Source organism: Desulfuromonas soudanensis (assembly GCF_001278055.1).
In the GTDB taxonomy this organism is placed as follows: Bacteria; Desulfobacterota; Desulfuromonadia; order Desulfuromonadales; family WTL; genus Deferrimonas; species Deferrimonas soudanensis.
The window spans coordinates 1-57,671 of record NZ_CP010802.1 but is presented as its reverse complement, the minus strand read 5'-3'; the positions used below and the strand labels follow the sequence as shown (position 1 = coordinate 57,671).

General features: G+C 58.5%; 43 protein-coding genes and 1 tRNA gene. 16 read left to right on the top strand and 28 right to left on the bottom strand.

The features are described from left to right. The first annotated feature begins 262 nt into the window (after nt 1-262). The 4 genes from DSOUD_RS00225 (at nt 263) to DSOUD_RS00210 (ending at nt 8,085) form a co-directional block, all read left to right on the top strand. On the top strand, nt 263-2,632 hold the full coding sequence (locus DSOUD_RS00225) for a type VI secretion system Vgr family protein (RefSeq protein WP_053549106.1): 2,370 nt from the start codon (nt 263-265) through the stop codon (nt 2,630-2,632). Beyond that, entirely contained in the window at nt 2,629-5,385 is a 2,757-nt protein-coding gene (locus DSOUD_RS00220; protein ID WP_053549105.1) for a metallophosphoesterase, read from the top strand. Before DSOUD_RS00225 ends, DSOUD_RS00220 begins: the two co-directional genes overlap by 4 nt. 2 nt (nt 5,386-5,387) lie before the next feature. Further along, nucleotides 5,388-6,533, top strand: a complete 1,146-nt coding sequence (locus DSOUD_RS00215; RefSeq protein WP_053549104.1) for a pentapeptide repeat-containing protein — start codon at nt 5,388-5,390, stop codon at nt 6,531-6,533. 115 nt (nt 6,534-6,648) lie between these two features. Then, nucleotides 6,649-8,085: a DUF4139 domain-containing protein gene (locus tag DSOUD_RS00210; protein WP_053549103.1), complete on the top strand. Its 1,437-nt coding sequence runs from the start codon at nt 6,649-6,651 to the stop codon at nt 8,083-8,085. A 195-nt stretch (nt 8,086-8,280) separates the two neighbouring features. On the opposite strand, the gene DSOUD_RS00205 is transcribed toward DSOUD_RS00210, so the two are convergent. Further along, a complete protein-coding gene (locus tag DSOUD_RS00205) occupies nt 8,281-10,086 on the bottom strand; it encodes a M3 family oligoendopeptidase (protein WP_053549102.1) in 1,806 nt (601 codons plus the stop codon). A 158-nt stretch (nt 10,087-10,244) separates the two neighbouring features. Here DSOUD_RS00205 and DSOUD_RS00200 point away from each other — a divergent pair, with 158 nt between their 5' ends. The 6 genes from DSOUD_RS00200 (at nt 10,245) to DSOUD_RS00175 (ending at nt 17,405) form a co-directional block, all read left to right on the top strand. Then, entirely contained in the window at nt 10,245-11,225 is a 981-nt protein-coding gene (locus DSOUD_RS00200; RefSeq protein ID WP_053549101.1) for a 4Fe-4S binding protein, read from the top strand. Nucleotides 11,226-11,304: 79 nt separating this feature from the next. Next, entirely contained in the window at nt 11,305-11,817 is a 513-nt protein-coding gene (locus tag DSOUD_RS00195; protein WP_157671682.1) for a GAF domain-containing protein, read from the top strand. A gap of 101 nt (nt 11,818-11,918) precedes the next feature. Then, a complete protein-coding gene (gene lexA / locus DSOUD_RS00190; protein WP_053549099.1) occupies nt 11,919-12,521 on the top strand; it encodes a transcriptional repressor LexA in 603 nt (200 codons plus the stop codon). Between the two features lie 7 nt (nt 12,522-12,528). Then, entirely contained in the window at nt 12,529-13,707 is a 1,179-nt protein-coding gene (locus DSOUD_RS00185) for a DNA polymerase Y family protein (protein ID WP_053549098.1), read from the top strand. 5 nt (nt 13,708-13,712) lie between these two features. Next, nucleotides 13,713-16,721 (top strand): DNA polymerase III subunit alpha, encoded by a 3,009-nt coding sequence (locus tag DSOUD_RS00180; protein WP_053549097.1) that lies wholly within the window; start codon nt 13,713-13,715, stop codon nt 16,719-16,721. 396 nt (nt 16,722-17,117) lie between these two features. Further along, a complete protein-coding gene (locus DSOUD_RS00175) occupies nt 17,118-17,405 on the top strand; it encodes a hypothetical protein (RefSeq protein ID WP_053549096.1) in 288 nt (95 codons plus the stop codon). A 109-nt stretch (nt 17,406-17,514) separates the two neighbouring features. On the opposite strand, the gene DSOUD_RS00170 is transcribed toward DSOUD_RS00175, so the two are convergent. From DSOUD_RS00170 to DSOUD_RS00120, 12 genes are all read right to left on the bottom strand, one after another. Further along, nucleotides 17,515-18,927 (bottom strand): hypothetical protein, encoded by a 1,413-nt coding sequence (locus DSOUD_RS00170; protein WP_053549095.1) that lies wholly within the window; start codon nt 18,925-18,927, stop codon nt 17,515-17,517. A 154-nt stretch (nt 18,928-19,081) separates the two neighbouring features. After that, nucleotides 19,082-20,485 carry a hypothetical protein gene (locus DSOUD_RS00165; RefSeq protein ID WP_053549094.1) on the bottom strand — a complete coding sequence of 468 codons (1,404 nt, stop codon included), beginning with the start codon at nt 20,483-20,485 and terminating at the stop codon, nt 19,082-19,084. A 265-nt stretch (nt 20,486-20,750) separates the two neighbouring features. Next, the gene (locus DSOUD_RS00160) at nt 20,751-21,845 is read right to left on the bottom strand and encodes a rhodanese-like domain-containing protein (protein WP_157671681.1); all 1,095 of its coding nucleotides are present in this window, start codon (nt 21,843-21,845) and stop codon (nt 20,751-20,753) included. A gap of 122 nt (nt 21,846-21,967) precedes the next feature. Beyond that, the gene (locus DSOUD_RS00155; RefSeq protein WP_053549092.1) at nt 21,968-23,686 is read right to left on the bottom strand and encodes an FG-GAP repeat domain-containing protein; all 1,719 of its coding nucleotides are present in this window, start codon (nt 23,684-23,686) and stop codon (nt 21,968-21,970) included. Nucleotides 23,687-23,810: 124 nt separating this feature from the next. After that, nucleotides 23,811-25,175, bottom strand: coding sequence for an alginate export family protein (locus DSOUD_RS00150; RefSeq protein ID WP_053549091.1), 1,365 nt, complete (start codon nt 25,173-25,175; stop codon nt 23,811-23,813). Between the two features lie 95 nt (nt 25,176-25,270). Beyond that, nucleotides 25,271-25,420 (bottom strand): hypothetical protein, encoded by a 150-nt coding sequence (locus tag DSOUD_RS18220; protein WP_157671680.1) that lies wholly within the window; start codon nt 25,418-25,420, stop codon nt 25,271-25,273. Nucleotides 25,421-25,757: 337 nt separating this feature from the next. Then, on the bottom strand, nt 25,758-26,249 hold the full coding sequence (locus tag DSOUD_RS00145; protein WP_053549090.1) for a TlpA family protein disulfide reductase: 492 nt from the start codon (nt 26,247-26,249) through the stop codon (nt 25,758-25,760). 239 nt (nt 26,250-26,488) lie between these two features. Next, a complete protein-coding gene (gene mce, locus DSOUD_RS00140; protein ID WP_053549089.1) occupies nt 26,489-26,896 on the bottom strand; it encodes a methylmalonyl-CoA epimerase in 408 nt (135 codons plus the stop codon). 182 nt (nt 26,897-27,078) lie between these two features. Continuing rightward, nucleotides 27,079-27,447 (bottom strand): four helix bundle protein, encoded by a 369-nt coding sequence (locus DSOUD_RS00135; RefSeq protein ID WP_053552232.1) that lies wholly within the window; start codon nt 27,445-27,447, stop codon nt 27,079-27,081. Between the two features lie 76 nt (nt 27,448-27,523). Next, on the bottom strand, nt 27,524-28,498 hold the full coding sequence (gene meaB, locus DSOUD_RS00130; protein ID WP_053552231.1) for a methylmalonyl Co-A mutase-associated GTPase MeaB: 975 nt from the start codon (nt 28,496-28,498) through the stop codon (nt 27,524-27,526). A 167-nt stretch (nt 28,499-28,665) separates the two neighbouring features. Beyond that, complete coding sequence (gene scpA, locus DSOUD_RS00125) at nt 28,666-30,810, bottom strand: methylmalonyl-CoA mutase (protein WP_053549088.1); 2,145 nt, start codon at nt 30,808-30,810, stop codon at nt 28,666-28,668. A gap of 204 nt (nt 30,811-31,014) precedes the next feature. Continuing rightward, a complete protein-coding gene (locus DSOUD_RS00120; protein WP_053549087.1) occupies nt 31,015-31,575 on the bottom strand; it encodes a helix-turn-helix domain-containing protein in 561 nt (186 codons plus the stop codon). Between the two features lie 322 nt (nt 31,576-31,897). Here DSOUD_RS00120 and DSOUD_RS00115 point away from each other — a divergent pair, with 322 nt between their 5' ends. The 4 genes from DSOUD_RS00115 to DSOUD_RS00100 all read left to right on the top strand — a co-directional run bounded on the left by DSOUD_RS00115 (nt 31,898) and on the right by DSOUD_RS00100 (nt 35,411). Continuing rightward, nucleotides 31,898-32,980 carry a hypothetical protein gene (locus DSOUD_RS00115; RefSeq protein WP_053549086.1) on the top strand — a complete coding sequence of 361 codons (1,083 nt, stop codon included), beginning with the start codon at nt 31,898-31,900 and terminating at the stop codon, nt 32,978-32,980. 61 nt (nt 32,981-33,041) lie between these two features. Further along, a complete protein-coding gene (mqnB, locus tag DSOUD_RS00110) occupies nt 33,042-33,788 on the top strand; it encodes a futalosine hydrolase (protein ID WP_053549085.1) in 747 nt (248 codons plus the stop codon). Further along, on the top strand, nt 33,785-34,615 hold the full coding sequence (locus tag DSOUD_RS00105; RefSeq protein WP_053549084.1) for a menaquinone biosynthesis family protein: 831 nt from the start codon (nt 33,785-33,787) through the stop codon (nt 34,613-34,615). Before mqnB ends, DSOUD_RS00105 begins: the two co-directional genes overlap by 4 nt. A gap of 580 nt (nt 34,616-35,195) precedes the next feature. Continuing rightward, nucleotides 35,196-35,411 (top strand): hypothetical protein, encoded by a 216-nt coding sequence (locus tag DSOUD_RS00100; RefSeq protein ID WP_053549083.1) that lies wholly within the window; start codon nt 35,196-35,198, stop codon nt 35,409-35,411. Nucleotides 35,412-35,539: 128 nt separating this feature from the next. On the opposite strand, the gene DSOUD_RS00095 is transcribed toward DSOUD_RS00100, so the two are convergent. From DSOUD_RS00095 to aroF, 5 genes are all read right to left on the bottom strand, one after another. Continuing rightward, entirely contained in the window at nt 35,540-38,440 is a 2,901-nt protein-coding gene (locus DSOUD_RS00095; RefSeq protein WP_053549082.1) for an ATP-binding protein, read from the bottom strand. Nucleotides 38,441-38,497: 57 nt separating this feature from the next. Next, nucleotides 38,498-40,222, bottom strand: coding sequence for an acyl-CoA carboxylase subunit beta (locus DSOUD_RS00090; RefSeq protein ID WP_053549081.1), 1,725 nt, complete (start codon nt 40,220-40,222; stop codon nt 38,498-38,500). 614 nt (nt 40,223-40,836) lie between these two features. Continuing rightward, nucleotides 40,837-42,426: a phosphoglycerate dehydrogenase gene (serA, locus tag DSOUD_RS00080; protein WP_053549079.1), complete on the bottom strand. Its 1,590-nt coding sequence runs from the start codon at nt 42,424-42,426 to the stop codon at nt 40,837-40,839. Between the two features lie 137 nt (nt 42,427-42,563). Beyond that, nucleotides 42,564-42,812 (bottom strand): hypothetical protein, encoded by a 249-nt coding sequence (locus DSOUD_RS00075; protein WP_053549078.1) that lies wholly within the window; start codon nt 42,810-42,812, stop codon nt 42,564-42,566. A 64-nt stretch (nt 42,813-42,876) separates the two neighbouring features. Continuing rightward, a complete protein-coding gene (gene aroF / locus DSOUD_RS00070) occupies nt 42,877-43,896 on the bottom strand; it encodes a 3-deoxy-7-phosphoheptulonate synthase (protein WP_053549077.1) in 1,020 nt (339 codons plus the stop codon). A gap of 445 nt (nt 43,897-44,341) precedes the next feature. Between aroF and DSOUD_RS00065 the strand changes: the two genes are divergently transcribed. Then, nucleotides 44,342-44,417 (top strand) — tRNA-Phe (locus tag DSOUD_RS00065). A gap of 122 nt (nt 44,418-44,539) precedes the next feature. Then, the gene (locus tag DSOUD_RS00060; protein ID WP_053549076.1) at nt 44,540-44,746 is read left to right on the top strand and encodes a GSU3473 family protein; all 207 of its coding nucleotides are present in this window, start codon (nt 44,540-44,542) and stop codon (nt 44,744-44,746) included. Between the two features lie 14 nt (nt 44,747-44,760). Here the strand turns inward: DSOUD_RS00060 and nth are convergent, their stop codons facing one another. The 10 genes from nth to dnaA form a co-directional block, all read right to left on the bottom strand. Then, on the bottom strand, nt 44,761-45,450 hold the full coding sequence (nth, locus tag DSOUD_RS00055; protein WP_053549075.1) for an endonuclease III: 690 nt from the start codon (nt 45,448-45,450) through the stop codon (nt 44,761-44,763). 33 nt (nt 45,451-45,483) lie between these two features. Then, on the bottom strand, nt 45,484-46,212 hold the full coding sequence (locus DSOUD_RS00050; RefSeq protein WP_157671679.1) for an endonuclease/exonuclease/phosphatase family protein: 729 nt from the start codon (nt 46,210-46,212) through the stop codon (nt 45,484-45,486). 41 nt (nt 46,213-46,253) lie between these two features. Beyond that, on the bottom strand, nt 46,254-46,826 hold the full coding sequence (locus tag DSOUD_RS00045) for a peptidylprolyl isomerase (RefSeq protein WP_053549073.1): 573 nt from the start codon (nt 46,824-46,826) through the stop codon (nt 46,254-46,256). 21 nt (nt 46,827-46,847) lie between these two features. Beyond that, entirely contained in the window at nt 46,848-47,849 is a 1,002-nt protein-coding gene (locus tag DSOUD_RS00040) for an NAD(P)H-dependent glycerol-3-phosphate dehydrogenase (protein WP_053549072.1), read from the bottom strand. A gap of 68 nt (nt 47,850-47,917) precedes the next feature. After that, nucleotides 47,918-48,802 (bottom strand): tetratricopeptide repeat protein, encoded by an 885-nt coding sequence (locus DSOUD_RS00035; RefSeq protein WP_198300339.1) that lies wholly within the window; start codon nt 48,800-48,802, stop codon nt 47,918-47,920. Next, nucleotides 48,738-51,236 (bottom strand): DNA gyrase subunit A, encoded by a 2,499-nt coding sequence (gene gyrA, locus DSOUD_RS00030; protein ID WP_053549070.1) that lies wholly within the window; start codon nt 51,234-51,236, stop codon nt 48,738-48,740. Before gyrA ends, DSOUD_RS00035 begins: the two co-directional genes overlap by 65 nt. Before the next feature lie 91 nt (nt 51,237-51,327). Further along, nucleotides 51,328-53,715, bottom strand: coding sequence for a DNA topoisomerase (ATP-hydrolyzing) subunit B (gene gyrB / locus DSOUD_RS00025; RefSeq protein WP_053549069.1), 2,388 nt, complete (start codon nt 53,713-53,715; stop codon nt 51,328-51,330). 13 nt (nt 53,716-53,728) lie between these two features. Further along, nucleotides 53,729-54,820 (bottom strand): DNA replication/repair protein RecF, encoded by a 1,092-nt coding sequence (gene recF / locus DSOUD_RS17640; RefSeq protein WP_082350973.1) that lies wholly within the window; start codon nt 54,818-54,820, stop codon nt 53,729-53,731. 30 nt (nt 54,821-54,850) lie between these two features. Further along, entirely contained in the window at nt 54,851-55,969 is a 1,119-nt protein-coding gene (gene dnaN / locus DSOUD_RS00010) for a DNA polymerase III subunit beta (RefSeq protein WP_053549066.1), read from the bottom strand. A gap of 235 nt (nt 55,970-56,204) precedes the next feature. Next, nucleotides 56,205-57,563 carry a chromosomal replication initiator protein DnaA gene (gene dnaA / locus DSOUD_RS00005; protein WP_053549065.1) on the bottom strand — a complete coding sequence of 453 codons (1,359 nt, stop codon included), beginning with the start codon at nt 57,561-57,563 and terminating at the stop codon, nt 56,205-56,207. Between the last annotated feature and the right edge of the window lie 108 nt (nt 57,564-57,671).

Below are 57,671 nucleotides of genomic sequence, written 5' to 3'. Positions count from 1 at the left end.
CCGGTTTCCCCTTTTCTTCCAATCCGCACCGCAACGACGGACCAGAGCCTTCGGCTCCGGGTAACAAGCCTGTCGTGAAAAAGCCCGCAACCTGCGGGCTTTTGTCTTTTTGCTCCGGGGTGAGGGGGATGGCCACCCTCTCCATTTTTCGGACCCACTCCGGTCGTTTCTGCCAATAGCCTCTTGACATCCGGCAAAAATTCAGCGATAAACAAAAAATTTTAATGGAAAACTTCTATCTTTTTCGTGGAGGAATTCTGTTTTGCTGACCTCTTTGCAACGGGTGCGTTCCACCATATCCTTTGGCTCCTTTACCGGAACGGTCCTTTCACTCTCCGGGGAAGAGGCCCTTTCCGCCCCCTTCCGCTTCCGCCTCGAAACCCTCGTCGCCGGGGAATTCGATCTCGGGGAACAACTCTCCAGTCGCGCCGTCCTGACCCTGACCGGACCCGACGGCTCAAGTCGCATCCTGGGGGGAATCCTGACCGCCCTTGCCGAAGTCGCCTCCCTGGACAACGGACGACGAAGGGTCGAGCTGGTTTTCGAATCGGGGATGGCCCTGCTGCGCCATCAGTGCGACAGCCGGGTAATCCTCGGCGAGAGCGTCGAAACGATTGCCCGCGCCCTCCTTTCCCGCCACGGATTCGGCGCCTCCCGGGTGCGCTTTCTTCTCAGTCGCTCCTTGAGCCCGCGCCCCCAAACGGCGCAGATCGGGGAGAGCGATTACGATTTTCTTCTGCGACTGCTGTCCCGGGAGGGGATCTTTTTCTGGTCGGGATTTGAAAACGGGGAGGAGATCCTCTTCTTCGCCGACCACAACGGCGCCTGTCCGCACCTTGCGCGACCCACGCTGACCCACCTTCCCCGCGCCGGGATGGTCGGATCTCCCGACGGATCCCCCCGCGGAGTCGATTCTCTGACCGTGCGAGAGCGCCTGATCCCCGGGGAAATCCGGGTGCAGGGCCTCTGCCAGGAGACCCCCTCCCTGACACTTCTTGCCGCTGCCCCGACCGGCCGCCACCCCGGTGCCGGCGACCTCCCCGTCGGCCAGACCCATTTCGCCACCGGCGCCGCAAGCCTCACCGAAGCCCAGACCGAGGCGAGATTCCGCGCCGAACGCTGGACGATTGCGGCCTGGAGCCTGGAGGCCGCCGGGGAAATGGTCGACCTCCTGCCGGGGTCCATGCTGACCCTGGAGGCCTCCCGCTTCGCCGTCGCCGTCGGCGGTGACTATCTGATCACCGCCGTCAGCCACGCCTCCTCCGATAAAACAACCTACCGCTGCCAGGCCCGGTTGACCCGCCGCGAAACGCCCTATCGCCCGGCCATCCCCGCCCACCCCGAACTCCCCGTGACCTTTACGGCCAGAATCGAGAGCGACGGCGATACTCCCCGTCTCGACGAACAGGGGCGCTATCGGCTGCGCCCCCTCTTTGACCGCGATCCCAAACCCCACAGCGAAGCGAGTCTCCCCCTGCGCCGCCTCGCCCCCTCTGGCGGTCCGGCCGGCGATCTGGCCTGCGGCTGGCACACCCCCTTAGGGGACGGCGCCGAGGTCCTGCTCTCCTGCCTCAACGGCAATCCCGACACACCGATGATCGTCGGCTTTCTCCCCGAATCGAACCACCGCAGCCCGGTGACCAGCGCCCATCCCGGGCAAAATCTCCTGCGGAGCGCCGCCGGCAGCGAACTTCTCATGGATGATTTCCGGGACAGGGCGTCGGTCTCGCTGCGGACGGTGGGAGGAGACAACATCCTTTACCTCAACGCCGCCGCCCAGGCGCATCAGATCCGCCTCGCTTCTCAAAAGGGGAGTTTGCTGCTGCAGGCCACAAAGACCTTCAAGGTGCATAGCGGCGAAACTCTAAGCGAACGCAGCGGCGCCGACCGGCAGGTGACCGTCGAAAACCGCTCGCAAACGATCACCAATCAGGGCGAAATACACCACCAGGCCAAGACGGATTACACCTTGAGCGCCGCAAAAAAAGTTCAATCTTCCGCCGGTAAAAACCTGGAACTGACCTCGGGGAAAAATCTTCGGATCGACGCCACCTCCGGAGCGACGGTCACCGTGCGCAACGGCGACGCCGCCTTCGCCGTGCGAAACGGTGAGCTGCACCTTCAGGGAGCCGGGGACCTGCGCATCGAAGGGAAGGGGGGAGGGGACATCACACTCGGCCAGGGGGGCGGCGGGATCACGGTCCAGGCGAACGGGACGGTGCAGCTTTTCGGCCACAGAATAACCCTCAAGGGAGGATCGGGGGTCACCTTCAACGGCCAGGTGCATTACGACATCGGCCGCGGGGCGGCGATGCCGGAGGTGCAGGCAAAGGCGCCCCTGAGCACCCTGGGCATCGCTCTGTTGCAGGCGGAAAACAATCAATTGCAAACAGACGAAGAACCTGCAGAAATCGAAATCCACCTTCAGGACCTCTTCGGCAACCGGTACGATTCCCACTTCGCTTTCCTCAAGGGACTCCCCTGGCAGATTGTCAGCGACAGCGGCGAGGAAATCACCGGGACGATCAGCAAAGAGATCATCTCGGTGCCGCAATTGCTCCTGCGCAAGGAGTTGACCTTAAGGATCCAGGGGCTCGAAGTGGTCATGGAGAAGGAGAGAGGACGCGCTTGAGGAAAAACATCGACACCCACACACCCCCCAAAGAGACCCGGACCCTCTCCATTGCGCTGCACGCCGCGCCGGAGAGTACGGCGAGCAAAAAGATTTTCAAAGTCCGCCAGCCCTCCTATGAGGCGGTGATCCTCCACCCGTCCCTCGGCTCTCCTCTCCTGGTCGACGACCCGGCCTGTTTCAGCCTCTTTCTGGCCGCCAACGGGAATTTTTCCGCCACCTTCGCCAATGGCAGCGACCGGGGAAACAAAAGGGGAGCCGTCGGTGGCGACAACATCAAGCTGGTCATCGCCCAGAGCCTCGCGGTCATCCCCTGGGATGACTCCACCGGGGCGATGAAGGATCCGGGGAAGGCGGAAACCCTCCTCTATCCGTCCCCGGAGAAGGCCTTTGCCGGCATCGACTGTACCTGTCTCGGTGAGCTCGGGCCGGAGTTGCAGGATAAAAACGGCAGGCATTTTGCCAACACCCACCCCGCCATCCGGAAACAACTCGCCGAGGCCGGGCTCACCTCCCTCTATCAGGTCGATCTGAAAAACCTCAAAGACATCCATCCCGGCCAGATGTATGACTCCTTCTGGAGCGGACGCAACGACCGGCCTGCAGCCGCCGATCTCAGCCGGGACGTCCTCGACACCCAGGATCGCCTGACGCGAAATTACGTTTTTACGTCCTTTTACAAATACAAAAACAAAGGGAACGGCGCCCCTTCCGACGCACCCCGGTATGCCTTCAAGGTCGGTGTCGAGGGGATCGTCTTCGAGGAGGACAGCGCCATCCCCCTGATCAACCGCCACCCGATCTACGTGCCGCCGGCGGGGAAAAAGGTTCTCAACCTCGGCCATCTCTCCGACATCCATGTCTCGTCAAAACAGCACGCCTACAAGGGATGCAAAGCGACGGTCATCCCCGATGTCGAGGATGCGATCTCGCCCCCCCTTGGCGAGCAGGTGAATAACAACTGCGACAACTTTCACAATCTGCTGGGCCAGTTCGGAAAGGACAAGGATGTCGACCTGCTGGTAATGACCGGCGACCTCTACGACCACACCCACAACTTCGATCCGCGAAGCCGCAAGATCGAGACGACCGGCAACCTCTGGGAAGCGATGTATCTCGACGGCAAAAAAGCGGTCCATGACCGTGCCGCCGAGTATCCCTACGGCATCGACGGCCTCATCGTCTATTCGCTGCTGATCCATTTCTACAACGCCTTCCACAAGCCGGTCTTCATCGTCTCGGGAAATCATGAGGCCTATGAATACCCGTACGGGATTTCACCTCGGATTCTGGGAAAAAGAGCCAATGACGGGATCCCCCTCGATCACAACCTGACCTTTTACGAGGCGATTCTGCTCTACGGGCCGGGCTACGACAAGGTGCTCAAAATTCATAATTTTGCCAAAGAAAATTTCGACTGGTTCGCGACCGTTTTTTCACCGTTTTCCGATTATGCGGTGACCTATGGTGAACAGAAACTGATCGGGCTTGCCTGGGGAGACGGCGAACATTTTTTGGACAACTGGTCCCTGGCCACGTTCTCCAAAGGCGGCACCTTGCCGCGGGCAACAGAATGTCCCGGCAATGCCCAGATTACCTTGAAGGAGAACCATGTCCCCCGTGAATCAATCAAGAAGAACCCCGATGCGATGCGCATTCTCTTTAGTCATTTCACCCAGATCAACTATGCCCTGGACAAGCCGTTAACCGAAAAGGGTGAGATCAACTGCAACGATTTTCTCGAAAAATACAGCAACTACGACCACGGCTCGGTCAAGGCAGGGCGTCCCGAACTTTACGGCGAATGGCTTGCCCAAAACCACTTTGCCTACACCCTCAGCGGCCACTCCCATCGCGCCGGCCTTTACCGCTGCCTGAACTATGACGACAACCTGCTCGGCCGTAAAAACATGACCACCCTCGGCCATTATCCCGAGAGCGAAAACCTTCAACAGGCGCACTGGCGTGGACGGACCAAGGCCCTCGTTTCCGCCAGCGCCGGACCCATTCCCAAGCAGAACCATGAAGGAGAAATGAGCGGACAGGGGATGGAGTACCCCTCGGGAAGCAAAATTATCCTCAACGGGGAACAAAAGATCACCCTCGTCAAAAGCGGCTGTCCCACGGCCAAGCCCCGCTTCGCCGTGGCCTGCGATTATATCGATATTATGAATGGGGGGTTTTGGGAGTACTTCAGAGCGGTAGGCGACAACGGTGAGTTCGAATTGAAAATCTGTTGGGATAAGATCCACCCGAGGTTTCCCGAGGGGAAAAAATCGGATTTTATCGAGAGTTTGACGTTATGGCTCGTGGGAACTGAAAGGACAAAGAAGCTAGGAACAAGCTTAAAACTATCTCGTGATCATTTTCAGGTGGTATTTCCGTCCACTTTTTCTGACCATTTAAAAAAAGATTTTACACAGGACTGTTTCTTTTTGTCCATCAAGTTCAATTGTTCAACTTTACGGCACCTTCAAGGCTTCAATAATTATAATTATGAATCACTTTGGAATATTCAAATAGGTATTTACGATTTTTTCGGAAGGGGTTTTAAAAACCATGAAAATTTTCAATCAACTGTAAATAGCTATTTGGGATATCACCTCAACGAAAACAAGCATCTCCAGGATAAATACAGGGTGACATGGCAAATCATGAGACATAAGGAATATGGCGAAGTTCCTGATCACAAGTGGCGTTCAAAAACCTGGCCAAAATACTACGGCTATCAACTGGAAACAAAGAAAATTTAACCATGAGTCTTCTAATAAAAATATCCATTATTTTTGTTGTGCTGTCTTCTTTTTTAATGGGGGTAACTTACGCGATGAATATATCCGAAAGTGAAATTCAAAATAAATGGGAGGAACTTTTTGCCGATATCCAAAAGTTAAATTTTTTTACATCTACGAAGATGATTCGACTAAAAAATGTCGAGGTGGCTGATTTGGACCTTGAAGGTGCAATTTTTAATGGAGCAGAATTTGAAAACATACAATGGAAAAACGTTACTGCAGAACATTCAAAATATCGAAAAACAAAATTTAAAAAATGCAAATTTATTAACTGTAAATTCACGTTTGCTGAATTTACAGACGTAATATTTGAAAAATGTGAATTTATAAACACAACATTTCTAAAAAGCACTGTAATAAAAGTTGTGATTATCAACTGCAAATCTGTGGAGAGCGAATTTGACAGTCTTGTTGGCACCGAACTATTAGTGAAGGAATCCGAATTTGGGGTACGTTCCTCTTTCACAGACAGTAAGATTCCTCTTTGTTTTCAAAATACTAGCCTTTCTGGTGTCAACATGATGGGTATGACCGGCATTCAAACCTTATTAATTGAAGGTGGTTCTCTCGATGAAGTAAATTTCAACAAAAGCCACTTTTCTAATGTTGTACTCCGACAGGTGACACAAGGCGAAGGCCCCACTCGCTTTAATGACGTTATCGCGGGCACAATTTTATTTGAAGACGTAAATATGACCAGGGGTGTTTCTCTTGCATTTGTGACAGCAAAAACTGTCGGAATTTCTGGTGGGACATTTAGGGTAGCTACAGAAGGCTCGAGAATTGCCGAATTTACAGCTCGAGATTCTATCCTTCCTTTGTTTGACATGAGCGAATCTCAAATGGCGTACGTATTGTTAAGCAACTGCCAATTGCGCGACATTGCCCTTTGGGATTGTTTTGTCGATGAATACGCTGTTGTCAATTCAGCAATTCACACAATTCGTGGCAAAAACTTCAAAGCCGAGACCGTCCTCTGGGACAACGTCGCCCTCAATGGGAAAATCGACCTCACCAACGCCCAGGTCAAGGATTTCCGGCCGACCCGGATTCAGCGCGGCCCGGACCTGCAACTGATCACCACCGGCTCGAATATGAAGTTTTGATTATCTGCGACATCGTTGCCTTGTTACGGTATTCTTGAGGACCCGCCTCCCGGCCAGCCCTTTTTGCCCTGATTTTCCCGAGGGGAGGTGAAGTCACCACGAACAAGGAGGATTCATGTCGCCCAGGATTTTTCTCACCCTCGCTTTTACTCTCCTCTTTCCTCTCACGACCCTTTCCGCCGAAGCGGAACGGCGCAGCACGCTCGCCGAGCAGAAGAGCGTCGCCGTCACCATTTACAACGACGACCTCGCCCTGGTCAAGGATCGCCGCCTGGTGTCCCTGGCGGCCGGAGAAAACCGCCTCGCCTTCACCGAGATCAGCGCCCTGATCCGCCCCGAAACCGCCCTGTTGCGCAGCCTCTCCAATCCCAGGGATTTTGCGGTCCTTGAGCAGAATTTCGACTTCGACCTTCTGACCCCCGAGACCCTTCTGCAGAAATTTGTCGGCAAGAAAGTTTTTGTCGTGCGCAGCCACCCCACCAGCGGCGTCGACCGGGAAGATGAGGCGCAGGTTCTTTCCGCCCAGGGGGGAGTGGTCCTCAAAATCGGCGAGCGGATCGAAACAGGGATGCCGGGACGCCTGGCCTATCCCGATGTTCCGGAGAACCTCAGGGAACGGCCGACCCTGGTCACCTTGCTGCGCAGCGGCACAGCCAACCCCCAGGACCTGGAACTCAGCTACCTGACCGGGGGGCTTTCCTGGCAGGCGGATTACGTCGCCGAACTCTCCGGCAACGACGACCGTCTCGACCTCACCGGCTGGGTCACCCTCACCAACCGCAGCGGCAGCAGCTATCCGAAGGCGAGGCTGCAGCTCGTCGCCGGCGACGTCCACCGGGCGCCTCGGGAAGATTTTCGCGTCCGCGCCAAGGCCATGCCGATGGCTATGATGGGTGCCGAGGCGCCGATGGCCGAAGAGGCACTCTTCGAATATCACCTCTACACCCTGGAGCGCCCGACCACCCTCGCCGACAACCAGACCAAACAGGTCGCCCTCCTTTCGGCTTCCCAAATTCCCGTCCGCAAGGAATTCCGTCTTCCAGGGAGCGACTTCTACTATCTCAACAGCGCCGGCGACCTCGGCCAGAGGCTCAAGGTCGGGGTCTTCATCGACTTCGACAACAAAGAGAAACAGGGGCTGGGGATCCCCCTTCCCAAAGGGGTGGTCCGTGTCTACAAGCTCGACAGCGCAGGGGCGGCGCAGTTCGTCGGCGAGGATCGCATCGATCACACCCCGAAGAACGACCGGGTGCGCCTCAAGCTCGGAGAGGCCTTCGACGTCACCGCCGACAAGAAACAGACCGACTTCAAGAAACTCGGCAGCATCCTGCGGTACAAGAACGTCTTCGAAGGCGCCTTCGAAATCAGGCTGAAAAATGCCAAAACGGAAGCGGTCACCGTCAAGGTCGTCGAACCGATCCCCGGCGACTGGGAGATGGTCGAGGAAAGCCACCCCCATCACAAGGAGGATGCCGGCAACGCCTCGTGGCAAATTCCGATCCCCGCCGGAGGGGAGACGGTCCTGACCTACCGGGTGCGGGTGCGGCTCTGAATCACGGCCGGAAGCAGAAAGAGGAAAGGGGAGCGCACTGCGCTCCCCTTTTTTTCAGAACCTGACCAGATCAAAGCTTTCAACGCTGAGACGCCGAGGTGCAGAGGCGCTGAGAAAATCGAGGGATTGGAGAAGATCATTTCAAGGCCAATCCTCTCCGTCTCTCCGGTCTCCGCGTCTCAGCGTTGAAGGGATCTATGACTCCCTCCCCTCGACCAGGACCCGCAACTCCTCCAGAAGCCCGCGGACGAAGTCGTACCCCTTCTGCCAGAAGCCGGGATCGGCGAGGTCGATCCCCAAAGGCGCCAGGAGTTCGGCGGGGGGGGCGCTGCCGCCCCGGCTGAGGAGTTCGAGATAGCGGGGGACGAAAGCCTCCCCCTCCTCGAGGTATTTCTGATAGAGGGCCAGAACCAGGAGCTCTCCGAAGACGTAGGAGTAGCAGTAAAAACGGGCATGGATAAAATGGCTGATGTAGCTCCACCCCCAGCGGTAGGGTTCGATCATCTCCACCTCGTCGCCGAAGAGGCGCCCATTCTCCTCCCACCACAGCCGGCCGTAATCGTCGGCGCTCAGGAGGCTCTCTCCCCGCAGGCGATGGGCGGCGATCTCGAAACGGGTGAGGACGTTCTGGCGGAAGGTGGTGGCGATGATGTCCTCGAGCTTGGCGCAGAGGAGCTCGATCCGGAATTGCGGATCGCTCTCCCGGGCCAGAAGGTGGCGGGTAAGGAGCATCTCGCCGAAAACGCTGGCGGTCTCGGCAAAGGGGAGGGGGGCCTGGTAGTGAAAGAGGTTCTGCCCCCGGGAGAGGGCGAAATGGACCCCGTGACCGAGTTCGTGGGCGAGGGTCGAGACGTCCCGCAGGTTGCCGGTGTGGTTGAGAAGGATGCGGGGCGCAAGGCCGGGGAGCATCCCCATGCAGAAGGCGCCGCCGCTCTTCCCCGGACGGGGAAAGGCATCGATGCGTCCGTCCTCGAAAAAGGCCGCCCCCTCCTCGGCCAGAACCGGGGAGAATTCACCAAAGGCGGCAAGGACGAGCTCTTTGGCCTCGGGGTAGGAAAAGCTGCGTCCGGATCCCCCCAGGGGCGCGTAGAGATCGGTGTTCTTCATCCGTTCCAGGCCGAGAAGGCGCTTCTTGAGGGCGAAGAACTCCCGGGCCAGGCCGTAGTTGGCTTCTGTCACCGCCATCATGTGCTCGACCATTTCCGGCTCGGTTTCACTCTCGAGGTGGGTCGGCGTCATCAGGTCGGGGTAGCGGCGCAGCTCGACCTCCTTGCCGTGATCGAGGAGGATGTTGTTGAAGCAGGAACCCAGCACCAGGGCGTTGTCGCCATGACGCCGAAGAAAAACGGCGAAAGCCCTCTCCCGCACGGTGCCGTCGCCGTGATAGAGGAGGGCGAGGAGTTCCTCTCCCGTCCCTTCCCGGGGGGCGCTCTCGCCGGGGAAATGAAAGTCGTAGCGCAGCGAGGCTTCGAGCTCCTCGTAGAGCTGGACGAAGGCCTCCCTCCCCGAGAGGTCCTTGCGCTGAAGGGCCTGCTCCACCTCCTCGGAAAGGGTGTAGGGGGCATGGGCCGTCAGACGGCGCAGATAGTGGCCGTAGGGGAGAAGGAGGGGATCGGCAAGGAGGACAGCAAAATCGTCCGGGTCGATGCGCAGGATCTCGAGTTCGAAAAAGAGAATCTCCTCGCTCAGGTCGCTCCACGCCTCCCGCACCCGGGCAAGGAGGGCCTTGTGGACGTCGCTTTCACCGTCGGCGGCAAAGAGGAGCTGGGCGTAGAGATAGGGCTTGAGGCCGAGACGCTGCAGCGCCTCGTAGCTCTGCAGGCCGGCGGCGAGGAGCCCGGCGGCCGGGCCGGGACCGGCGATGCGGCCGCGATAGTCGTTGCGGAAGGTTAGGGCTTTTGCTGCGGCCAGGGCCAGATCGGCCGTCAAGGCCGGAGCCTCGGGCCCGGGATAGAGAGAGGTGAGATCCCACACGCTGGGGGGCGTGGCGCACGCATTCATCGTCGGACTCCTTGGGAAGGTTAGGTAGAGACCGTAACGGCTCCCCGGTACCCTGTCAATGGCAAAACTCCCCGTCGAACCGAAGACGGCGTTGACAGAAAGAGCCTCGCCGGGTACCCTCAGAACGCTTCCCACCCCGGAACCGGAAAGGATCGGCCATGAAACGACGCCTCCCCCCCATGCTCCCGCGCTACCTCGTTCAGACGGGCTTTCTCGCCTTCTACATCTGGATCGGCGTGCGTTTTGCTGCCTGGGCCGCCTCCCTGCAGGGGGGTGGAGCGCCCCCTTTTCCCCGTCCGGCGGCCATCGACGGCTTTCTCCCCATCAGCGGCCTGATGGGACTGCGCCAGTGGCTGCAGGGGGGAGAACTCCATGCCGTCCATCCGGCGGCGGCGCTGATTCTCCTCGCCGCCCTGGGGACCGCCCTCCTCCTCAAGCGGGGGTTCTGCTCCTGGGTCTGCCCGGTCTTCCCCCTCTCCGAAGGGCTGTGGCGGTTGGGACAGCGCCTCTTCGGCCGCACCTTCGCCCCCCCCTTCTGGATCGATCTGCCGCTGCGCGCCCTCAAGTACCTGATCCTCGCCTTCTTCGCCTGGCAGATTCTCTACCTGATGCCGCTGCCGGGGGTGCAGGCCTTTCTTTCCTCCCCCTACCACAAGATCGCCGACATCCGCCTCCTCCACTTTTTCCAGCACCCGTCCGCCGTCGCCCTCGGGGTTATCGCCGGCCTGGCTCTCCTCTCCCTCTTCGTGCAGATGGCCTGGTGCCGCTACCTCTGCCCCTACGGCGCGCTCCTCGGGATCTTTTCCCTCTTTTCCCTGAGCAGGATTTGCCGCAGCGAAAGGCTCTGCATCCGCTGCGGCCTCTGCTCCGCCCGCTGCCCCGCCTGGCTACCGGTCATGCAGAAGAAAACCGTCCGCTCCGCCGAGTGCTACGCCTGCTACCGCTGCGTCCACGGCTGCCCGGCGCCGGGGGCCGTGGAGATGAAGGTCGCCGGACGCGTCCTCCTCCCTTCGGTCGTGTTCGCCCTTCTGCTCCTCGCCCTCTTCCTCGGCGCCGACCTCTACGGCCGCGTCACCGGCCAATGGCAGGGGAAGGTCTCCGACGCCGAAGTCCGCTATCTGCTCAGGTCGTCGCCTTAAAGAGAGGCGCATTCTCTTTGACGAAGAGACGCCCCCGTGCTAAAAGAGAATGGTTTTCGACCACGGAAGAGGGGTCTTCATGAAGATAGAGGATTTCTGCAAAAAACTCGAAGGAGAGCTCGCCGCCCTCGGCGCCGGCGAGGAGCGTCTGTCTCTCGCCGTGCAGTCGTTGCGCAAGGCCTTCCGCGTCAAGCCCGACGAGATCTCCATCCTCTCCCTCGACGACGAAAAGCAGGTCCTCGTTTTCGTCTGGCCGGCCAAGCTCGCCAAGTCCGGCTTTATCCCCCTCTCTTCGTCCTCCTCCCTGGCTGCTCGCACCGCCCGGGACAAAAAGGGCTTCGCCAACAACCGCTTCGCCTCCGTTCACCATTCCTCGATCTTCGAATCCGTCCGGCTCGGCCCGGAGAGCGACCCTCCCCCCCTGCCCATCCAGAAGATCCTCAGCGCCCCGCTGCTCAGCAGCGACAAGGTCAGCGGCGTCGTCCAGGTCTGCCGCAAGGGGACGAACACGGCCGACGCCGGGGAAGACTTCAGCCAGACCCAGCTCACCGCCCTCACCCAGATCGCCCAGATCCTCGCCCGCACCCTGTGAACATTCGTCCCGCCGCTTCCGGTGTTTTTTTACCCCCCTTGACTTACGCATAACCTACGCATATAGTGTTTGGCAACCGATCGTTCTCATCCGAGGTTGCCATGAGCCCACTGACCCCCAAGCAGAAGAAGATACTCGACTTTATCACCGCCCATCTCGACCGGGAGGGATACCCCCCTTCCCAGCAGGAGATCGCCGCCGCCTTCGGCTACTCCTCCCTGGGGACGGTGCAGAACTACCTGGTGCGTCTCGAACGGGAGGGAGCCCTCTCCCGGGACTGGAACGCCCGCCGCGGGCTGCGCCCGACCCGTCCCCGGGGACGGTCGATGGAGCTCCCCCTGGTCGGCACCGTGGCCGCCGGCCGCCCCATCGAGGCGATCGAGACCGCCGACACCATCGAGGTTCCGCCGTCGATGGTCGGCCGCGGCGAGAATTTCGCGCTCCGGGTGCGCGGCGATTCGATGGTCGGCGACGGCATTCTCGACGGCGATTTCGTCGTCGTGCGCAAGCAGGCCAGCGCCGACAGCGGCCAGACGGTCGTCGCCCTCATCGGCAACGAAGCGACGGTCAAGCGCCTGGTCAGAAAGGATGGGCGCATCGAACTCCACCCCGCCAACCCGGCCATGGCGCCGATTCTCGTCGAAAACGTCGAGGAGTTGCGCATCGAAGGGGTCGTGGTCGGGGTTCTCCGCCACTGCCTCTGAACCTCCCATGGAACGCGATATCCTCCATCTGGCCATCCCCGCCTTCCCCATCGCCGTCGCCCGGGTCGGCGATCCGGCGCTGCGCGGCCGTCCGGTCGCCATCGCTCCGGGCAACTCGGACCGGGCCCTCTTGCAGTGCGTCTCCGCCGAGGCCCGCGCCGAGGGGGTCTGCGAGGGGATGCCGGTCTACCGGGCGCGGCGCTGCTGTCCCCCCCTCCTCCTGCGTCTCCCCGACCCGGCAACTGCGGCCCGGGCCTTCCGGTCCATTCTCGAAATCGCCGCCCACTATTCGCCCCTCGGAGAGCCGGCCCTCCCCGGGCGCCTCTACCTCGATCTCACCGGCAGCACCCGGCTTCTCGGACCCGGGCGCGACGCCGCCGCCCGCCTCGAACGGGAGCTGTCGGCCCGCCTCGGCCTATCCTCCGCCCTGGGGGTGGCGGGGAACAAGCTGATCTCCTGCATCGCCGCCGGCACCCTCGGCCACCCCGGGGTCTGCGACGTGGAGCGCGGCGGCGAGGCGAGCTTCATCGCCCCCCTCCCCGTCGCCGCCCTGCCGGGGGTCGGGGCGGCCCGGCAGGCCCTCCTCCTCGAAGAACTCGGCCTGCGCCGCATCGGCGACCTCGCCGACCTCGCCGTTTCCCAACTGCGCCTCGCCTTCGGCCCCTTCGCCCCCCTCCTCCACCAGAGGGCCCGGGGGATCGACCCCTCGCCGGTGCAGAGGCCGCAGCGCCGCGCCGAAATTTCCGAGGAGGCAATCCTCTCCCGCGCCGAGAACGACGACGACATCCTCCTTGCCGAAGTCGGCCGTCTCGCCGAGAGCTGCGCCTTCCAGCTGCGCCGCTTGGGGAGAGGTGCCGGCTCCCTGGTTCTGACCCTCTTCTACGAGGACGGGGTCAGCGAGGAGCACAGGGCCCCTTTTCCCGCCCCGGAAAGCCGCGACCGCGCTCTGCTGGCCGCCGCCGAGGCGCTCTTCGATCGCGGGTGCCAACGCCGGGTGCGGATCAAGGGGATGCGCCTCCTCTGCCGGCGCCTGGCCGGCGAAAACCGTCAGCTCCCCCTCTTTACCGAAGAAGAGGCCGACCCCCGCCTCGATGCCCTGCAGGACGCCCTCGACACCCTGCGCCGGCGCCACGGCATGGATGTCGTCCGCCACGCCGCTGCGCACCCCCCGTCCGTGGATTTCTAAGCGCCATGTTCGCCCACCTCCACGTTCACTCCGCCTCTTCCCCCGCCTGGGGGATCCACTCTCCGCAGGAGCTGATAGCCTCCGCCGCCGCCCTGGGAATGACGCGCCTGGCCCTCACCGACCGCAACGGCCTCTACGCCATCCCCCACTTCATCGCCATGGCCCGGGAGGCGGGGATCGCGCCGATCATCGGCGCCGAGGCGGTCCACGGCGGCCGCAGGGCCGTTCTCCTGGCGCAAAATGACGACGGTTACGCCAACCTCTGCCGCCTCCTCTCGGCCCTGCACACCGAACCGGGCTTTGCCCTTCCCGCCGCCATCGCCCGCTGGCGCTCCGGACTGCTGGTGATCAGCGACGACCCGGAGATTCTCACCCCCCTGTGCCGCGACGGGAGCGCAGCAGGTCTTTACGTCGAGCTCTCCCCCGGTCACGGCATGGAAAAAGCCCTGGCCCTCGCCCGCCGCCTCGGTCTGCCGCCGCTGGCCACCAGCCGCGCCGTTCTCCTGGCTCCCGAGGATCTCGAGCTGCAGCGGGTGCTGGTGGCCATCGCCTCCGGCAGCAAGCTCTCGCGCCTCTCCCCGGCCGACACCGCTAACGCCGGCGACCGGCTGCTGTCGGCCAGCGAGCTTTCCGCCGCCTTTCCCCACTGCCCCGAGGCGCTCTCCAACGCCGGCGAGGCCGCGGCGCTGTGCAAGACCGACTGGGACTTCTCCGCCACCATCTTCCCCGCCTACCGCGGTCTCGACGCCGGGGAGGCCTTCGCCGAACTCGAGCGCCGCGCCCGCGCCGGGTGCCTGTGGCGCTACGGCGCCATCGACCCGGTCGTCGAGGAGCGTCTGCACAAGGAGCTCTCGATCATCGGCGCCAAGGGGTTTGCCCACTACTTTCTGGTGGTCGAGGAGCTGGCCAAGCGCTCGGTCCGCACCTGCGGCCGGGGGAGCGCCGCCGCCTCCCTGGTCGCCTACGCCCTCGGGATCACCCACGTCGACCCGATCCGCCACAACCTCTTCTTCGAGCGCTTTCTCAACGAAGGGCGCCTCGACCCGCCGGACATCGACATCGACTTCCCCTGGGACGAGCGGGACGCCGTCCTCGACTACGCCTTCGCCCGCTACGGCGACGGACGGGCGGCGATGGTCGCCAACCAGGTCGGCTTCAAGGGGCGCGCCGCATTGCGGGAGGTGGCCAAGGTCTACGGCCTCCCCGCCACCGAGATCAGCACCCTCACCGAGCGCCTCTCAAGCTACTGGGACGCTTGCAATGCCGCCCGCGCCGTCGACAGCCACCCCCTCTTCGCCGGCGAGCCCCCCTGTCCCGAATGGCAAAAAATTTTCGCCGTCGCCTCGCGGCTGCGCGGACAGCTGCGCCACCTCGCCCTGCACTGCGGCGGGCTGGTGATCGTTCCCGACGAGATCCGCCGCTACGTCCCCGTGCAGATCTCCGCCAAGGGACGGCCAGTGATCCAGTGGGAAAAAGACCAGGCCGAAGCCGCCGGACTGGTGAAGATCGACATCCTCGGCAACCGCTCCCTGGCGGTGATCCGCGACGCCCTCGCCGCCGTGGCGGAAAACGGCGGCCCGAAAATCGACTACGCCACCTGGCAGCCCCTCGACGACCCGGCGACCTGCACCCTCCTGCGCGCCGGAGAGACCATGGGGTGCTTCTACATCGAGTCGCCGGCCACCCGTCAGCTCCTCAAAAAGATGTGGGGGGACCCTCCCGACCCGGCGACCTTGCACTGCGACCTTTTCGAGCATCTGGTGATGGCCTCCTCGATCATCCGCCCCGCCGCCAACACCTTCATCCGCGAGTTCGTGGCGCGCATGCGCGGCAAACCGTGGCAAACCCTCCATCCCCTCCTGGAAAATGTCCTCAACGAGACCTACGGCACCGCTATCTACCAGGAACAGATCACCCAGATCACCATGGCCCTCGCCTCCTTCTCCCCTTTCGAGGGAGACCAGCTGCGCAAGATCATCAGCAAGAAGCACAAGGGGAAAAAACTCGACGACTTCCGCCAGCGCTTCGCCGCCGGCGCCGCCGCCCAGGGGGTTGAGGAGAAAACGGTGGCGGAGATCTGGATGCAGATCCTCTCTTTTGCCGGTTACTCCTTCTGCAAGCCGCACTCGGCCTCCTACGCCCTGGTCAGCTGCAAGTGCGCCTGGCTCAAGGCCAACTACCCGGCCGAATTCCTGGCCGCGGTGATCTCCAACCAGGGAGGGTTTTACGCCCCCCTGGCCTATCTCTCCGAAGCCCGGCGCCACGGCCTCGAGATCCTCCCCCCCGAGATCAACGAGAGCGCCATCCCTTACCGCGGTCGCGGCCAGGCCCTGCGCGTCGGGCTGATGCAGATCGCAGGGCTCTCGGCGTCCGGACTCAAGGCCCTGATCGCCGAGCGGGAACAAAACGGGGCGTACCACACTTTTTCCGATTTCCTGCGCCGCGTCCCCCTCCCCGCCGGCGACGTGCGCCTCCTCGTCAAGGCCGGCTGCTTCGATCTCCTCGAAGGGGTGGAGAAACGCCCGGCCCTGCTCTGGGAAGTGCTGAGCTTCCACAGCCGCGCTCCGGGCGGCGGAAGCGGCTTTCTCTTCGAAGAGTCCGCTCCACCCCTGCCGGCACCGGCGCCCTACGACCCCGAGCTGGTGCTGCGCCAGGAGGTCGAAACCCTCGGCCTCCTCGCTTCACGCCATCCGCTGACCCTCCATCGCCGGGCCCTGGCGCGCCACCGACCGGTACCGGCCGCCGAGCTGGGCCGCTGGATCGGCCGCTCCGTTACCGTCGCCGGCTGGTGGGTGACGGGGAAGACGGTGCAGACCCGCAAGGGGGAGCCGATGGAGTTCATCTCCTTCGAGGACACCACCGCCATCTTCGACACCACCTTCTTTCCCCGCCCCTACGCCCGCTTCTGCCGTCTCCTCTCCCGCGCCCGCCCCTACCTCCTCAAGGGGAAGGTGGAGGAGGAGTTCGGGGCTCTGACGTTGACGGTGGAGTGGGTGGGATTTCTGGATGACTGATTCATGTTTTAACGGAGAGGCGCGGAGGGGGAGAGGCGCAGAGAGAAGCGGAGGGATCAGGAGATCAAATTAAAAAGTTTGAAATAGGCTATTGGCGTTCACGATCCATAGACCTGGGCATGGAACCTTGCCCATTTTATGTTTTCTCTCCGACTCCCCTTCTCAGCGCCTCTGCGTTGATATTTTTCTCTCAAAAACAAAAAAAACCCCGACCCAAAAAGGGCCGGGCCCGGGGCCGATGGCTTCGAATTAATCAATGGTGCAGCTGTCATCCAGGGTCACCCCCACCTTGCTCGACATTCACCGGGACATGTTATATTTTTGAGGAGGCGCGCTCGAAGTCTGCAGATTAACGCCGATGGGTTTTGAAACAGAAATTTTCAATGGAGGACGCCCATGAAATGTCCCATGGTCGTATTATTGCTTCTGCTGGTCGCCGGGTGCGCCTGGCAGCCTGGCCATTGGCGCTGGCAGCACCCCGACGCCCATTACGCGGAGCAATACCGCTGGCGCGATATTTTCGAGTGCGAGGACTATGCGCTCAGGGTAGCCTCGAATGGTCCACCCTTTGCCGTCACTCAAGCTCGGGATTATGGTGGCTGGGGAAATTTGGATTTCGAGTTATGCATGGAGGGGCTGGGGTGGAGTCTGGAATTCCTGCCCGGCAAGAAGCGATCCCGATAACCTTTCCTGTGCCGAGGCTGGGGAGATTTTCCCAGAGTAACCATTCGACCTTTGAACAACGACCCGGTCTGGGCTCGGCCCCTCTTTTATCTGGGGGAACTGCCGACCCTCAGGGACCCTCCCACTGCAGCTGGAGATAGGCCTGTCCTCCACCGTCCGCCTTTTCATTCAACAACAGCAGGAACGCGGTTTGGTCGTCTCCGATGGGGGCAAAATCGAGAATGAACATGGGAATCGGCGCAAAACTGTGTTCCGCCCGAAGACCCGCCTCGAGATATTCGACCCGCACCAGCACATCGTCCCCTTGCGCTTGCCCGATGAACGCCATCCCCTCGCGGCGACCGCGCCGGATGGTCACAACCGACTTATCGACGCCCTTGACCGTTCGGGGAGGGAGTGACCAGTATTTTTCCAGAACCCTGTCCTCTTTAGCAAAGCCGGAGCGATAACCGGGCTCTTCGATCCGAACCGCCACCTCGGCCCCGGCGAAGGGGCCGAAATCCTCCAGCAAAGCGCCCCCCGGCACGAGATCTCCGCTCAGAAGGTTGACCAATGCCAGCCTTCCGGGCTCCACCCAGGCGAGGCCAAGATCGGCATCGAGAGGTGTCAATGCAAAGAGGCCGCGCTGTCCCCAGAAGAGAGGATCCCTTTGCGCGGACGGGGGGAAAGGAAGAACCGGTCCGTCATAAAGACTGAATGTTCCCCGTTGCTGAATGGCACCAGCTCGATCCCCCCCCAATCGGGCATAACCGGCCGTCGGCGCGCCGGAGGTCTGCAGGACGGCTCCGTCCCACAGTAATGGCTGGGACCAGATCCGGCTGTTTGTTCCTTCATAGATGCTGTGGATATCTTCCGCCCAGACTGCGGCCAAAAGGACTTCGGGAGTCCCCCTGACCTTCATCCTGCTGAGAAAGAGCGGGCGCCACCCCGATCCGGGGGCGGAAACCAGGTCACTCTTTTCCATCTTGCCGCCTGACAGGGTCAGGACCGTCACCCCGTTTTTTGCCAGCAAGGCGACCCGGATCTTGTCCCCCTCACTCCCCAAATCGACGAGGGACCGGGGTTTCATGTCCAGCAACAGCGGGGACGCCGGAATAACACCCTGCAGAGGGGGCGAATTCGCCACCGGCGCCGTTGCCAAAACGCCGACCGTTTTTGGGCCGCCCTGACCCCGGAAAAGCTTTTCCAGAGCCAGTATGGCGCCGTCATTCCCCCGGCGCAGGACCGCCAGCGGTCCTGCCCCCGAAGTCTGGATTTCCAGAATCACCCCTTCGGCACCCGTGAGCGCGTCCGCATCGGTCCGTACGGCGAAACCCCTGGCAAGCAATACCTCGAGCCAGGGGAGCATTTCGGCGGAAAGCCCGGGGGCGCTGCCTCCGTTTTTGACCAGGATCGCCTCTTTCGGTCCCTGCCAGGCGTCGAGTGCCGTTGTGATCCCAGACGCAGCGGCCATGGCGAGTCCGGTCATCAGCAACAGAAAACAGCCGGTGGAGAACAACAGGGCAAAAGTACCTCGGCGCATGGCAAACTCCCTTGGTCAAGTCAGCGACGGGACAGGAGAAAATCCCTGTCGATCGACCGGGGGTTGGCCCCCGATTTCAGATAGTAGCCGGTTGTCACGGCAAAAGCAAAAAAAGGGTCCCCGAAGGGACCCTTTGAGGTTAAGAAAAGACCGGTCAATAGGTCCAGCCCAGGGTCAGCATGTGAACATAGGCGTTATCATCGGCACCGACCTGATCCTGGAGGCCATCCCCTGGGACAAAGGTGGAAAAGATGTAGTCGACGGCAAAGTTCTTGTCGAAAGCGTACATCGCCTGCAGATCGAAGGTGGTACCGGCGTAATCGTCGACTTTCTGCCCCGGATTTTTAACGTTGATCAGGTTACCGGTCTCGTCATACCAGATGAAAAACGCCTGGGTCTTGTAGGAGAGATTGGGGAGGAGAGCGCCGAGATCACCCTTGGTGCCGACGGCAATCAGCTTCTGGCCGGGGTTGTTCCCCGAACCGCCGTTACCGATGCCCCCATAGGCGTCGCCGCCCCCTGCCCGCTCCGGTGCATAGGCATAGAGAGAGGCCCCGTAGGGGCTGGCCCCGGAGGCGAGATGTTCGCCGAGAATGTTGCCGTCCATCCCCATCAGCGGGGTAAAGCGGCCGATATCGGTGATGCCGACGAAACCCTCGACGTCATTGTCGGCCGAGTTGTCATCCCCCTGGGTATAGCGCGCGGCGACATAGGGATTGAAGGCCTTGGTGACCGGCACTTCAACTCCGGCAAACAGCGCCAGGGAGTCGATGTCCTTGCCGTTGTCGAAATCCCCCTGCGCCTTGATGATTTCAAAGGAGGGCGCGATCGGACCGAGATGGCCGAGAATTTCCAGACCGTAATAGGTCACCGTCGCCAACTTGGCGCGATTGTCGCTGAAGGCGGCCAGCGGGCTGATCGTCAGCTTGCCGATGCCGGTATCGATGGTCTGGTCGACCTTGAGGGTGTAAACCCGCCAGTCATTGGTGACGGTCGCATCGGCGGCGCCAAGGATCTCGTCATTCTGAATCGGCAAATAGAGGAGCTGATACTTGGTGCTGTCGGTCAGGGCGCCGCCCAGAGCCAGAAAGGGGTGGTCGTCGCCATAAAGGAGACCGCCGGATTTGATATCGAGGGCACGGATATCCCAACCGGTAGAAATGTCGAGGTACTTGCAGAAAGTGTAGCCGATTTCGGCCCGCTCGATGCCGAATTCACCTCCGGCGTTGGTTTGCTGTTGAGGAGTCCCAGTGTAATAGGAACGATCGGCGTTGTTCTTGTTCATGATCGCGTCGACCTCGGCGATCATCTTCACCCGCCACTTCTCCCCGGAGGCTTTCCAGCCGAGCCGCAACTCGGCGCGCATATGCTCGCCGGAGGTCCATCCCCCCTCGTTGAGGGTCGGTTTATCCTGAAGATCATCGTTAAAATCAAAGTTACTGTAGAACGTCGGTTTGACCTTGGCGGTGCCGAAGAACTCCACAGCCGCCAGCGCCTGTGTTGCAAAACCAAGGATCCCCAACGCAGCCAAGCCAAAAATCCATCCTTTCCTCTTCATGAAGCCTCCTTTTCAATTTAGACATGAAAAAACACGTTTCTCTGACTGAACCGCCCACCCTCTTCTCTGGCAAGGGCCGCAGTAAACCTGTGTGAAAATAACAGAGGCTTGATAGTCAGTCAAGAGTTAATAAAACGTAGTTCTATCTATTTCAAACAAGGGCCAACGGAGAGTAACCTTTGAAATGACTCCCTTCCCTTCCATCAACGAAAAATGCCCCGACCCAAAAAGGGCCGGGGCTGACAGCAGGGATGACGGTACAGAACTACCGGATGGTGTAGCTGCCGTCGGCAGCAAAATCGACATTCCGGTTGAGAAAGCGGGTCGTCTTGACGCCTGCCTCTTCGGCGGCGTAGTAGGCCGAGGCGCAGCGGCTGCCGGCTTTGCAGTAAAAGACAACGTTCTTGCCTCTGATTTTGTCTGTGTTTTCGCCGATCTTATCGTCGAGGATGTTGATCGCCCCGGGAAGGTGGGCTTTTTTGAAGTCCGCTTCGGAGCGGACATCGATAAGGAGAAATCCTTCGGGCTGTTCAGCCATCAGCCTGAGCAGTTCATCTTTCCTGATTTCCCCCGTGGACACCTTCTCCTCCGCCGGTGAGGACTTGCCGCCGTCCCTGGAATTGACGAGGGCAAATGCGCGGGTCGAACTTTTTTCCCACGCCGGCCAACCTTCGGCGAAGACCCGCACGTCCGTGTACCCCATCTCCCGTGCTTTGGTCGCCGCCTTTCGGGAAAAGTCGCTCTCGAGACCGCCGCAGAAGAAGATCAGCTCGGTGGCCTTGTCGCCGGGGAGGAGCCCCTTGAGCTTGTCCCACTCCCGAAAGGGGAGATTGAGCGACCCGGGAATCGTCCCCTCGTTGTACTTGGCGGTCGGCCGAGCATCGACGATCAGGGCGATGCGGTCGCGGTCATTGAGAATCATCTTGAGGTAACTGGCCGAAACCCAAAGGGTTTTTCCGCCCCTGGTCCAACCCGGCTCTCCTTCGGCGAAGACGGAGATGTTGGTATACCCAAGACTGACGGCGAGATGGGCGGCCCTGGTGGAAAGGTCGCATTTGAGGCCGCCGCAGAAGAAGACCAGCTTCGTCCCCTTCTCCGCCGGAAGTTCATCGATCCGCTCCTTCATCTCCTGCCAGGGGAGGGACTGGGCCCAGGGAAGGTGCCCTTGGCTGTAATAGACTTCCGGACGGGAATCGAAGAGCAGGTAGTTGCCGTCCTGGGGATTCCGGGAGATCATTGCCTCCACCTCGGCGAGGGGAACAATCTTCACCTTGGCGGGGGCAGCCAGGACGGGGGCTGCCAGAAGCCCGAAGACTCCGATCAATAAAAGGGCACACCGTAAATTCTGTCTGGGAATCAAGCAAACCTCCTGTTCAGGTTAGGGTCCGGTCCTTTCGGCCAATCAAATTCAAAGGTTGCTAGGCGACCAGGGACGTGTCGTGGTAAGTGACGGGAGGGCAAATTACTCCCTCCAGAACAGGATCATAGTCCTATCGGCAGAGCGAGTAAAAAGCTGTTGCCCGTGCCGGTGAGGATCGATCCAGACTTGGCGCTGACAAGCAGGACCCGTTTACCGTCAACGGCCAGTCCCTGAACGGGGCGGTCCAGCTCATCGCCGAGTCGGCCGCGGACAAAGGAGCCGTTGTCGTAGCGCAGCACGACCAGCCAAGCCTTGTTTATATTCGGGCCGAGGCCGGGGGCACGCAGGAAGGATCCCTCGGCGGCAATCGCCACAAGTTCAAGCTTGCCGTCGCCGTCCAGATCGGCCGCCACCGGCGGAATTTCCAATGGTTCGGTGGTAAAAAGCTGATCTGCAGCGCCGGGATTGCGACTGAATGTCATCGCGGAAGAACTGCCGCCCATCTGCTGCGGCGACTCGTAGAGACGTTGCTGCCCATTATAAACGGAGAGGACCCGACGGCGCACAAAAATTGCTTCCGGGCGACCGTCACCGGTCAGGTCGGCCAGGAGGCTTCCCTGCACCGGAAATACTCGGGGAAGCTCAAGGGACGGACGGCGCGTCTCCACCTTGCCGTCCACGAGATACAACTCTTTGATTTGGCGACCAAAAAAAGTGTCGCGGTCAAAGTTCTGACCCAGGAGCATTTCGCAGATGCCGTCTCCGTCTTGATCGAAACTTCCGAGAATGTAAGGGAGACCTTCACGAACCGGCGTGAACCGATCACCCTCCAGCTGAAAAATCGACCCGGAGACGGTATGCGGCATGGCGGTGGTCACCGCCTGGTTTTCCTCTACGGAAGAGGTCACCGCCAGATAGAGGGGGCCGCCGGTCACCGGCTGCCACCAGTGCAGGGCCAAAAGTTTGCCGGAACGCGCGGTGCCCCCCCGGGCCAGGGGCGTCAGCGTCTCCGCCACGGTAAACGCCTGAAAGTCTCCGCCGTCGGTAGTAGCCAGCAGCATCCGGTCACCCAACCTGGCAAACGCCGCCATGACCGTTCCATCCGGAAGCGAACCGAGGGTCTCGAAGCCGGGATAGACCGCCTGATAGCCGGCCGCCCCCCTGGTTCCTCCGACAGGAGCCCCGTCCCACTTGAGCGGGCCGGCGGCCGGAGTAACCGTTGTTGCTACAGATAGAACCGGGTTCGGGTAAGCGTGAATAACCTGAAACTCGGCATTGTGGACCTGCAGCCCACTCCCGTCGAGAACGAAGAGGAGGGTCGGCCCACCCTTTGCCAGCGCACCGGGGATCTGCGGACGATCGACCTGGGCGGCGGCATAATCCTGCCAGTCCAGCCTGGGGAGAGCCGTCTTGAGTTTCGTGAAGAGTTCGCTCCCCTGATCCGTGTAGTCCCAGAAGAGGGCCGGGATGTTTTCGTAACGACGGATGACATCGCCCGGTTTGAGATCCTCGGTCCGGCCGAGCGGCCGAGCATAAGAGTACCCGGCCTTGACCCGGGTCACCTGCAGAACACCCTTCACCTGGTCGAGGGTTCCCAAGACTTTTTTGGTCACCGGATGAACGATCTTTCCCCCCTCCTGGACGACGACAAAAAGATCGCCGACCGCCACCCCCTTGCCGGCATCCTGGTCGATGAGGAACTCGTCGCCCGTCGCCATGACGAGGTACCCTGAGAGAGGCTTGAAATCCCGGACGACCTCGTCGAGGAGCGCCGCTCCGGCCAAGACGACCGAACTGAGGTAAAAGAGAGTCGCGAGGACAAGGATGCGTCGCAGGTTCAAGGGACTACCTCCTGTTAGACAGGGAAAGAAGGGGTTACTGCCTTGTGAAACCCCGGGCGAGAAAAAACCGGCCGGGCGCAAGGCCCGGCCGGCAAGGTACCATAACTGCTGAAAAGCGGCAATGTTAGAAGCTGTAACGGACCCGCGCGGTGCTGCGGAAGATGTTGTCCGCATCGCCGCCAACGGCGACGGCATCCACCACCTCATCGGAGAGCAGGTAGCCGGCATTGATGGCTACTTCGACATTAGGATAGAGCTTGTGGCTGATATAGGCGTCGAACTCCGTTCCGATGACGTTACCCTTGGCACCGGAGGCAAGGGTCACGTCCTCGGCGGTCATCAGATAGAGGACGGCCGCACCCATAGCGGTCTTTTCGGTCGCCTTGAAGTCGACGGCCGCTTTGTTAAAAATCATGCCGTAGGTGCCGAGGTAAGGCGCCTCAGTGGCGTAGTTATCATCCGTGTATCCGCCCTCGAAAAGGACCACGCTGTCGAAACGGTCGACGTCGGTCGACATGAAATTGTTGATGTCGCCATCGGTAGCATTATCGTCGCCGGAAGCGTACCAACCGGTGAGGGTGAGGCGGAGCGCGCCGAGATTTGCGCCGACATCGGCGTGGACCAGGTAAGCGCTGACGTCGAGGTTGCCGGGCTGGTCGATGGTGCCGCCCTGATAGATAGCATCCCAGTTGACGAAGAAATTGCCGGGACCGGTCGGGGTGGTGAAGCCACCATCAACCCCCAGGGTGTAGATGCTGTACTGATTGTTACCGAAGCCCTTGATTTCGTTGGAAATAGCACCTGTGCCGTCGAAGGCGTCCTGATGCTGCCAGAGGGCGAAGAGGCCAAGTTTGGTCCCTTCAGCCGGCTTGAGATCGGCGCGGGCCAGCAAGGCGTCCGCATCCTGGAAGGCATTCTGCGAGGCGGCGGTGGGATAGTTTTCCTTGCCGCGAACCCAGCCCAGGGTATAGCCGACAGGACCGGCGTCCCCTTTGAACTGCACACCCATGACCGTCTCGTTCCAGACGAAGCTGTTGAGAGCCAACGGCTGCAGGCCGATCAGGACCCGGGCCTTGCTCTGAACGAAGGGGAGCTGGATATCGGTATAGGCCCAGCGGGTCTCGATATTCACGCCGTCACCCGAGTAGGTCCCGCCGCCGCCCTTGGTGTAGTTCTGGCCGAAGCGGATAGCACCGAGTTCGATGGCGTAAACGCCCTTGACGGCTCCGTCGTTGCTGGAGGCTTCAGTCCACAGGCGATACTTGATGTCGCCCCAGACAGCGCTGTTGGCGTCCTTCTCCACCGGGGTACCGTTATCCGCAAAATTCTTGCCTTCGAGCGTTCCGGCCGCCCGATAGAGTTGAGACTGGTTGGTGTAGAGGTTGAAGCGGTTGTTGAGATCGCCGTGAAAGGCCACGTCGACGGCCAGGGCGGGGGCCGCCATGGCCAGAACGGCCAAGACCGCCAGGAAAATATTCTTTTTTCTCACTATTGCCTCCTGAATTGGAATTTCGATGTCATACCTTTTCGATTTTCTGCGTTCCAGATCGGAATTCACCACGAAAGATCGGGGAGAATTAGTTGTTACTCTCCTCCGGAGGCGGGCACATCAAACTCATAACCACAGGCGGGACACTTGACGCGGGCGGAGCCTTCCTTCTTGCCAGCGGGGACACAGGCAGACAGAGACACGGCGAGCATGGTTACCAACACAAAAGATACCAGCTTTTTCATCCTTTCACCTCCCTTCGGTTGATGATCGTTTTGCTTCTTTGCAAAAGATCAAGTTGCCACAAGAAATAAAACAGTTTTTTCTATTCTACAAAAATGGTGCCAGAATTAGAAGTGCCTATAAAAACCACGATAAAACGGGGATTTCTCTACTTATGCTGTAATTCCGCGACCCTCGACCCGGTCCTTTAACTGTGAATTTCAGCCACACTGTTGAAATTCGGCCACGGTGCCGGACCCTGCGAAACCCGGGGACAAACAATGGGAATTCTAAATTCTTATCCTCAGAAGTCAAGCCGATCCGGTTAAAATACCCCTGCTCTTTCAGCGGCCGGGAGACTTATTCCTTGCCGGCGATCGCCTGCACTTCACGAATCAGGTCCCGGGCGGTCATCAAGCTGCCGTCGCGTCGCACCTTAAAGTCGCGGTCGATGATCAACAATCGCGGAATCATGTACACGGCGTAGGCACGCCGCGCCGTTCCGTCGTCGAGAAGGGCGACAAAGGTCATGGGGAATTTTTCGCCGCTGAGGGTCTCGCGGACCATCTCTTCGGAGTCCTGGAGAAAGACCTCGATCACCGCCACGTCGTTCTCGGCAAGAACCCTCTTGGCGTAAGCGATTTCCTGCGTCTGCTGCTTGCAGGTCGGGCACCAGGTCGTCGCCAGCTTGAGGAGGATGATCCGCCCCTGGTAGTCGGAGAGGCTGACCTCCAGGCCGTCAACGGTCGGCAACTTGAAATCGGGAGGGGTGCTTCCGACCTCGATGGCCAGGGCCGTCCCGGTGCAGAGAAGGAGGAGGACGAGAAGATTCAGTATGATTTTGCTTTTCATGGCAACGCTCCGGAAAGAGTTCAAACTTCTTCGCTCTGACCGCTTCAGTTTAACAATCTTGCCGCCTGCGTCAAGGACGCGGGGAACCGCCCATGTTCTATAATTTTCGAGATCAGTATAGAATTTTAGAACACGATGTCAAGATAAAAAAAACGGCATTTTAATCAGACGCTTGGCCGCTGCCGACGAGGGATAAATAGCGGTTATTTATGAGCCTCTCGTGAGCTTCCGGTAAATTTTCAGTGTGCAGCGCTCTGGCAGAGTTCGGTGAGAACACCGCCGGTCCCCCTGGGGTGAAGAAAGGCGATGGCCGTGCCGTGCGCACCGCGGCGGGGGGTCTCGTCGATAAGGCGCACGTTCTGTTTCTTGAGCTCCTCGAGGGCCCGTTGCAGGTCGTCGACCTCGTAGGCGATGTGATGCACCCCCTGGCCGTTCTTCTCAAGAAACCGGGCCACCGGCGAATCGTCGGACGTCGGCTCGAGGAGCTCGATGCGGCTGTCGCCAATGGCGAAAAAAGCGACCCGGACCTTCTGCTCGGCGACCTCTTCGGTCCCCTCGAAGGTCATGCCGAGGACGTCGCGATAGAGGGGAGTGGCTTCGGCGATGCTGCGCACGGCGATGCCGATGTGGTTGATTTTTTTGGGCAAGGGGAAACTCCTTTGAAAGCAGAATATAGAACACAGAATGTAGAATATAGAAGGTAAAAGGCCGTTGCGAGGGGTTTGTCCTTCTATATTCTTTTTGAGAACAGAATGTAGAATACAGAAGGTAAACCGCCCTTGCGAATAGCTTGTCCTTCTATATTCTATATTCTATATTCTGTATTCCGTTATCTGTGACAAGAATTCAGAATGGCATCAGCATAACTTCTCAACATCTTGCCGATTTCTTCCAGCATGGATCTGAGCTCTGTGGTGTCGCCGTAATCGAGATCCTGGGAGAGGATCAGATAATAGCGCGACTCTTCCAGCGAGCCCTGAGCGATATTCAGAAACCTGGCTTTGTCGGGCTTGCCTCTTTTTTTGAACCCTTCGGCGATATTCGCCGGGACAGATACGGCCGACCGGCGAAACTGAGAAGTCAGTCCATAAACTTCAGCTTTGGGAAATGTTGAGGTGTATTTGTAAACCTCCAACACAAAACGATGGGCCTTCTGCCACACAAGCAAGTCCTGAAAATTTTTCGCACCCTCTCTCACACTCCCCCCCAACCGTCTTAATAAAGGGTCTTCTTCCTTCTATATTCTGTGTTCTGTATTCTAATTTCTGCCCTCTTCAATGCCTCTTGAATGCCTCAAGCAACCGCCTCGCCGCCGCGCTCGGTGTGGTGATCCCGCCGGCGACGGCTTCCTGCACCGGACCGAGGAGGGCTTCGACGTTGCGGTCGCGGAGGAAGAGATCCTTGAGATCATCCATGACCAGGGTCCACATCCAGGCGGTGGCCTGCTGGCGGCGCTTGCGGTCGAACTCGCCGCTTGTCGCCATCGCCTGGCGGTATGCAAGGACCGTCGCCCAGACTTCGGCGATCCCTTCCTGCTGCAGGGCGCTGCAGAGGAGGGCGGGGACGGTCCAATGGGAACTTCTGGGCTTGAGCAGATGGAGGGCGTTGACGTACTGGGCGCGGGCGAGTTCGGCCCGGGGGCGGTTGTCCCCTTCGGCCTTGTTGATGAGGATGGCGTCGGCTATCTCCATGACCCCCTTCTTGATCCCCTGCAGCTCGTCCCCGGCCCCGGGGATCTGCAGCAGCAAAAAGAAGTCGACCATGGAGGCGACGGTGATTTCCGACTGGCCGACGCCGACGGTCTCGACGATGATGACGTCGTAGCCGGCGGCCTCGCAGAGGAGCATCGTCTCGCGGGTCTTGCGAGCGACGCCGCCGAGGGTATCGCCGGAAGGGGAAGGACGGATGAAGGCGTTGGGATCGCGGGCGAGGAGTTCCATGCGGGTCTTGTCGCCGAGGATGCTTCCTCCCGAGATCTGGGAGGAGGGGTCGACGGCGAGAACCGCCACCCGGTGCCCCTCCCCGGTGAGGAGGAGGCCGAGGGATTCGATGAAGGTGCTCTTTCCGGCGCCGGGCACCCCGGAGATGCCGAGGCGGATGGCGTTTCCCGAGGCGGGGAGGAGTTCGTCGAGCAGGGTGGTGGCAGCCACCGAATGGTCGAGGTTGCGGCTTTCAATGAGGGTAATGGCCTTGGCCAGGGCGCGGATCTTCCCCTGTTTCACCCCTTCGGCAATTTCGTGGAGTTTAATCAATGGGAGAACCTTTGAAGAGGGGCTCAGAATGTAGAATACAGAAAACAGAATGGGGCAAGGCATTCGCACCGGCACTTCTTCTATATTCTACATTCTGTATTCTATATTCTGCCTTCCGCAGTTTTTCTTCTATATTCTGTATTCTGTATTCTGTTTTCCCTGACCTACTTCCGCTTCTCCTCAATCGCATCGAGAGTCTCGGTCGCCGATTTGATGATCGGGGTGCCGGGGCCGAAGATGCGGGCGGCGCCGGCCTTGTAGAGTTCGTCGTAATCCTGCCGGGGGATGACGCCGCCGCAGACGATGACGATGTCGTCGGCGCCGAGCTTTTTGAGTTCGGCGGCGAGCTGGGGGACGAGGGTCTTGTGCCCGGCGGCGAGACTGGAGACGCCGACGACGTGGACGTCGTTTTCGACGGCCATCCTCGCCGCTTCTTCGGGGGTCTGGAAGAGGGGGCCCATATCGACGTCGAAGCCGGCGTCGGCGTAGGCGGTGGCGACGACCTTGGCGCCGCGGTCGTGGCCGTCCTGACCCATCTTGGCGACGAGGATGCGCGGACGGCGCCCTTCCTTGGCGGCGAAGTCGTCGATGCGCTTCTTGACTGCGGCAAAGTCTTTATCGTCTGCGACCACGGATCCGTAGGCTCCCGATACGAGTTTGATTTCGGCGCGATGGCGCCCGAAGACCTTCTCCATGGCGTCGGAGATCTCGCCGACGGAGGCGCGCCGGCGGGCGGCCTCGACGGTGAGAGCAAGGAGGTTGCCGTCCTTATTTTGGCAGGCGGCGGTGAGGTCGGCAAGGGCTTGACGGCAGGCAGCCTCGTCCCGCCCGGCACGCAGCTTTTTGAGGCGCTCGATCTGCGACAGGCGCACGGCGGTGTTGTCGATGTCGAGAACCTCGATGGGGTCTTCCTTGGCGAGCTGGTATTTGTTGACGCCGACGATGACGTCGCGTCCAGAGTCGATGGCCGCCTGCTTCTTGGCCGCCGACTCCTCGATGCGCAGCTTCGGCATCCCCGTTTCGATCGCCTTGGTCATGCCTCCGAGCCCCTCGATCTCGTCGAGGATCTTCTGCGCCTCGTCGATGAGGGCGGCGGTGAGCGCCTCGACATAATAGGAGCCGCCGAGGGGATCGACGACGTTGGTGATCCCCGATTCCTCCTGGATGATGAGCTGGGTGTTGCGGGCGATGCGCGCCGACTGTTCGGAGGGGAGGGCGATCGCCTCGTCGAGGGCGTTGGTATGCAGCGACTGGGTGCCGCCGAGAACCGCGGCCATCGCCTCGATGGTGGTGCGCACCACGTTGTTGTAGGGGTCCTGCTCGGTGAGACTCCATCCCGAGGTCTGGCAGTGGGTGCGCAGCATCAGCGATTTGTCGTTTTTCGGGTTGAACTGACTCATCATCTTCGTCCACAGATAGCGGGCGGCGCGGAGCTTGGAGGCCTCCATGAAAAAGTTCATGCCGATGGCGAAGAAGAAGGAGAGGCGCGGAGCGAAGGCATCGATGTCGAGCCCCTTGGCGATGGCGGCGCGCACGTACTCGAGGCCGTCGGCGAGGGTGAAGGCGAGTTCGAGGGCGTTGTTGGCCCCGGCCTCCTGGATGTGGTAGCCGGAGATGGAAATGGAATTGAAGCGCGGCATCTCCTGGCTGGTGTACTCGATGATGTCGGAGATGATGCGCATGGACGGCGCCGGGGGGTAGATGTAGGTGTTGCGGACCATGAACTCCTTGAGGATGTCGTTCTGGATCGTCCCGGCGAGGAGTTCCCGGGAGACCCCCTGTTCCTCGGCGGCGACGATATACATGGCGAGAATCGGCAGGACGGCGCCGTTCATGGTCATGGATACGGAGACCTTGTCGAGGGGGATGGAGTCGAAGAGGATCTTCATGTCGAGGATCGAGTCGATGGCGACCCCGGCCTTGCCGACGTCGCCGACGACCCGCGGATGGTCCGAATCGTAGCCGCGGTGGGTGGCGAGGTCAAAGGCGACGGAGAGCCCCTGCTGGCCGGCGGCGAGATTGCGCTTGTAGAAGGCGTTGGACTCCTCGGCGGTGGAGAAGCCGGCGTACTGGCGCACGGTCCAGGGACGGCCGGCGTACATGGAGGCCATCGGCCCGCGCACGAAGGGGGCGATGCCGGGGAGGGTGTCGGCCGTCTCCAGGTTTTCGACGTCGGCCTTTGTGTAGAGGGGCTTGACATTGATCCCTTCGGCAGTGTTCCACGTCAGGCCGGAAACGTCGCCGGCCTTGATTTCCTTGGCGGCCTTGGCCTGCCAATCCGCAAGGGATTTTTTTTCGAATTTTCCCATGATTTCCATCCTCATAGCCGAGATTCGAGATTCGACCCGACGTGCCCCTGGAGCGGCACGGGATCCCGTAAGAAAAAATAATTACAACGCAGAGATCGCAGAGGAAAACCGCAGAGAAAAGAAGTGAGATTTCGGGTTTGACCTCTCTGCGTTCTCTGAAGCTTTTCTCTGCGATCTCTGCGTTGGAGAGGTTTAGGTCAATTGTCAGCGGGTGACGACGGCGAGGACCTGCACCTCGCTTCCGTCGTAGGACAGGAGGCGGTGTTTGAGGGTGGCATCGAAATAGATGGCGTCCCCCTCTTCGAGAAGGAGCCGCTCATCCTCGAGGATCACCTCGGCCTTCCCCTTGATGATCAGCAGGAACTCCTCCCCCTCATGGTTGTAGAGGGTCTCCTCGCCGGCCCGCTCGGAGACGGTGAGCAGAAACGGTTCCATCTTCTTGTTGCGCTTGCGGAAGGAGAGGGCTTCATAGGTGTAGCCGTGCCCCGTCCCCGCCTTGGAGATGACGCGGCTGACGACCCGCCGCTCCCCGCGCTTGACGACTTCGTATTTGCGCTCCTCCTCCTCCTCCTCGAAAAAGTGCCCGACCTTGACGTTGAAAAAGCGGGCAATTTTGGAGAGGGTGGCGATGGGGGGGGAGACGTTGTTGTTCTCGATCTGGGAGATCAGGGCAGGGGAGAAGCCGGTTTCCCGGGCCACGTCCTGTAACGTCAGTTTGCGGGCCTTGCGCAAGGCCTTGATCTTTACACCGATGTTGAATTCCATAGCCGCCTGCCTTGTTCTATTTAATAGAAAACAGTTTTATTTCATGCCGATATAGCCGAAATAGCTGAAATTGTCAACAAAATCATTTACCCCGGGTAAAAACATTTACTGAAAATAAACCCGGCAGCGGCCGGAAAAAGGTCTGCACCGGGGAAATTGGCCGCGCTTTTTGCGCCGTCGCTCCCCTTGCCCGGCGAACCCGGCGCATATTGACTTTTTCGCGCAAATCCACTATGTTCAGACCTGTGCGGCCCCCGGCGGCCGTATTGTTATTTCAACCTTCCCATGCACCCATGTCAACTCCTTTCAGGAGGCTCCCTTTTTGCTGAACACCAACTTTGATCTCCCCCTCGGCGTCCGCCTGTGGCACAGCGAGCAGCGCCGCCGCGGCCACCGTCTGAAGGAGGGATATACCTTTTCCCCCCTGGAAAATTCTCCCGATTCCTATCGTTTCCTCGCCATGCCCGAGGCGGGGAAGGTGGAGCCCCTTCTGCGGGCCCTGGCCGAATCCCTCCCCGAGGAGATCTTCTTTATCCTCGAATACTACCAGGACCAGCCGGACCCCCAATCGGACGACCAGCCGGAACCGACCGTTTTTTATTCCCCCTACATGCCGACCTCGGAAATCCTCGAGATTCTCAAACCGTACCTGCCGCGCCTGATTCATGACGGCTTCGTCGGCTTCGGCCTGGCCAACAACCGCGCCGGCGCCGAACTCTTCTATTCGGAGGAAAAGGTCCTCTCCTTTTTCACCGACAACCACATCCGCACCATGGATCTCCTCGGCGGCCAGGGATTTCCCTACCGCCCCGATCTCCTCTTCACCACCGATTTCGGTCACGATCACTATTCGTTGCAGTGCCACCCCCGGGAATCGCTCCCGGAGCCCTTCGCCGCCATGAATGATGACGACCTCGACTATCTGAGCTTTTGCCACGAGCTCACCGAATCCCTCGACATGTACCCGGTGGAGGAGGACCTGGCCTTCTTTCTCTCCCGCAGCGAGCAGGACGACATCGAAAACCGGCTCCTTTCCCACCCCGTCTTCGGTGAATTCGCCGAGGAGGACTTCGGCTGCCTTCTCCTCGACTGGAACGATTTCGTCACGGAATGCGAAGCGGGCTTTGAAGGGGACCTCTACGACTACCGTCAGGGGCTGCAGCTGCGGGACATGATCCAGTTCGCCGTCGAGGGGGTTCCCCCTGCCCTCGGCCACAAAATTCTCGACATCATCGCTCCGGCCGACAGCAATTTCCGCAAAAACCTCACCGACGTTCGCAAGCGCCTCGACCCCCCGGGGGAACTTTCGGTGCGCGAGGATCTCTTCTGGTACCGGGGGATCGTCGCCAACCAGGGGGTCGATCTGCGCCGCGACCTGATCCGTCAGGGGTGGTACCAGCCTTGACGCCGGCCGGAGGGGACAGACACTCTCAAAGTCAGGGGACGGCCGTCTCACAGGTTCTGTCATGATCGCCCTGGTCGCCGCCGTCCCGAAGGAAACCGAACTCCTCCGCTGCCGCCTGGCTCCCTGCGAGGTTCGCAACAGCGGCCGCCGCGATCTCTATCTCGGCACTCTCGCCGGTCATGCCGTTTCCCTGATGCACAGCGGCGTCGGCAAGGCCAACGCCGCCTCCGCCGCCACCTCCCTGATCGCGGCGACCCATCCCGATCTGGTGATCAACTTCGGCTGCGGCGGCGCCTACCCGGGAAGCGGCCTGGCCGTCGGCGATCTGGCTCTGGCCTCGGAAGAAATCTACGGCGACGAGGGGGTGCTGGCCCCGGAAGGCTTTCTCAACATGGCCGCCCTCCGCTTTCCCCTCGTCCAGCGCAACGGCACCCGTCATTTCGATTCTTACCCCGTTCCCGGGGGACTCCTCGAAATGGCCCGCCCGCTGGTCGCCGGGGCGGCAAGGGACGCCGGCTGCGTGCTGGCCGTCGGGGCGCTGGTCACGGTATCCACCTGTTCCGGCACCGACGCCGCCGCCCGTGAACTTTCGCGGCGCACCGGCGGCATCGGCGAAAACATGGAAGGCGCCGCCGTCGCCCAGGTCTGCGCTCTTTACGGCGTTCCCTTTCTCGAGCTGCGGGGGATCTCCAACCTCGCCGAGGACCGGGATCTCTCCCGCTGGAATCTCCCCCGGGGAATGGACATCGCCCAGCGGGGGGTCCTGGCACTCCTCGAAGGGATGGAAAAGAGGAGCACCCCGGCATGACCCTCTCCCTCGGCTATTCCCCCTGTCCCAACGACACCTTCATCTTTTACGCCCTGATTCATGGCCGGATAGCCGCCGAGGGGCTCTCTTTCCGGGAGCGCCTCGAGGATGTGGAGACACTCAATTCCCTGGCCCGCCAGGGCGCCCTCGATCTCACCAAGGTGTCCTATCACGCCCTGGGGCATCTGCGCCGCGACTATGCCCTGCTGCACAGCGGCGGCGCTTTGGGACGCGGCTGCGGACCGCTGGTCGTCGCCCGCAGGGAGGCGGCGCTGGAGGACCTCCGCAGCCGGCGGATCGCCATCCCCGGCCTCCTCACCACCGCCAACCTCCTGTTGCAGCTGCACGGATCGGGATTCGACAACCTTGTCGTCCTCCCCTTTCACCGGATCATGGAGGCCGTGTCCTCCGGAGAGGTCGAAGCCGGAGTCATCATCCACGAATCGCGCTTTACCTACCGCGACCAAGGGCTGGTGGAGATCCTCGATCTCGGGGCCTGGTGGGAAGAGGAGACGGGAGCTCCGATCCCCCTCGGCGGGATTCTGGCCCGACGCTCCCTCGGCGCCGAAGTGATCGCCAGGGCCGACCGGGCCCTGCGTCGCAGCGTCGAATACGCCCTGGCCCATCCCGGCGAGGCCAGAGCCTACATCAAAGCCCACGCCCAGGAACTCTCGGACACCGTGATCGACAGCCACATCGCTCTCTACGTCAACCATTTCTCCGTCGATCTCGGGGACGAAGGGATCCGGGCGGTGGAGACCCTCTTCGCCCGCGCCGAGGCCAGGGGGATCCTCCCCCCCCAGGACCTCCCCCTCTTTGTTCCCTGATCGCGTCTGATCCCCGGCCCTCCGGCGTCCCTTGCGGACGGAAATAGTCCCATAAGGGAAAAATACGGGGTTTGTTCCCGGCCGCGGGGGAGATTCGGAGGATTTTTTTCTATTTTTAACGGCCAAATTTGCCGGCCGATTCAAAATAGCGGTCTATTTTCCACTACTTTGCTTACCCTGTTCCGCCCCGGCGTCCCTCCGGAGGCGATCCCGCCCCGGCGTCCAGACCTTCGACCGGCCCGGCCCCCCTCTATTTTTCCTCTGTATTTTAAAGCACCTGCAACTCCCTCCCCCCTCAACGGCTTAATTTGTCGATCCTTTTTTGGTCCCCCCTTTCCGGCAAAAAAAAGGTTGTTCAAACTCCTGAACCTGGCCGATCACGGGTCTGATTTAACCCTCCGATTCTTCGGTGTCGGTGCGACTTCAAAATCCCGGTTTGCACCTCAAAACAAAAAAGAGGCTAACATGCTGTTTTGAAAGGATTTTGTCGAATTTTTGCCTTGCATAAACGGGCGGGTGCTCTATAATCACTTCATCTTGAAAATAATTTTTACCAGATCTGCTCGAAAGGAGAGTTGCCATGAGGTGTCCCGTTTGTAAAAACCGCAAACAGGTCGAAATCGCCCTGCAGTCCGAACAGTTCGCCGAAGATATCGTCGAATGCAGAATCTGCGGCTCGATCTGGTCGGTCAATCACGGTGTCGTCGAACTCGTCAAGGATACCCAGAAGAATTCGTTTCTCGAGGCTCTTTCCGAATGTGTCGAAGGAGACGATTACAACTGGGTCGGAGTCTAGGCTCCGGCAAAGAGGTTGATGCGACAAAAAAAGGCCGCAGCGCTCGGGACATTCCGAGCTCTGCGGCCTTTTTTTCTATCCGGGGGCGCTTTTTCCGCCCCCGGAACTATCTTACAAAAAAACCCTTTTCAGAGGACGGCCTTGAGATACTCGGCGGTCTTTGCCCGCCTTTCCTTCTCAACGGCCCTGGAGTCCACCTCGACGAACATCTCATCCGGGGTGATCTTGAAGAGCGGCTGCCCCTTGGACACGATGACGCCGTCCCCCCCTTCGATGAGGATTTTGTCGATGGTTCCGGAAAAGGGAGCGTAGACCTTGTTGAACATCTTCATGACCTCGATGATGTACAGCGGCTGACCCTTGTCGAAATGCATCCCCGGCTCGACGAACTTGGGCATCCCCGGAGCTTCCTGCCCGTAGTACATCCCGCCGCAGACCGAAACGATCTCGTCGGCCTTGGTGGCCGGAGGGGGAACGAGGATTTTCTTCATCCGCGCCTGCAGTTCGGGGTCGGTCAGGTATTCGGGGATGGTAATTTCCATGTCCTCTTCCACCCGCAGGTCCCAGAACCGGGTGTTCTCGGCGACCAGGAAGATCAGGCCGAGGAGCTCGAGCCCTGCCTCATAACCGAAATGGGCGGAGCGGACCGCTTCCCAGGTTTTGGGGTCGATCCCCCCCTGGGGTTTGTCCTTCTGCAGCAGCTCGTTGAGCTTGAAGTAATCCTCCTTGCCGAGAGCGAACTTCTCCCGCAGGGTGTCGTAGAAGCGCAGCCCCTTCTCCAGCAGGGCGGCGTCGTGGCTCCAGATCACTTCGGCCGCCGGCTCTTCGGGGCGGAAGCTCATGTTCAGATAGCCGTAGGTTTCATCGAGAATCACCAGGGGATTTCGCAGCCAGACGACCTTGCCGGCCTCGATGCGGAAGTTTTTCTTGTTGAGGCTCAGCCAGCCAGAGAGGACGTGGGGATCCTCGAGGAGGCGCTCCATCGGCCGGGTGAGCAGCGTTCCTTTGCGGTCGAGAATCTCGGAGATGTTCTTGAGTTCGGCGTTAACAACCTCGGGCTGATCGGCAAAACGCTCGGAGATCTCCTTGGCGTAGTGTTTCTTCATCTGCAGAAATGCGTAGATGGGGTCGAGCTTGCTCGCCTCTTCCTTGAGAATCCCCACCAGGGTCAGGTAGGGGACGACGAAACGGGTGGTCGGCTTGGCGTTGACATTGGTGCCGATGAACCAGTTGACCAGTCCGTAGTGGAATTCAAGGTTGGTGGCCAGATCGGTGCCGCGGATCTTGGTGTGGCAGAGGACTTTGGCGAGGGACTCATAGCTGTCGAGGCGGTCCTCACCCTTGGTCAGGAGTAGGGCGATGTTGGAATCGTAGGCCCCGGCGACCTTGTAGCGCATGAAGAGCCCGGTATCCGGATTGACCATGCAGATCCCCTGGTCGTCGCGGATCTCCCCTTCGAGGGGTTTGGACCAGTAGCGGATCATCCCCCCGGCGTGGGGGGAGAGGGAGGCGTCGGTGGCATTGAGGCGCGCCTCGGCGCTGGCGTTGAAACGGACGATCCGCTCCGGCTTGGGGAGGCGCTCCTTGTGCCGCGCCAAAAGCGCCATGGCCTCGACCAGGGACTCGACGATGAAGAAATCCTTTTTATCCTTGGGATTGGTGAATTTGAGGCTGTAGCAGAGTTCGGTCACCCGGTGTTCCACCTGGATGCGGGTGTTGACCTCCATGAAGAAATGGCGGTCGCGGTCGACGATGCACTCGAAAGTCGACGCCGAATCGAGGCCGACGGCCAGACCGAAACGCTCCGACTCCTCCTCCATCCGCTTGAGGACCTTGAGATCCGATTCGAGAGCCGCAATCTCCCCCTTCCTCCCGGCGGCCTTGGCGCGGGCGATGGCTGCGGAGAGCCCCTCCTGGGTGACGGAGACTTCGAGAAGTTTCTGTTCGTGCATCTGCAGCGAGCAGTCCCGTCCGCCGAGGGCGATACACCACTGACCGTTGCCGAGGAGCTGAATCTCGTTGTGGCGGGTCTGCTCGATATTGAGCTCGATGAGGACGTTCTTGTTGTCGCCGACGCCGTTGGCCTTGACCTCGTTGAGAATTTCCCGCACCAGCCCCGGAGCTTCGGCGGCCGCCGCGGCGATCTGGGCGTCGCTGGGATTCTTGACGGTGAGCAGGGAGACGCCGAGGATGCGCTGCCCCTTGCCGCCGCCGCCGCCGATGGCCTTGAGGCGAATCCGGCTCTGGGGATAATTCCTGAACATCTCCATCGTTTCGATCTGCACCTGGGCGCAGAGTTCCTCGACGGAGAAGAGGTCGATCCCCTTGGCATAGGCGGCAAAGAGGATCTGGTCGGCCAGGGCCTCGAGGGTGAGGGTGGTATCCTTGAGGACCTTGGCGTCGACCTTGAGATCGTCGGCCTTGACGAGGGCCAGGAGCGCCTCCCGACTTTTGTGCTTCTTCACCAGGGTCCGGGCGGTGACGTTGTCGATGCCGGGGGTGACAGAGACGTTGACGGAGAGGGCGGTGCGCTTGGCTTCGTCCTTCTTCCCCGCTCCCGTCTGGGTGGCGGCGCAGGGGCCGATGAACTTGAGGCCGGCATTTTCGATGGCGGCAACGAACTCGTCATCCTCGGCCATGAAACCGTAGCCGGCGAAAACCGCGTCGTAATCATTGTCCCGGGCGATCTGGATGATCTGATTGATGCGCTCGACCCGCTCCTCCTTGCTCGCCCCGGAATAATCGGGGACCCGGTGAACGCGGGTGGAGTCGGTGAGCTTGCGGAGTTCGGGAGCCAGGGCGTTGGGATAGACGATGGAATCCTTTTCCGAGAGGAGGATCCCGTAATGGGCGATCCCCATCTCCTCATAGACGTCCATCGCCTCCTTGCGGATCGGCCCGCGGCAGACGATGAGGGGTTTGAGGTCCTCACAGGAGAAGGAGCGCACCCACTCGGAGGAGGCCTGACCCAGTTTGCGGTCCTTATGAATCAGGGGGTTGTTTATGTAGTAATCGATTTGCTGTGCCATCGGTTCATCTCTCCAATCGGATTCTTTGGTCGTTATTCCCGGCAAGGATCAGGAGAATCAATAAAACTCCCGCTGCACTGACTGCATCGGGCCGGCCTTGTAATGCCTGAGGAAGAAGTTCATGTTCTCGCCGAGAACCTTGCGCAGATCGGTCGGCATGACGAGGCTGGAGATGGAGCCGAGGCTCAAGGCCTCCCTGGGGTTCATCAGCTCCTTTTCATACCGCAGGTTGAGTTCGGCCTCCTGGGTCCGGAGCCAGTCCGCGCCCTCCCTTTCGGCATCCTTCTGCGCCGACTCGCCGTCGGCACCGGCGGCGATCCGCTCGTGGACCCCCTGTTTGATGCGGGCCTGGACGGCGCTGCGCACCTTGCGCATCTCGTCCTTGTAGACGAACTCCTTCCCCGCCGGACCCATGACGGCCAGACGGGTCGTCGGCAGAGCCAGAACCAGATCGGCGCCGGTGGGGTAGTTGTTGTAGGAGGCGTAGGCTCCGCCGTAGGCGTTGCGCAGGATGAGGAGGATGCGGGGGGTGCGGATGTCGACGATGGAGTCGAGCATGGCCCGGCCGGCCTGGACGATGCCGCGCCCTTCCTGCTCGCGGCCGGGGAGGAAGCCGGTGGTGTCCTCCATGAAGATCATCGGAATGTTGTAGATGTTGCAGAAGCGGTTGAAACGGGCGATCTTGAGGGCGGCGTCGACGTCGATCTGTCCGGAGTCGACGGAGCTGTTGTTGGCGACGAAGCCGACGACGTTGCCGCCGAGGCGGCCGAAAGCCGTAACCACGTTGCGCGCCCGCCCGGGCTGCATCTCGAAATAATCGCCGTGATCGCAGATCTGCTGAATGATCAGCGACACGTCGAAGGGGGTGTTGAAGCCCGTCGGCGAGTTGAAGGCCTTTTTAAGCAGGGTGTTGATCTCCCAAGTCTTGCGGTCGAGAGGGTCGCTGGTCTCCTGAAAGGGGGACATCACGCTGTTGTTGTCGGGGAGATAGCTCAGGAGGCGCACGGCGGTGCGCAGGGCGGCGACCTCGTCGCTGACGGTCAGGTCGGCGACGCCGGAGCCCCCGTGGACCTTGGGTCCGCCGAGCTCTTCGGGAGTGACGTCCTCGCCGAGAACCGACTTGACGACCCCGGGTCCGGTGAGGCCGAAGAAGGTGTCGCTCGGCTGAATGACGAAGCTCCCCTGGCGGGGGAGATAGCTGCCGCCGCCGGCGTTGAAACCGAACATGCACATGATGGAGGGGACGACGCCGCTGATCTTGCGCAGGGCGGTGAAGGCCTCGGCATAGCCGTCGAGCCCGCCGACGCCGGCGGGGACGTAGGCGCCGGCACTGTCGTTCATGCCGATGACGGGGATCCCCTTCTCGCCGGCCATCTTGAAGAGATTGGCCAGCTTGCGGCCGTTGGTGGCGTCCATGGAACCGGCGCGCACGGTGAAGTCGTGGCCGTAGAGGGCGACGTCGCGACCGTGGATGTTGAGAATGCCGGTGACCAGAGAGGCGCCGTCGAGGTTCTTTCCCCAGTTCTGGAAGAGGATATTCGGCTCCTCGGCGGTGAGAACCCGGATCCTTTCCCAGACGGTCATCCTCTTCTTGAAATGCTGCTTCTCGATCTGGGCGACGCTGACCGACTTGATGGGGCGTTGAATCAGGTCGTACCCTTCCTTCATCGCCACTTCATAGCCGCCGGTCGTTCCGGCGATCTCACCGGGAATGGTGAAGTCGACCGTCTCGGCCGCATCAAACGGGTTTTTCAAGGAAGGCTTAATCGCTTTTTTGGCCATGTGGGTCATCCCTCTGATGATAGAATTTACTTTGCGGAAAGCGGCTCACGACGACGCACCCCGGCTGGTTATCGACCTTAACTGGCTGATAATCAAGGAAATCAAACCGTATTTACATAAAACATTGTTTCTTCGAGGCCCTGCTACAAAACAAAAATCTCGCCCTTTTGTCAAGGAATTTTTTATTTAGGGTAAAAAACACCTTCTTTGGGGCGTCCCCGGCGACGCCGGGATTGGCCGGGCCTAACCTCCGGTCCTCCCCGGCAACCCTGGACCCTTGCCCCCCCGGATGTCGAGATCGAAGCCCCTGATATCTATCGATTGTTACCTCGGTGATCCCCCTTGGTACCCGCAGAGGCCATGGGCCCGACCTCCCCGTCAAAGGGGGTGGAAATGGCCGGCGGCACAGTCGCGCTCCGTCCGGCCCGTCAGGGCGAGGGAAAATTAGCCCAAGTAAAATTATGTTCTGTATTTTTTTCTTTCCCTTAAATTCCCCAGACCCAGAGACAGCCGGACGCCGCCGGTTCCACCCCCCCGGTGACACTCCCTTCTCCGGCGGCAGATAAAAAAAAACGACCGGTCAGGGTCGTTTTTTTTCGCGGGAGCCGGTCTCGTCAATGCATATGAACGGCCCTGATGAAACGAGCCTCGACGGAGGCCGCAAGCTTTTCGATCGTCTCCGGAGCGGCCGGGGTGTCGAGGGAGAGAACAACCATCGCCTCGCCGGCCTTGGCGCGACGCCCGAGGTTCAAGGAACCGATGTTGATCCCGGCTTCGCCGAGAAGGGTCCCGATCTTGCCGATCAGGCCGGGCTTGTCCTCGTAGTTGATGACCAGCATGTGCCCTTCGGGGGTGAAATCGGTTAGAAAGTCGCGCATCTTGACGATCTTGGGAATACCCTCAAAGAGCGTGCCGGCCAGCGACCTTTTCCCTTCGGGGGTTTCGAGGGTGACGGTAATGAGGTTGGAGAACGACTCGGACTCCGTGGTCCTCACCTCCTCAATGACGATCCCCATGTTTTTGGCGACCAGACGGGCGTTGACCATGTTGACCTCCTGCTCGGTGTGGCGTCCGAGAAGGGCGGCGAGGCCGCAGACGGTAATCGGCGCGCAGTCGTAGCGGGCCAGCTTGCCGTTGTAGGTGAAGATGACCTTGCTCGGATTGGGGGGCGCGAGCTGGGAGATGAATTCGCCGATCTTGCTCACCAGGGCCATGAAGGGTTTCATGTGCTCCATCAGGTCGGGATCAAAGCGGGGAATGTTGACGGCGCTCTCCATCGGCCGGCCGTCGAGGTAGTTGATGATTTCCCGGCTGACATCGACGGCGACGTTTCTCTGGGCCTCGACGGTATTGGCTCCGAGGTGAGGCGTCACCACCATGCGCGGATGACCGATGAGACGGGAGAGAACCTCGGTGTTCGGCGGCTCGATGCTCCAGACGTCGAAGGCGGCCCCGGCGACCTTTTCGCTCTCCAGGGCCTCGAGGGTCGCCGCTTCGTTGTAGATCCCCCCCCGGGCGCAGTTGACGATGATCACCCCGTCCTTCATCCGGGCGAAATGCTCACTGCGGATCATGTCGTGGGTCTCCTCCGTGAGGGGGGTGTGGACGGAGATGATGTCGGAATAGCGAAGGATGTCCTCGAGGGAGACCAGCCGGACGCCGAGATCCTCGGCGCGCTTCTCCGAGACATAGGGGTCGCAGGCGATGACTTCGGCTTCGAAGGCCTTGACGCGCAGCGCCACGCGGCCCCCCACCTTGCCGATGCCGATGATGCCGATGGTCTTCCCCTTGAGTTCGCAGCCGGTAAAGGGAGAACGTTTCCACTCTCCCTTTTTGAGGGAGGCGTTGGCGATGGTGACCTTGCGGCACAGGGAGAGGAGGAGGGCGAGGGTGTGCTCGGCGGCGGAGTTGACGTTGCCGAAGGGGGCGTTGACGACGATGATCCCCTTATTGCTGGCCGCCTCGACGTCGACGTTGTCGATGCCGACTCCGGCCCGGGCGATGATTTTCAATCCCCTGGCGTGCTCGAGAAGAGCCGCATCGACGTTGGTGCCGCTGCGGGTGATGATCGCCTCGTAGCCGCCGATGATGCCGTGGAGTTCTTGGACGGAGAGACCGAGTTTGATGTCGAGCTCCATTCGCGAATCGTCGAGAAGGGGTTGCAGCCCTTCCTGGGAGATTTCATCGGTAATCAGGACCTTCATAGGAACTCCTTTTGGCTTGCCAGTCTGTCACGGTGGCGGCCCGGCCGTCACCCGTCGAATGAAACAAACGGGGAGTTTATTCCTTTTGCCGGACCCTGTCAACGCCGTTGACGGCAGGGGAAAGCCTGCGCCACCGCCTACTTGACGACCCTGAGCCCCCCCTTCCCGCCACCCTCGGGGGTCGGCGTCGGTTCCGGATTTTCTCCGAGCTGCGGCAGGTTGCCGGCCTGGACCATGGAGGCGACGGACTCGGCGATGGTCAGGCATTGCTTCATGCAGACGCGGCGAACGGGACAGGTCGAGCAGTCGGCCAGGCCGCCGGCCATGCGCAGGGCATGAATCACCAGTTCGACACTTTCGACCTGCGAAAGAGGGATGAAAAACATGCAGTCTCCTCGAAAAGGCCGGAGGAAGGGTTGCCGCGATCTGCGGCAACCCTTGTCCCCCGGGTTAGATGGTTTTTCCGGCGACGGCGGCAAAGGCCCGGACCTTCTCCATCATGGAGGCGAAGGCCTCCGGACGCAAGGACTGGGGACCGTCGCTGGTGGCCTTCTCCGGACAGGGATGCACCTCGATGATGAGGCCGTCGCAGCCGGCGGCGACGGCGGCGTAGCTCATCGACGGCACCAGCCGGGCGTGTCCTGTGGCGTGGGAAGGGTCGATAACCACCGGAAGGTGGGTCTGCTCCTTGAGGACCGGAACGGCGGACAGATCCAGGGTGTTCCGGGTCGCTGTTTCGAAGGTACGGATTCCTCGCTCACAGAGAATGACCCTCTGGTTTCCCTCGGCCAGGATATATTCGGCGCTCATCAAAAACTCCTGGATTGTGGTCGCCATCCCCCTCTTGAGCAGGATCGGCTTGTCGAGGCGCCCGAGCATCTTCAGGAGGGCGAAATTCTGCACGTTGCGGGCTCCGACCTGGAGAATGTCGGCGTAACGCGCCACCAGTTCCACATCCCGGGGATTGACGACTTCGGTGATGACCGGCAGACCCGTGGCCTCCCGCGCCAGAGCCAGGAGTTTGAGACCCTCTTCCTCCATCCCCTGAAAGGAATAGGGGCTGGTGCGGGGTTTGAAGGCGCCCCCCCGGAGGACCGTGGCCCCGGAGGCCTTCACTGCATAGGCGGTCTCGAGGATCTGATCCTCGCTCTCCACCGCACAGGGGCCGGCCATCACCACCAGCTTTTCGCCGCCGATGCTCACCCCGTTTCCGAGGTCAATGATGCTCGGTTCGAGTTTCACCTCGCGGCTGGCCAGTTTGTAAGGCTTGAGAATCGGCACGACACTTTCGACGCCAGGGAGGGATTCCAGCGACTGCAGGACCGATTTCCCCCGCTCGTCGCCGATTGCGCCGAGGACATTGCGCGTCTCGCCGTGGATGACGTGGGTCTTGTAGCCGAGTTCGCGGATACGCTTCTTGACTTCTGCCAGCTCTTCTTTCCCGGCTCCGTGCTTCATGACGATGATCATACCCCACTCCTTTTGCTGTGATTGGTCCCTGGTGGAAAAACAAAAAAGGCCGCCAGGTTTTCCCGACAGCCTTTTCCTGCAGCGATCACAGACGAAAAAACCATGGGAGTCCTGACCGGTCTGCCCATGGTTCCTGGTGGTTTTGTGCGATGTTCCGCGTTACGCCAGCAAACCTCGACCCTGGGCAGACGGCCTAAAATAAAAGCCGTACCAAAAGGTGAAGCTGCTAAACAGAGCGAAACGAGTGTGCATCGAAATCTCCCGAAAAACAATGAGATCCTTTTTAACAAAAATGTGCCGCCGGGGTCAAGCCCGTTTTTACAGCAAAGGCCAGTTATCGAAAATCCGGTTCCCAAAGCCACTCTTTTCCTGACGGGGAATCCTCGTCCGCCTCGATTTTGTCTTGACAGTTCGATCCGATTTCGCTATAAACGTGGCTCTTCTTGCCCAGATAGCTCAGTCGGTAGAGCAGAGGACTGAAAATCCTCGTGTCGGCGGTTCGATTCCGTCTCTGGGCACCAGTAAAGAAACAAGGGGTTACGGCTTTTGCCGTGACCCCTTTTTCTTTGTCGTGCCGGCCTCCCTTGCATCCCTCCCTGCGGTCTGCTTTACTTGGGAATAATTGCCGAAGGAGGGTCTTCCCATGATGGTCCTGGTCCGCTATCACAACGGTGCCTTTGCACGGATTCCTGCCGGTCTCCTGGACAACCTGATTCGCAGCGGCGAGATCAGCCACTTCCGCCGCTCCGGCGGCTGGGTGGCCGTCGACCGGGACCCGGTACGAAAAAGGGTTACCCCCCTGTTCAGCGGCCGCGAGCAACGTTTCGGCTGGCGGACCAACCTCGACTGAGTTCCCCCGGCAACCTATTTCGCTTTCACCACTCCACACCGGGGACAGAGACCCGACAGGGGACAGGAACTGCACGTCGGGACAGGCGCCCGGCACAGGGCCCGGCCATGAAAGATCAGCAGGTGACTGGCCAGGGTCCATTTTTCCCTTGGCAGAAGGAGGGACAGGTCCTGTTCGATCTTCACCGGATCACGGTGTTTCGTCCAGCCGAGACGTCTGGAAACCCGACGGACATGGGTATCGACCACCATCCCCGGGACATCGAAGACATTTCCGAGAACGACGTTGGCTGTCTTGCGCCCGACCCCCGGCAGAGCGGTCAACTCCTCCATCGTTTTCGGAACCTCTCCGTCATGACGCTCGAGAAGAGCGGCTGCGCAGGCGATCAGATTGCGGGCCTTGTTGCGGAAAAACCCTGTGGAGCGAATCGTCCCTTCGAGTTCCTCGGGGTCTGCGGAGGCATAGGCCCGAACATCGGGGTAACGGCGAAACAGCTCCCGGGTGACCTGGTTGACCCTCAGGTCGGTGCACTGGGCCGAGAGGATCGTGGCGACGAGGAGTTCCAAGGGTGTGTCATAAAGGAGGGCACAGGCGGCCCGGGGGTAGGTTTTTTCGAGAACGGCCAGGACGCGCGCCGCATCTTCTCTCCTTTTCACCTCCATATCTTCGCCCGAAGCCTCTCCTTCCGGATATTTATCAACCATTTCCACAACCTTGTCCACAGGCTGGTCCCGAATTCAGCCCGGGGCTGTTTCCATGCGGTTCCGGTGGAGCTTTTCGACTTTCAGGTGGGTGCGGGGATCGACAACCTGAACGGTGACAAGGAAGGGGAGGTGGGTCGAACCCTGGCGAGCCAGGCGGTGACGCAGGACCCGGTAATCGAGAACCCTCAGGCCGCCCCGGAGATAGATGCGATCCCGCGCCGCCAGGGGGAATCGGGCCGGATAGGTGGCGCTCCACAGGGGACGACCGACCTTTTCCAGCGAAAGGGCGAGGTTGAGATTTCCCGCCCCCCACCAGAGGTCGGAAAAATCCCCGAGCACAAGGGTCGGGCAGGAGACGGAACGGCTGCCGAGAAGCTCGGGACCCAGGAGGGAGGCGATCTGGCGTCCCCGGTCGGTGGAGCCCAAACGAACATTGAAGAGGTGCAGACGTTTGCCGCCGATGCAGGTGTCGCCGCGCAGGCAGATCCCCCCGGCGCCCAGGGGATATTCCTGAACTCCCTGCAGGGATAATTGCGAAAGAAAGCCCAGGGGCGAGTCGGGGGACCCGGCATAGGAGTTCATCCCCAGGGCCCGCCCGAAATGGGCCAGGGTCCCTTTTTCCGTTGCGCTTTGGAGATCCTGAAGGGCGATGATGTCCGCGCCCCCCTGGTCGATCACCTGAACGACCCGACCGGCATCGAACCGCCCGTCGCTGCCGAGACAATGGTGGACGTTGTAGGTCATGACGCGAATGGTTTTCACCTGACCCCTCATCCTCCCCCCCGATCCGGTCGTTGCGCCACCTATTCCTTGAGACGCCTGACGGCAGTGATGACAACCTGGTCTGCGGGAAGGTCGGAAAAGAGAGCGTTCATGCTTCGGGTCGGCGAGGTCCCGATCCGGTCGACGACATCCATCCCTTCCACTACCCGGCCGAAAACCGCATAACCAAACCCCTGCGCCGTCTCGTCGCGATGGTCGAGGAATTTGTTGTCCTTGAGGTTGATGAAAAACTGACTGGTGGCGCTGTCGACCACGTTGGTGCGGGCCATGGCGAGGGTCCCCCGAAGGTTCTTCAGGCCGTTGCCCGCCTCGTTCCTGATGGCCGAACGCCCCTTCTTCATTTTCAGATCGGTATCGAAACCCCCTCCCTGGATCATGAAATCCTTGATGACCCGGTGAAAGACCGTCCCCTCATAGAATCCGGCATCGACATAGGCGAGGAAATTTTTCACGCTCTCCGGAGCCCTCTCCGCGTCGAGCTCCACGGTGATATTCCCTTTATTGGTCTCGATAATGAGCCTTTCTGCGGCCCACAGGGGGGAGATCCCCAGTAAAAAAAACATTCCGGAAGCAATTATCAGTCGTTGCAGCATTGTCTATCTCCTTTCGGCAAACTATTTCCCTTCGGGCTTGAGCTCGCGCAACATCAGATCGTTGACGGCCCGAAGCGCCCCCTTGTTCTCATAAAGAATCTTGTACATCTGCTCGGTAATCGGTGCTTCGACCCCGAGTTTTTTGGCCAGGTGGTAAGTCGACTCCGTCGTCTGGACCCCTTCGGCGACCATTTTCATCCCTTCGAGGATATCCTTGAGAGGTCGGCCGCGCCCCAGTTCGATTCCCACGGTACGGTTCCGGGAAAGGTCGCCGGTACAGGTCAGCACCAGGTCGCCCATTCCCGCCAGACCGGCAAAGGTTGCCGGGTTCGCTCCCAGGGCCATTCCGATCCGGGTCATTTCGGCGAGGCCGCGGGTGATGAGGGCTGCCCTGGTATTATAGCCGAATCCAAGGCCGTCGGAGACGCCGGCGGCCAGGGCCATGACGTTTTTCAATGCCCCTCCGAGCTCGACGCCGATGATGTCCTCGTTGGTATAAACGCGGAAATAGTCGGTGCTGAAAACGTCCTGAACGCGTTGCGCCACCGAGGGCTCACTGGCGGCGGCGACGACCGCCGTCGGCATTTCCCCGGCGACTTCGCGGGCGAAGGACGGGCCGGAAAGGAAGGTCAGATTCTGCACCAGCTCCCGCGGCAGAATCTCGGCAAGGACGGAGCTCATCGGCAGCAGTGTTTCAGTCTCGATCCCCTTGGAGGCCGAGACCAAAAGGGTTTGCGGGGCGATGTGGGGTGACGCCTGTTTCATGACCCGTCGCATTAACTGGGACGGTGGGACCAGGAGCAGGAGATCCTTGGCGGTGGCCGCCTCAGGCAGGTCATGGGTGAAGGCGAGGTTGGCGGAGAGCTTGATCCCGGGGAGATAGAGGTCGTTTTCCCCCCCTTCCCGCATGCGGGCGACCAGATCCTCCTCGTAGGCCCAGAGGGTGACCGAATACCCCTTTTTGGCCAGCAGGTTTGCCAGGGTTGTTCCCCAGCTGCCGGCACCTATGACACCTATATTCATAGCGTTTCCCCGTGAAAAGGACCATCCCTGCGGACAGTCGGGTCAGGAGCGAGCCGATTGGACAAAAACTAAATCGCTTTTTTCTTTTTGCGGATCCGCTCCCGGACCTGCTCGGTCCGTTGGGCGAGGGCCTCGGCATTGGGATAGATGCCCTGAAGATCCTCCAGAACCTGGAGGGCCGAGCGAAGCTGTTCCTGGTCCTCGAGTACTCCGGCGAGCCCGTAGCGGGCCTCGACGGCGTAGGGGCTGTCGGGCCACTCCTTGATCACGGCGCGAAAGGCTTCTTCGGCTTCGGCGGGCGCCTCCTCAAGGGAGTAGGCGACGCCGATGCGATAGTGGACCTCGGGGACCAGGGGGCTTTCGGGGTAATTTTTCAACAGGCTTTCAAATTCAATCCGTGCCTGTTCGAAGTTGTTCATCCGAAAGTAAATATCAGCCACTTCGTACTGTACGCTGTCGAGATTCGGAGCGCCGCCGTCGAGAAGTTTTTGATAGGCGACGATCGCCCGACTGTAGTCGCGAAGGCGGTTCTTGTAGATGTCTGCCACCTGCGCCTGCGCCCGGCGAAAGTAAACGCTCTCCGGGTAGTCCTTTTCCACAAGCAGGTAGGCCAGAAGCGCCTCGTGGTAGCGTTTCAGGTAAAGATTCTGGATTTCTCCCGCCTGGAAAAGGGCCTCCGGGGCCCGGGCGAAGCCCGGATGATGATCGTACAGGGAACGGAAGGAATCGGCCGCCCGCTGGTACTCCCCCTCCTCGACCAGCGCCTCGGCCCGGGCGAAATCCTTGTCCAGAACCTTGTCGATATTGAAGTAATAGGCGATCCCGGAAGCAATCAGCAACACCAGGAGGCAGGCCGCACCGCGGACCAGCCAGCGGTGTTTTTTCGACTTACTCCTCTGTCTCTTCAACTCCGCCTTCAAAAGACTCTTCTTCAGCTTCCGTATCTCCATCATCCTCATCCTTCTCGGCAAGTTTGGCCACGGCGACAATCCTCTCTTCGGGCTCCAGGACCATCAGACGAACCCCTTGAGTATTGCGGCCGATGATGGAGAGGGCCGCGACCCCCGTGCGCAGAACCTTGCCACGATCGGTGATGAACATGAGGTCGGAATCCTCATCCACCAGTTTGATGTCGACGACCTTGCCGTTGCGTTCCGAGGTCTTGATGGTAATGATCCCCTTGCCGCCGCGGCTCTGCACCCGGTACTCATCGAGATTGGTCCGTTTGCCGTAACCGTTCTCCGTCACGGTGACCAGGGTGGCCGAGGTCACCTCGCTGACCACCTCCATACCGATAAGGTGATTGTCCTCCTCAAGCATCATTCCCCGTACTCCCCGGGCCGTCCGTCCCATGGGTCGGGCATCGGTTTCGGGGAAACGGATCGATTTGCCGTTGCGGCTTGCCAGGAGGATATCCATGCTGCCGTCGGTAAGGCGGGCCGAGATCAACCGATCCCCCTCGTCAATGGTCAGGGCGATGATACCGCCGGCCCGGGGATTGGCGTAGGACATCAGCTCGGTCTTCTTCACCGTGCCGTTTTGCGTGGCGGTTATGATGTATTTCCCCTCGACGAATTCCTTCACCGGAAGGACGGTGGTGACATTTTCGCCGGTGGACAGTTGCAGAAGATTGACGATCGCCTTGCCGCGGGAAGCCCTCCCCCCCTGGGGTATTTCGTGAACCTTGAGCCAGTAGACCTTGCCGAGATCGGTAAATACCAGGATGTAGGAGTGCGTCGAGGCGATGAACAGACGTTCGACAAAATCCTCCTCCTTCGGTCGCATTCCGGTCTTCCCCTTCCCTCCGCGGCGCTGGGCACGGTAGAGGGAAACGGCATTGCGCTTGATATAGCCGGAGTGGGAGACGGTCACCACCATGTCCTCCTCGACGATCAGATCCTCGAGGGTGAGGTCTCCGGTTTTCGGAATGATTTCGGTGCGGCGGGCATCGGCGTAACGCTCCCGGATATCGAGCAGTTCCCCCTTGATGATCTGAAGGATCTCCACTTCGCTGGCAAGAATTTCCTTGAGGCGCTTGATCAGAGCCAGAATCTCGTTGTACTCGGCGATGATTTTTTCTCGTTCCAGCCCGGTAAGACGATGGAGACGCATCTCGAGAATGGACTGAGCCTGAATATCGGAAAAGGAGAAGCGGGCGATGAGCCGTTCCTTGGCCTCGGCGGCATTGGCCGAGGTCTTGATGATCTGGATCACTTCGTCGAGATTTTCCAGAGCAATCTTGAGACCCTCGAGGATATGGGCCCGGGCCTCGGCCTTTTTCAGCTCGAAGATGCAGCGCCGCGTGACGATTTCCTTGCGATGTTCAAGGAAACGATCGAGAACCTCTCTCAGCGTGAGGACCCGCGGCTGGCCGCTGACAATCGCCAGCATGATGATGCCGAAGGATGTCTGCATCTGGGTCATTTTGTAGAGCTGGTTGAGGATGACCTGGGGAATGGAATCCTTTTTGAGCTCGATGACGATCCGCATCCCTTCCCGGTCCGATTCGTCGCGGAGATCGGAAATACCCTCTATCTTCTTTTCCTTGACCAGATCGGCGATTTTTTCGATCAGCCTGGCCTTGTTGACCTGATAGGGGATTTCGTTGACGACGATCGCTTCGCGATTGGTGCGACGGTCCTTTTCGACCAGGGCCCTGGCCCGCATGAGGACGATGCCCCGTCCGGTACTGTAGGCCTCGCGAATCGCCTCGGTTCCGAGAATGAAACCGGCGGTGGGAAAGTCGGGCCCCTTGATCAACCCCAGGAGATCCTCAAAGGGGAGGGAGGGGTCGTTGATGACGGCGATCAGAGCGTCAATGACTTCTCCGAGATTGTGGGGGGGGATCTTGGTGGCCATCCCGACGGCGATCCCCTCCGAGCCGTTAACCAGCAGGTTCGGAAACTTGCAGGGGAGAACCAGGGGTTCGCGGAGAGAATCGTCGTAGTTGGGTCCGAATTCGACCGTTTCCTTGTCGATGTCCGTCAGGAGCTCACCGGCCAGACGGGACATGCGGACTTCGGTGTAACGCATGGCCGCAGCCGAATCGCCATCGACGGATCCGAAGTTTCCCTGGCCGTCGACCAGGGGGTAGCGCAGGGAAAAGTTCTGGGCCATGCGAACGATGGTGTCATAGGCCGCGGTGTCGCCGTGGGGATGATACTTACCGATGACGTCGCCGACGACGCGGGCCGATTTTTTGTAGGATTTGTTCCATTCGTTCCCCAATTCGCTCATGGCGAAGAGAACCCGCCGGTGAACCGGCTTGAGTCCGTCCCTGACGTCGGGAAGGGCGCGCCCTATAATGACGCTCATCGCATAATCCATGTAGGATTTACGCATCTCGTCTTCGATATTGACACTGACTTTGTTATGTTCCGAAAGCATCTGCTTCCTCCAAAAATAACCCTGTTACGGTCGACCTCGACAAAAGCTGCATGATTATGAGTGCAGCAATCCGACTATGCCGGCAGAACCCTTAGATATCCAAGTTTGATACGTTAAGGGCGTTGGTTTCAATGAATTGACGGCGCGGTTCGACCTGATCTCCCATGAGAACGGTAAATATCGCGTCGGCTTCGATGGCGTCCTCGATTTTGACCTGGAGCAGTATCCGTTTTTCCGGATCCATGGTTGTCTCCCAGAGTTGCTCCGGATTCATCTCCCCCAGCCCCTTGTATCGCTGGATGTACTGTCCCTTTTTCGCCCGTTCGAGGATAAAGCTGAGGATATCCTGACGATCGCTGACGGAAGTCTCTTCCTTCGATTCGTGGGAAATAAAGGCCCTTTCATCGAGGCAGATATCCTCCACCAGGCGATAAGCCTGCAGAAGGAGTTTGTATTCGTGGGAAGAGAGGTGTTCAAGGACCGTCTGGTCGATACGGGCCCGAATGTTACCCAGGGTAAAGAGTATGCGCGCCGGTTCCTCGATGACCTGAAAGTCCGCCCGCGGTTCTATTTCCTTGAGTTTCAAGGCCAGGGGGGTGAGGTCGGCCATGTCGGCAAAACCGTTTTGAATCTTGCCGTAGACGAATATCTTCAATACCTCGGCATGCACCCCCTTGCGGACCATTTTTTCAAAGTGTTTGTTGTAATCGATAATGTTGCGCAACATCGGGACGATTTGCTTGCCCCGGATGGCCTTGCCACTCTTTTCCATCTGAACGGTCAATCCTTCCACCCCTTCGGAGAGAAGATACTCAAGAAGCGCCTCCTCATCCTTGAGGTAGAGTTCCTTTTTACCGCGCTTGGCCTTATACAGCGGCGGTTGGGCAATGTAGAGATGACCGCGCTCCACCAATTCTGTCATCTGGCGAAAGAAAAACGTCAGGAGGAGGGTGCGGATGTGGGAACCGTCCACATCGGCATCCGTCATGATGATGATTCGGTGATACCGGAGCTTGGAGACGTCGAAGTCGTCCTTGCCGATGCTTGTTCCCATGGCCGTGATCAGGGTCCGGATTTCATTGGATGTCAACATCTTGTCGAAACGGGCCTTTTCGACGTTGAGGATCTTCCCCTTGAGGGGGAGAATGGCCTGGGATTTGCGGTCACGACCCTGTTTGGCGCTTCCCCCCGCCGAGTCGCCCTCGACCAGATATATTTCACAGAGAGCCGGGTCTTTTTCCTGGCAGTCGGCGAGCTTTCCAGGAAGCGATAGCCCGTCGAGGGCGCCCTTTCTCCGGGTGAGATCTCGGGCCTTGCGAGCCGCTTCACGAGCTCGGGCTGCATCGATCCCCTTTTCCAGAATTTTGCGGGCCGTCTGGGGATTTTCCTCCAGGAAGGTGGAGAGCTTTTCATTCATAAGGACTTCAACAAAACCCTTGATCTCCGAATTGCCGAGTTTTGTTTTGGTCTGCCCCTCGAATTGGGGGTCGGGAAGTTTGACAGAAATAACCGCCGCCATTCCTTCTCGCAAATCGTCTCCGGATATCGCTGTCTTTATGTTTTTAAGGAGGTTGTTCGAGGTAGCGTAGGTGTTCATAGTGCGCGTTAAAGCAGCTTTAAAACCGATGAGGTGTGTTCCGCCCTCATGGGTGTTTATATTGTTGGCGAATGAAAATATTTTTTCGTCGTAGCCGTCGTTGTACTGCATGGCCACCTCAATTTCCACTCCTTCCCTGGATCCGGTGAAATAGATCGGAGTGGGATGAATCGGGGTTTTGGCCCGGTTTATATATTCAACAAAGGAAGAAATTCCTCCTTCATAATGGAAATCATGCCTTTTTTCGCTTCGTTCATCCAGAATACGTACGGTCACACCCGCATTGAGAAAGGCCATTTCCCTGAGACGTTGAGAAAGTGTTTCAAATGAAAAGACAGTCGTTTCAAATATCTCTTCGTCCGGCCAGAAGGTAATACAGGTGCCCCTTTTTATGGTGTCACCTTCTTCGCGCAAAGGTGTCATGGGAATTCCGCGTTCATAACTCTGTCTATAAATTATATTGTTACGACGGATTTCCAGTTCGAGTCGTTTTGAAAGGGCATTGACTACGGATATACCAACTCCGTGGAGCCCTCCTGAGACCTTATAGGAATCGTTATCAAATTTGCCCCCTGCATGAAGAACTGTCAAAACGACTTCAGCTGCTGGTTTATTTTGTGCAGGCATTATATCAACGGGTATTCCGCGACCATTGTCTTCAATGGTCGCAGAACCGTCTACGTGCAACGTCACAAAAATATCATCACAATATCCGGCCAATGACTCATCGATAGAGTTATCTACCACTTCATAAATCAGGTGGTGGAGACCCATCTCTCCTGTAGAGCCAATGTACATGGCCGGCCTTTTTCTTACAGCAGAAAGACCTTCTAATACTTTGATACTTGATGCACCATATTCTTTTGTTGTTTTTTCAGTCATTGTTTCCTCATGTTTATTGATCCTGTCGCAGTATTCCATTCTTGACAGAAAAAAAACGAGCTTCGGTGAGCCCTGCGCTGATCATGGGCTGAATATCGGTCGTTGTGACAAAAACCTGGCCTTTGCGGGACAGGAGAAAATTAAAAAAATACCCTTGCCTATTTTTGTCCAACTCGCTGGTCATATCATCCAAAAGAAGAACGGGGGGTTCCCCTGTCTGTTCCTCTATATCAATAATCTGGGCGGTTTTGAACGCGAGCATAAATGAACGTTGTTGTCCCTGGGAGGCAAACTGGCGAATTGAACGTCCATTTATTTGAAATAGGGGGTCATCGCGATGCGGTCCGGCCAGTGTCTGACCTGTCAGGATCTCTCTATGTCGGCAACGTTCCAATTCTTGTCGAAAGTAATCTTCGAGACCCTGTTCATTTTCTGGCGTATAGGGAAGAATAATGGATGCTGTTTCCCGGTTTCCACTTATTTTTTTGTAAACGTCGTTAAATATTGCCGTTATTCGGGTCAGGTAAGCGGAGCGACTTCGACGAATATGAAGTCCCGCGCGGATCAGGGCTTCGGTCCAGGATGCAATTTGATTTGTCCCTCCTGGCGTTCGAAAAAGCGCATTGCGCTGGCGGAGACATCGCTCATATTCCTGAGCACGGGGGAGGTATGCCGGATCGATCTGGAAAATTGCCCTGTCGAGCAAGGCTCGTCGCCCTGCCGGAGCGCCTTTCGTAAGAGCAACTTCCTCCGGGGAAAAAATGACGGGTCTTAAAGCCGAAAAAAAGGTGGCAGCATGACGTACTTCCTTGCCATCGAGTAAAACTTCCTTCCCTCGGCTTTCAATGCCAATATCGACCGTGCGTTTACTTCCTCCCGATATAATTTCACCATGGAGTTGACTTCGAATACTATTGTGTTCAATGAGATCTTCATTGCGTGTATTACGAAAACTTTTGAGGTGCCCTATAATATAAATTGATTCGAGAATATTGGTTTTGCCTTGACCATTATCTCCCCACAAAACATTGAATGCTGGACTTGGTAAAATTTCCGTTTCAACAATGTTTCTGAAATTCCGTAAAGCCAGGCTTGACAGATACATGCCTGGATATCCTTTCAAAAATACCTATTTTTAGAGACGCATTGGCATTACAACTGCCGTGTAATCAGAATCTTTTTCAGGTCTAATCAGACCTGGCGAAAGATTGTCCTTAAGAAGAATTTGTATTTTTTCTTCATTTTGAATTTGTAAAATATCGAGTATATATTTTGCATTAAATCCTATAGATATTTCTGGACCTTGATAATCAATAAACAGATCCTCTTTCGCATCGCCTATTTCCGGGTTGGAGGAAGATATTTCAAGGATATCTTTTTTTATTAACATTTTAATTCCGCGAGATTTTTCGTTCGATAGGATTGACATCCTTCGCAATGAATGAATAAAAATGTCCCTTGAAATCAAAACAATATATTCATTGGTTTTTGGAATAACCCTATTATAGTCAGGAAATTCTCCATCGACCAGGCGCATAATTACTACAGTTTGATCTTTTTTAATGACGGAGTTATTTTCCATAAAACCAATCATCAAATCATTGTCACCATCTTCGGCGAGTTTTTTTAATTCCTGTATACCTTTTCTAGGGAAAATAACACCTTTTTCCAGTTCATCAATTTTAAGATTTTGAATTTGTCTTTGTATCATTGATAAACGGTGGCCATCTGTGGCCACCATTCGTAAAAATGTTGTTTCATTATCTGTGATTGTTTTAAAAAAAATACCATTTAAATTATATTTACTTTCATCAGCTGATATTGAAAAAAGAGTTTTTTCAATCATCTCTTTTAAAAGAGATCCTTTTATAGGAAAAAATTGTTCCTGAGAAGGCTCAGGAAAATAAGGAAATTCATCGGCCGATAAACCAACAATATTGAATAATGCCTTTCCAGCCCTAATTTCAATCCAATTATTATCTTTGGCTAAAAAAGAAAGTTCTGCTTCTGGCAATTCCTTGATAATTTCGAAAAGTTTTTTAGCCGCGACGGTCACTTTTCCGGGCAATTTTGTCGAAACCGGATAGGAGGAGCGCATGCCTACTTCCAGGTCTGTCGCTGTCAGAGTAAGAACGCCGTCTCTTGTTTCGAGAAGTACATTAGCAAGAATGGGAATGGTATTGCGTTTTTCGACAATACCCTGAATTCTTGAGAGGCCTTTGAGAAAGACATCCTTTTCAATTGTAAAGTGCATATGGAGCTCCTGTTAACATTGAACTGTTTTTATTATATTTTTAAGTCTTTATAGTCAATAGTAGTATATTGCTGTGTATAAGTTTATAAATCAAAAAATGGTTAGATTTCAATCAATTGACTCGGATAGGACCCTGTGGACAACAATGGTGAAAAAAGTCCTTTTTGTGGGTATCACTCTTTATTGTGATTTTATCAACCTTTATCCCAAAAGCAGTACACAACTTGTACCCATTTTAGTGGGCCAGAGCATTTTTAATATTGTTGATTGTTGCGCTTAATTGATAGTCGTTTTCTATTGCTTTCTCTATTTTTTTAATGGCATGGATGATGGTGGAATGGTCTTTCCCGCCGAATCGTTCGCCTATTTCAGGATAAGAGTAAGAAGTCAATTGTCTGGACAAATACATTGCTATTTGTCTAGGTAATACCAAGACTTTTAGTCTTCGGGATGATTTTATTTCTGAAACTTTTATATTATAATAAGTTGCTACGACCTTTTGTATTTCTTCTATAGATAGTTCCCTGTTTTTTTCAACCAAAATATCTTTGAGAACCTCCCTGGCCATTGTTAACGTAACCGGAGTGGATGTCAGGCTGGCAAAAGCCCCTATTCTTACCAGAAATCCTTCTAATTCTCTCACGTTGCTGCTTATGGAATTGGCAAGAAAAAGGGCCACATCCTCGGGAAGATTAATCCCATTTTGTTCTGCCTTCATTTTCAATATTGCATGTTTCGTTTCCATGTCCGGGGCCTGGATATCGGCGATTAAACCCCATTCAAATCGTGATCGCAGACGTTCCTCCAAACCTGGAATTTCCTTCGGAAATTTATCAGATGTTACCACTATTTGTTTATGTGATTCATAGAGTGAATTAAAGGTATGAAAAAATTCTTCTTGCGTACGTTCCTTGCCGGCAATAAATTGCACATCGTCAATGAGAAGAACGTCCATAGTTCGAAATTTATTACGGAATTCGTCCATTTTGGCATAACGAAGGGAATTTATAAGTTCATTCATGAATTTTTCAGACGTATAATAACAAACTTTCATATCCGGATTTTTGCGCAGGATGGCGTTGCCAATGGCATTGACCAGATGAGTTTTACCCAGGCCTACGCCTCCGTAGATGAACAGGGGATTATACGTTGTTGCCGGGTTGTTGGCGACGGCCATGGCCGCAGCATAGGCAAATTGATTGGAAGAACCGGAAACAAATTCATCAAAGGAATATTTGGAATTCAGATTGAAAGCGTAATTACAAGATCGGGGTTGGGGCTCTATTTTTATTTCTTGTTGATTTTTATTTATTCCTGGGGAGAGTTTATTTTCCGGTAATATGGAGTCCGAATTTTGGGTTGCAATGGAGAATTGAATGCGGTAGACAACTGCCCCTATATTTGACAAGGTTTCCTGTATGAGTTGACTATAGTGAATTCTTATCCAATCTAGAACAAAACGGTTTGGAACCTCAAGTTGGATCAAATCTTTCTTTAAAGATACGAACCTTATGGGCTTTATCCATGTGGTGAAATGTTGGGGATTCAAAGCTTGTTCGAGGTGAACAAGTGTTTCTTGCCAGAGTTTATTCATGGATTTATCATCATATTTATTGGTTGCTGTCGGAGGGTTTGTCGAAACAAAAAATTAAATTTTCGACCAAAATCAAATATCCACAGTTGTTGAAAAGGCTGTGGATAT

Bases quoted from the DNA above. Each gene is read 5' to 3' on its own strand.
- DSOUD_RS00095 (WP_053549082.1), bottom strand. From the start codon at position 38,440: ATGGCACAGCAAATCGATTACTACATAAACAACCCCCTGATTCATAAG.
- serA (WP_053549079.1), bottom strand. From the start codon at position 42,426: ATGAAGGTCCTGATTACCGATGAAATCTCCCAGGAAGGGCTGCAACCC.
- DSOUD_RS00200 (WP_053549101.1), top strand. From the start codon at position 10,245: ATGAAACGACGCCTCCCCCCCATGCTCCCGCGCTACCTCGTTCAGACG.
- scpA (WP_053549088.1), bottom strand. From the start codon at position 30,810: ATGGGAAAATTCGAAAAAAAATCCCTTGCGGATTGGCAGGCCAAGGCC.
- DSOUD_RS00210 (WP_053549103.1), top strand. From the start codon at position 6,649: ATGTCGCCCAGGATTTTTCTCACCCTCGCTTTTACTCTCCTCTTTCCT.
- DSOUD_RS00100 (WP_053549083.1), top strand. From the start codon at position 35,196: ATGAGGTGTCCCGTTTGTAAAAACCGCAAACAGGTCGAAATCGCCCTG.
- DSOUD_RS00185 (WP_053549098.1), top strand. From the start codon at position 12,529: ATGGAACGCGATATCCTCCATCTGGCCATCCCCGCCTTCCCCATCGCC.
- DSOUD_RS00045 (WP_053549073.1), bottom strand. From the start codon at position 46,826: ATGCTGCAACGACTGATAATTGCTTCCGGAATGTTTTTTTTACTGGGG.
- DSOUD_RS00035 (WP_198300339.1), bottom strand. From the start codon at position 48,802: ATGATGGAGATACGGAAGCTGAAGAAGAGTCTTTTGAAGGCGGAGTTG.
- nth (WP_053549075.1), bottom strand. From the start codon at position 45,450: ATGGTTGATAAATATCCGGAAGGAGAGGCTTCGGGCGAAGATATGGAG.
- DSOUD_RS00040 (WP_053549072.1), bottom strand. From the start codon at position 47,849: ATGAATATAGGTGTCATAGGTGCCGGCAGCTGGGGAACAACCCTGGCA.
- DSOUD_RS00165 (WP_053549094.1), bottom strand. From the start codon at position 20,485: ATGAAGAGGAAAGGATGGATTTTTGGCTTGGCTGCGTTGGGGATCCTT.
- DSOUD_RS00180 (WP_053549097.1), top strand. From the start codon at position 13,713: ATGTTCGCCCACCTCCACGTTCACTCCGCCTCTTCCCCCGCCTGGGGG.
- DSOUD_RS00215 (WP_053549104.1), top strand. From the start codon at position 5,388: ATGAGTCTTCTAATAAAAATATCCATTATTTTTGTTGTGCTGTCTTCT.
- DSOUD_RS00120 (WP_053549087.1), bottom strand. From the start codon at position 31,575: ATGGAATTCAACATCGGTGTAAAGATCAAGGCCTTGCGCAAGGCCCGC.
- aroF (WP_053549077.1), bottom strand. From the start codon at position 43,896: ATGATCATCGTCATGAAGCACGGAGCCGGGAAAGAAGAGCTGGCAGAA.
- DSOUD_RS00195 (WP_157671682.1), top strand. From the start codon at position 11,305: ATGAAGATAGAGGATTTCTGCAAAAAACTCGAAGGAGAGCTCGCCGCC.
- recF (WP_082350973.1), bottom strand. From the start codon at position 54,820: ATGTATCTGTCAAGCCTGGCTTTACGGAATTTCAGAAACATTGTTGAA.
- gyrA (WP_053549070.1), bottom strand. From the start codon at position 51,236: ATGCTTTCGGAACATAACAAAGTCAGTGTCAATATCGAAGACGAGATG.
- mqnB (WP_053549085.1), top strand. From the start codon at position 33,042: ATGATCGCCCTGGTCGCCGCCGTCCCGAAGGAAACCGAACTCCTCCGC.
- DSOUD_RS18220 (WP_157671680.1), bottom strand. From the start codon at position 25,420: ATGAAAAAGCTGGTATCTTTTGTGTTGGTAACCATGCTCGCCGTGTCT.
- DSOUD_RS00105 (WP_053549084.1), top strand. From the start codon at position 33,785: ATGACCCTCTCCCTCGGCTATTCCCCCTGTCCCAACGACACCTTCATC.
- dnaA (WP_053549065.1), bottom strand. From the start codon at position 57,563: ATGAATAAACTCTGGCAAGAAACACTTGTTCACCTCGAACAAGCTTTG.
- DSOUD_RS00170 (WP_053549095.1), bottom strand. From the start codon at position 18,927: ATGCGCCGAGGTACTTTTGCCCTGTTGTTCTCCACCGGCTGTTTTCTG.
- dnaN (WP_053549066.1), bottom strand. From the start codon at position 55,969: ATGCACTTTACAATTGAAAAGGATGTCTTTCTCAAAGGCCTCTCAAGA.
- DSOUD_RS00090 (WP_053549081.1), bottom strand. From the start codon at position 40,222: ATGGCCAAAAAAGCGATTAAGCCTTCCTTGAAAAACCCGTTTGATGCG.
- DSOUD_RS00075 (WP_053549078.1), bottom strand. From the start codon at position 42,812: ATGTTTTTCATCCCTCTTTCGCAGGTCGAAAGTGTCGAACTGGTGATT.
- lexA (WP_053549099.1), top strand. From the start codon at position 11,919: ATGAGCCCACTGACCCCCAAGCAGAAGAAGATACTCGACTTTATCACC.
- DSOUD_RS00060 (WP_053549076.1), top strand. From the start codon at position 44,540: ATGATGGTCCTGGTCCGCTATCACAACGGTGCCTTTGCACGGATTCCT.
- gyrB (WP_053549069.1), bottom strand. From the start codon at position 53,715: ATGACTGAAAAAACAACAAAAGAATATGGTGCATCAAGTATCAAAGTA.
- DSOUD_RS00175 (WP_053549096.1), top strand. From the start codon at position 17,118: ATGAAATGTCCCATGGTCGTATTATTGCTTCTGCTGGTCGCCGGGTGC.
- DSOUD_RS00145 (WP_053549090.1), bottom strand. From the start codon at position 26,249: ATGAAAAGCAAAATCATACTGAATCTTCTCGTCCTCCTCCTTCTCTGC.
- DSOUD_RS00205 (WP_053549102.1), bottom strand. From the start codon at position 10,086: ATGAATGCGTGCGCCACGCCCCCCAGCGTGTGGGATCTCACCTCTCTC.